The organism is Streptomyces sp. NPDC001714, from assembly GCF_042892755.1.
In the GTDB taxonomy this organism is placed as follows: Bacteria; Actinomycetota; Actinomycetes; order Streptomycetales; family Streptomycetaceae; genus Streptomyces.
On the sequence record NZ_JBIAUL010000010.1, the window covers coordinates 280,866 to 338,536 of the forward strand.

The 57,671-nt window shown below is 73.0% G+C and carries 43 protein-coding genes and 2 pseudogenes (2 of these 45 cut by a window edge); 27 read left to right on the forward strand and 18 right to left on the reverse strand.

Features of this window, described 5'->3' with window-relative positions; translation table 11 throughout:
- Positions 1-274, forward strand: the 3' portion of a protein-coding gene (locus ACFY0P_RS26640) for an N-acetylglucosamine kinase (RefSeq protein ID WP_388917939.1). It extends 740 nt beyond the left edge of the window; the window shows 274 of its 1,014 coding nt (coding positions 741-1,014); its start codon lies beyond the left edge, outside the window; the stop codon is at positions 272-274.
- A 142-nt stretch (positions 275-416) separates the two neighbouring features.
- Positions 417-1,340: a sirohydrochlorin chelatase gene (locus ACFY0P_RS26645; protein ID WP_388917942.1), complete on the forward strand. Its 924-nt coding sequence runs from the start codon at positions 417-419 to the stop codon at positions 1,338-1,340.
- A gap of 184 nt (positions 1,341-1,524) precedes the next feature.
- On the opposite strand, the gene ACFY0P_RS26650 is transcribed toward ACFY0P_RS26645, so the two are convergent.
- Together ACFY0P_RS26650 and ACFY0P_RS26655 are read right to left on the reverse strand one after the other, a co-directional pair.
- A complete protein-coding gene (locus ACFY0P_RS26650) occupies positions 1,525-2,556 on the reverse strand; it encodes a lactonase family protein (protein ID WP_388917945.1) in 1,032 nt (343 codons plus the stop codon).
- A 123-nt stretch (positions 2,557-2,679) separates the two neighbouring features.
- Positions 2,680-4,167, reverse strand: a complete 1,488-nt coding sequence (locus tag ACFY0P_RS26655; RefSeq protein ID WP_388917948.1) for an FUSC family protein — start codon at positions 4,165-4,167, stop codon at positions 2,680-2,682.
- 214 nt (positions 4,168-4,381) lie between these two features.
- Between ACFY0P_RS26655 and ACFY0P_RS26660 the strand changes: the two genes are divergently transcribed.
- The 4 genes and pseudogenes from ACFY0P_RS26660 (at position 4,382) to ACFY0P_RS26675 (ending at position 7,842) form a co-directional block, all read left to right on the forward strand.
- A complete protein-coding gene (locus tag ACFY0P_RS26660; protein WP_388917951.1) occupies positions 4,382-4,858 on the forward strand; it encodes an Lrp/AsnC family transcriptional regulator in 477 nt (158 codons plus the stop codon).
- A 15-nt stretch (positions 4,859-4,873) separates the two neighbouring features.
- Positions 4,874-5,551, forward strand: coding sequence for an HAD family hydrolase (locus ACFY0P_RS26665; RefSeq protein ID WP_388917954.1), 678 nt, complete (start codon positions 4,874-4,876; stop codon positions 5,549-5,551).
- A gap of 231 nt (positions 5,552-5,782) precedes the next feature.
- Positions 5,783-6,211, forward strand: a pseudogene (locus ACFY0P_RS26670) (glycosylase); the annotation flags it as partial.
- 116 nt (positions 6,212-6,327) lie between these two features.
- Positions 6,328-7,842: an MFS transporter gene (locus tag ACFY0P_RS26675; RefSeq protein WP_388917957.1), complete on the forward strand. Its 1,515-nt coding sequence runs from the start codon at positions 6,328-6,330 to the stop codon at positions 7,840-7,842.
- On the opposite strand, the gene ACFY0P_RS26680 is transcribed toward ACFY0P_RS26675, so the two are convergent.
- A complete protein-coding gene (locus ACFY0P_RS26680) occupies positions 7,839-8,870 on the reverse strand; it encodes a methyltransferase (protein WP_388917960.1) in 1,032 nt (343 codons plus the stop codon). The genes ACFY0P_RS26675 and ACFY0P_RS26680 overlap by 4 nt on opposite strands.
- Positions 8,871-9,011: 141 nt before the next feature.
- Complete coding sequence (locus ACFY0P_RS26685) at positions 9,012-9,812, reverse strand: LysR family substrate-binding domain-containing protein (RefSeq protein ID WP_388917963.1); 801 nt, start codon at positions 9,810-9,812, stop codon at positions 9,012-9,014.
- Between the two features lie 178 nt (positions 9,813-9,990).
- On the opposite strand from ACFY0P_RS26685, the gene ACFY0P_RS26690 reads away from it, so the two are divergent.
- The 8 genes from ACFY0P_RS26690 (at position 9,991) to ACFY0P_RS26725 (ending at position 24,745) form a co-directional block, all read left to right on the forward strand.
- On the forward strand, positions 9,991-10,383 hold the full coding sequence (locus tag ACFY0P_RS26690; RefSeq protein ID WP_388917966.1) for a DUF5997 family protein: 393 nt from the start codon (positions 9,991-9,993) through the stop codon (positions 10,381-10,383).
- 190 nt (positions 10,384-10,573) lie between these two features.
- Positions 10,574-11,428, forward strand: coding sequence for a DUF4132 domain-containing protein (locus ACFY0P_RS26695; protein WP_388917969.1), 855 nt, complete (start codon positions 10,574-10,576; stop codon positions 11,426-11,428).
- Complete coding sequence (locus ACFY0P_RS26700) at positions 11,425-16,377, forward strand: hypothetical protein (protein ID WP_388917972.1); 4,953 nt, start codon at positions 11,425-11,427, stop codon at positions 16,375-16,377. The genes ACFY0P_RS26695 and ACFY0P_RS26700 overlap by 4 nt, the downstream gene beginning before the upstream one ends.
- Before the next feature lie 46 nt (positions 16,378-16,423).
- Positions 16,424-17,587 (forward strand): AAA family ATPase, encoded by a 1,164-nt coding sequence (locus tag ACFY0P_RS26705; RefSeq protein ID WP_388917975.1) that lies wholly within the window; start codon positions 16,424-16,426, stop codon positions 17,585-17,587.
- Between the two features lie 4 nt (positions 17,588-17,591).
- Complete coding sequence (locus ACFY0P_RS26710) at positions 17,592-21,179, forward strand: DUF5682 family protein (protein ID WP_388917979.1); 3,588 nt, start codon at positions 17,592-17,594, stop codon at positions 21,177-21,179.
- The gene (locus tag ACFY0P_RS26715) at positions 21,176-22,999 is read left to right on the forward strand and encodes a hypothetical protein (RefSeq protein ID WP_388917982.1); all 1,824 of its coding nucleotides are present in this window, start codon (positions 21,176-21,178) and stop codon (positions 22,997-22,999) included. Before ACFY0P_RS26710 ends, ACFY0P_RS26715 begins: the two co-directional genes overlap by 4 nt.
- Positions 23,000-23,157: 158 nt before the next feature.
- The gene (locus tag ACFY0P_RS26720; RefSeq protein WP_388917985.1) at positions 23,158-24,018 is read left to right on the forward strand and encodes a LuxR C-terminal-related transcriptional regulator; all 861 of its coding nucleotides are present in this window, start codon (positions 23,158-23,160) and stop codon (positions 24,016-24,018) included.
- Positions 24,005-24,745 carry a class I SAM-dependent methyltransferase gene (locus tag ACFY0P_RS26725; protein ID WP_388917988.1) on the forward strand — a complete coding sequence of 247 codons (741 nt, stop codon included), beginning with the start codon at positions 24,005-24,007 and terminating at the stop codon, positions 24,743-24,745. The genes ACFY0P_RS26720 and ACFY0P_RS26725 overlap by 14 nt, the downstream gene beginning before the upstream one ends.
- Before the next feature lie 16 nt (positions 24,746-24,761).
- On the opposite strand, the gene ACFY0P_RS26730 is transcribed toward ACFY0P_RS26725, so the two are convergent.
- Genes ACFY0P_RS26730 through ACFY0P_RS26750 form a run of 5 tightly spaced genes read right to left on the reverse strand, consistent with a single transcriptional unit; the run spans position 24,762 to position 30,088 of the window.
- A complete protein-coding gene (locus ACFY0P_RS26730) occupies positions 24,762-25,940 on the reverse strand; it encodes an MFS transporter (protein WP_388917991.1) in 1,179 nt (392 codons plus the stop codon).
- The gene (locus ACFY0P_RS26735) at positions 25,940-26,524 is read right to left on the reverse strand and encodes a GNAT family N-acetyltransferase (RefSeq protein ID WP_388917994.1); all 585 of its coding nucleotides are present in this window, start codon (positions 26,522-26,524) and stop codon (positions 25,940-25,942) included. Before ACFY0P_RS26735 ends, ACFY0P_RS26730 begins: the two co-directional genes overlap by 1 nt.
- The gene (locus ACFY0P_RS26740) at positions 26,521-27,717 is read right to left on the reverse strand and encodes a type III PLP-dependent enzyme (RefSeq protein WP_388917997.1); all 1,197 of its coding nucleotides are present in this window, start codon (positions 27,715-27,717) and stop codon (positions 26,521-26,523) included. Before ACFY0P_RS26740 ends, ACFY0P_RS26735 begins: the two co-directional genes overlap by 4 nt.
- Positions 27,714-29,033, reverse strand: coding sequence for a DUF6271 family protein (locus ACFY0P_RS26745; protein WP_388917999.1), 1,320 nt, complete (start codon positions 29,031-29,033; stop codon positions 27,714-27,716). The genes ACFY0P_RS26740 and ACFY0P_RS26745 overlap by 4 nt, the downstream gene beginning before the upstream one ends.
- Positions 29,015-30,088, reverse strand: coding sequence for a phytanoyl-CoA dioxygenase family protein (locus ACFY0P_RS26750; RefSeq protein ID WP_388918001.1), 1,074 nt, complete (start codon positions 30,086-30,088; stop codon positions 29,015-29,017). Before ACFY0P_RS26750 ends, ACFY0P_RS26745 begins: the two co-directional genes overlap by 19 nt.
- Positions 30,089-30,369: 281 nt before the next feature.
- Between ACFY0P_RS26750 and ACFY0P_RS26755 the strand changes: the two genes are divergently transcribed.
- Both ACFY0P_RS26755 and ACFY0P_RS26760 read left to right on the forward strand, forming a co-directional pair.
- A complete protein-coding gene (locus ACFY0P_RS26755) occupies positions 30,370-31,881 on the forward strand; it encodes a glycoside hydrolase family 3 protein (RefSeq protein ID WP_388918003.1) in 1,512 nt (503 codons plus the stop codon).
- 133 nt (positions 31,882-32,014) lie between these two features.
- Positions 32,015-33,497, forward strand: a pseudogene (locus ACFY0P_RS26760) (glycoside hydrolase family 76 protein).
- 160 nt (positions 33,498-33,657) lie between these two features.
- On the opposite strand, the gene ACFY0P_RS26765 reads toward ACFY0P_RS26760, so the two are convergent.
- A complete protein-coding gene (locus ACFY0P_RS26765; RefSeq protein ID WP_388918005.1) occupies positions 33,658-34,086 on the reverse strand; it encodes a secondary thiamine-phosphate synthase enzyme YjbQ in 429 nt (142 codons plus the stop codon).
- A gap of 84 nt (positions 34,087-34,170) precedes the next feature.
- On the opposite strand from ACFY0P_RS26765, the gene ACFY0P_RS26770 reads away from it, so the two are divergent.
- Positions 34,171-35,256: an NAD(P)-binding domain-containing protein gene (locus ACFY0P_RS26770; RefSeq protein ID WP_388918008.1), complete on the forward strand. Its 1,086-nt coding sequence runs from the start codon at positions 34,171-34,173 to the stop codon at positions 35,254-35,256.
- A gap of 12 nt (positions 35,257-35,268) precedes the next feature.
- Here ACFY0P_RS26770 and mltG read toward each other — a convergent pair whose 3' ends face one another.
- Positions 35,269-36,192 carry an endolytic transglycosylase MltG gene (mltG, locus tag ACFY0P_RS26775; RefSeq protein WP_388918011.1) on the reverse strand — a complete coding sequence of 308 codons (924 nt, stop codon included), beginning with the start codon at positions 36,190-36,192 and terminating at the stop codon, positions 35,269-35,271.
- A gap of 126 nt (positions 36,193-36,318) precedes the next feature.
- Complete coding sequence (locus ACFY0P_RS26780; protein WP_388918014.1) at positions 36,319-38,229, reverse strand: ABC transporter ATP-binding protein; 1,911 nt, start codon at positions 38,227-38,229, stop codon at positions 36,319-36,321.
- Between the two features lie 94 nt (positions 38,230-38,323).
- On the opposite strand from ACFY0P_RS26780, the gene ACFY0P_RS26785 reads away from it, so the two are divergent.
- On the forward strand, positions 38,324-38,776 hold the full coding sequence (locus ACFY0P_RS26785; RefSeq protein WP_388918017.1) for a MarR family winged helix-turn-helix transcriptional regulator: 453 nt from the start codon (positions 38,324-38,326) through the stop codon (positions 38,774-38,776).
- 63 nt (positions 38,777-38,839) lie between these two features.
- Here ACFY0P_RS26785 and ACFY0P_RS26790 read toward each other — a convergent pair whose 3' ends face one another.
- Complete coding sequence (locus ACFY0P_RS26790; RefSeq protein WP_388918020.1) at positions 38,840-40,180, reverse strand: cation:dicarboxylate symporter family transporter; 1,341 nt, start codon at positions 40,178-40,180, stop codon at positions 38,840-38,842.
- Positions 40,181-40,362: 182 nt separating this feature from the next.
- Complete coding sequence (locus tag ACFY0P_RS26795) at positions 40,363-41,961, reverse strand: peptide-N4-asparagine amidase (RefSeq protein WP_388918023.1); 1,599 nt, start codon at positions 41,959-41,961, stop codon at positions 40,363-40,365.
- Positions 41,962-42,103: 142 nt separating this feature from the next.
- On the opposite strand from ACFY0P_RS26795, the gene ACFY0P_RS26800 reads away from it, so the two are divergent.
- Both ACFY0P_RS26800 and ACFY0P_RS26805 read left to right on the forward strand, forming a co-directional pair.
- The gene (locus ACFY0P_RS26800) at positions 42,104-43,618 is read left to right on the forward strand and encodes a M1 family metallopeptidase (RefSeq protein WP_388918026.1); all 1,515 of its coding nucleotides are present in this window, start codon (positions 42,104-42,106) and stop codon (positions 43,616-43,618) included.
- A gap of 215 nt (positions 43,619-43,833) precedes the next feature.
- Positions 43,834-45,831: an N-acetylmuramoyl-L-alanine amidase gene (locus ACFY0P_RS26805; RefSeq protein WP_388918029.1), complete on the forward strand. Its 1,998-nt coding sequence runs from the start codon at positions 43,834-43,836 to the stop codon at positions 45,829-45,831.
- A 26-nt stretch (positions 45,832-45,857) separates the two neighbouring features.
- Here ACFY0P_RS26805 and ACFY0P_RS26810 read toward each other — a convergent pair whose 3' ends face one another.
- A complete protein-coding gene (locus ACFY0P_RS26810) occupies positions 45,858-46,664 on the reverse strand; it encodes a L,D-transpeptidase family protein (RefSeq protein ID WP_388918032.1) in 807 nt (268 codons plus the stop codon).
- A gap of 195 nt (positions 46,665-46,859) precedes the next feature.
- Here ACFY0P_RS26810 and ACFY0P_RS26815 point away from each other — a divergent pair, with 195 nt between their 5' ends.
- From ACFY0P_RS26815 to ACFY0P_RS26830, 4 genes are all read left to right on the forward strand, one after another.
- The gene (locus ACFY0P_RS26815) at positions 46,860-48,713 is read left to right on the forward strand and encodes an ABC transporter ATP-binding protein (protein WP_388918035.1); all 1,854 of its coding nucleotides are present in this window, start codon (positions 46,860-46,862) and stop codon (positions 48,711-48,713) included.
- The gene (locus tag ACFY0P_RS26820) at positions 48,710-50,491 is read left to right on the forward strand and encodes an ABC transporter ATP-binding protein (protein ID WP_388918038.1); all 1,782 of its coding nucleotides are present in this window, start codon (positions 48,710-48,712) and stop codon (positions 50,489-50,491) included. The genes ACFY0P_RS26815 and ACFY0P_RS26820 overlap by 4 nt, the downstream gene beginning before the upstream one ends.
- A gap of 204 nt (positions 50,492-50,695) precedes the next feature.
- Entirely contained in the window at positions 50,696-51,166 is a 471-nt protein-coding gene (locus ACFY0P_RS26825; protein WP_388918041.1) for a DUF5709 domain-containing protein, read from the forward strand.
- A gap of 69 nt (positions 51,167-51,235) precedes the next feature.
- Entirely contained in the window at positions 51,236-51,496 is a 261-nt protein-coding gene (locus ACFY0P_RS26830) for a type B 50S ribosomal protein L31 (protein ID WP_388918044.1), read from the forward strand.
- Between the two features lie 41 nt (positions 51,497-51,537).
- On the opposite strand, the gene ACFY0P_RS26835 is transcribed toward ACFY0P_RS26830, so the two are convergent.
- Entirely contained in the window at positions 51,538-52,332 is a 795-nt protein-coding gene (locus tag ACFY0P_RS26835; RefSeq protein ID WP_351492021.1) for a metal-dependent hydrolase, read from the reverse strand.
- A gap of 145 nt (positions 52,333-52,477) precedes the next feature.
- Between ACFY0P_RS26835 and ACFY0P_RS26840 the strand changes: the two genes are divergently transcribed.
- Positions 52,478-54,991 carry a DEAD/DEAH box helicase gene (locus ACFY0P_RS26840; protein WP_388918047.1) on the forward strand — a complete coding sequence of 838 codons (2,514 nt, stop codon included), beginning with the start codon at positions 52,478-52,480 and terminating at the stop codon, positions 54,989-54,991.
- 79 nt (positions 54,992-55,070) lie between these two features.
- The gene (locus ACFY0P_RS26845) at positions 55,071-55,937 is read left to right on the forward strand and encodes an acyl-CoA thioesterase (protein ID WP_388918050.1); all 867 of its coding nucleotides are present in this window, start codon (positions 55,071-55,073) and stop codon (positions 55,935-55,937) included.
- Between the two features lie 34 nt (positions 55,938-55,971).
- On the opposite strand, the gene ACFY0P_RS26850 is transcribed toward ACFY0P_RS26845, so the two are convergent.
- Together ACFY0P_RS26850 and ACFY0P_RS26855 are read right to left on the reverse strand one after the other, a co-directional pair.
- Entirely contained in the window at positions 55,972-56,841 is an 870-nt protein-coding gene (locus tag ACFY0P_RS26850) for a DUF6397 family protein (protein WP_388918053.1), read from the reverse strand.
- A gap of 127 nt (positions 56,842-56,968) precedes the next feature.
- Positions 56,969-57,382 carry a roadblock/LC7 domain-containing protein gene (locus ACFY0P_RS26855; RefSeq protein ID WP_388918056.1) on the reverse strand — a complete coding sequence of 138 codons (414 nt, stop codon included), beginning with the start codon at positions 57,380-57,382 and terminating at the stop codon, positions 56,969-56,971.
- Between the two features lie 95 nt (positions 57,383-57,477).
- Between ACFY0P_RS26855 and ACFY0P_RS26860 the strand changes: the two genes are divergently transcribed.
- On the forward strand, positions 57,478-57,671 hold the start of the coding sequence (locus ACFY0P_RS26860) for a PPOX class F420-dependent oxidoreductase (RefSeq protein ID WP_388918059.1). Its footprint extends 235 nt past the window's final position; 194 of the gene's 429 nt are visible here — the first part of the coding sequence; it begins with the start codon at positions 57,478-57,480; its stop codon lies beyond the right edge, outside the window.

Consider the following 57,671-nt stretch of genomic DNA (forward strand, 5'->3'; position numbering starts at 1 on the left):
CGAGTCGGCCGCCGCCGTCTGCCCCGCGGCCGGTGAACCCCGGGTCGCCCTCACCGGCGGCCTGTTCAGGCTGGGCGACCCTCTTCTCGTACCGCTCGCCGAGGAGTTGGCGCGGCTGCTCCCACAGGCGCGGCGGACGACGGCTGAGGGCGATCCGCTGCACGGAGCGGTACGCGTCGCGAGTGACCTGGTCACCGGGCGGCTCACTCTGCCGGGTGATGAAAAACTGCTCTCTGTTGTACACATAAAACTTGTACACACAAAAGGGTATTGATCCCACTGGGACAGGAAGTGTCCGACAGGTGGCGGGATCACCTCCGAATCATGCGTAACTCATCAGACAAAAGCGGACGGATACCGCTCACCTGCACCCTCCCCGAACAAGGGAGCCCAGATAGCCAGTAACATGCGGCGCCATGAGCTCCCCCACTGGGCCCGCCGGCCTGCCAGTACGAATGCCGCGCCCCCGCCAGCCGGGTCGGCACCGCCGCCCCGAGCCGCTGGTGGCTCCCGAGGACGCGCCCGCGCTCGTTCTCGCGGTGCCGGGTAAGCCCAGCGCGGCCACGCGCAGCCTCGCCGAGGAGGTCGTGAGCATCGCCCGCTCCGAGCTGCCCGGTCTGGACGCCCGCATCGGGTACCTGGACGGGGACGGCGCGGAGTTCCCCACCCTCCAGTCCGTGCTCGCCCGTGCCGCCGAGGAGCGCACCGCCCGCTACGAGCAGGCCGTCGCCGCCGGCGTCGAGGGGATCAAGGCCCCCGACGGCCCGGTCGCCGTCGTCGTGCCGCTGCTGGCCGGTCCGGACAGCGCGCTGCTGCGCCAGGTCCGCCACGCGGTCATGGAGAGCCGGGTCGCCGCCGACCTGACCGACGTGCTCGGTCCGCACCCGCTGCTCGCCGAGGCGCTGCACGTGCGCCTCTCGGAGGCGGGGCTGGCCCGTGCCGACCGTGCGCGGCTGTTCACCGTGGCGACGGCCGCGGACGGCATCATCCTGGCGTCCGTGGGCGGCGACGAGGCCGTGCAGGCCGCCGGGATCACCGGCATGCTGCTCGCCGCGCGCCTGGCCGTGCCGGTGATGGCCGCGGCGCTGGACCAGGAGGGTTCGATCGCCTCCGTCGCCGAGCAGCTGCGGGGTTCGGGCTCGCAGCAGCTGGCGCTGGCGCCGTACCTGATAGGGCCGGAGATCGACGCGGAGCTGCTGGCCGCGGCCGCGGAGGAGGCCGGTTGCGCCACCGCCGAGCCGCTGGGGCCGTACCCGGCGATCGGCAAGCTGGCGCTGGCCAAGTACACGACGGCGCTGGGGATCGCTCCGCAGCAGCCGCAGGGTGCGCCGGTGCGCTGACGCGCTTCGCGCCTCGGCCGAGGTGACTCAAGGGCCCGTTCCTCCAGGGGAGCGGGTCCTTTGGATTTGAGCGGGCTGAGATCGGTGCCCGGCTGCGGGCCGGCGGGGGCTGGGCACGCGGTTCCTCCCCCAGCTTTCGGCCGGGGGTACCCCCAGCACCCCTGACGGGGCGCCGCAGGTGACGTCAGTCGAAGACGATGCAGGAAGGCGCCGGGATCTCCACCGAGCCGTCGTAGCGGGGCTGACCCGTCTGCCGGTCGATGGTGAACCAGGTGATGTTGCCCGTGCGCTCGTTGGCGGCGTAGAGGAAGCCTCCCGACTCGGCGAGCGCCCGGGGCCAGTGGCCCCCGCAGGGGACGGTCGCCGTCAGGTGCAGTTGGTCCCCGTCGACCGTGAACGTGCTCAGGACGTCCTCGCCCCGGGTCGCCGTCCAGACGTGGCGGCCGTCGGGCGAGACGGCGATGCCGGAGGGGTAGGCGTCGCCGGCCGGGGCGCCGGGCAGGACCGGGGTCTCGGTCAGCGGCTTGAGGGCGCCGGTGGTGCCGTCCCAGCGGCAGACGGTCACGGTCGGGGTGAGTTCGTTGACGACGTAGGCGTACCGGCCGCCGGGGTGGAAGGCCAGGTGGCGGGGGCCGGAGCCGGGGCGCAGGGCGAACTCGCGGTGCAGGGCGGGGGTGCCCGCGTCCAGGGTGCAGACGCGGACCGAGTCGGTGCCCAGGTCGACGCTGACCGCCCAGCGGCCGCTGGGGTCGGGCTGTACCTGGTGGGCGTGCGGGCCGCGCTGACGCCGCTCGTGCGGGCCCGAGCCGGTGTGCTGGAGCAGCCCTGAGGGGCCGGAGGCGAGGGTTCCGTCGGGGCGGACGGGGACGGCGGTGACGCTGCCGGAGCCGTAGTTGGCGGTCAGGACATGGCCGTCGAAGACGCTGAGGTGGGTGGGACCGCTGGCGTCGACCGGGACCGGTGGCCCGGCGAGGCGCGGCTTGTCGTCGTGGACGTGGTACGCGGCCACCGCGCCGTCGGCGGTCTCGCTGACCGCGTACAGGGTGCGTCCGCCGGGTGCGAGCGCGAGGTACGACGGGTCGGGAACGCCGTCGACGCTCTCCAGGAGGGCCAGGGCGCCGCTGTCGGGGCGGACCGCCGCCGTGACGACCCCCGGGCCGCCCGCGGCCGTGAACGACCCGATGAACGCCCTCCGCCGCCTGCCGCCGTCTGCCACCGCTGTCCCCTATCGCTGTGAGCCACCACGAGCCGGTACGAGGCGGTACGAGTCAGTACGAGCCCGCCCGGGGCCGACGGTAGCAGCTCGCGGTCTAGACCAGGATGTGCGGGGCGGCGCGTCTCAGGTGCCGACCAGGGGTGAGCCCGAGGGGGTGCGCAGCGGCTCCGCGAGTTCGGACAGGGCACGCTCCAGGCCGTGCAGATGGGCGAGGACGGGTTCGGCGGGCGGCTCGATGGGCGCGGTGATGTGCTCGGAGCCCCTGGTGAGCGCCTCGACGGCCGCCTCGACACGCCAGCAGGCGGCGGCCAGCCGGGCGTCGTGCGAGGCCTCCGGGTCGGCGGCTACCGCGACCAGGCCGCGGATCTCCCGGGCGCAGTCGTCCAGCAGGGCGAGGACGCGGCGGGCGCGGCGCTTGCGGCCGTGCATCGGGTTGAGCGGGTGCACGAGAGGGGCGACGGAGAGCCGTACCCGGCCGAGGAGCTGCTCCAGTTCGGCCACCCGGGGTGCCGGATCGGCGGTGGCGGAGCCGGCGAGCCGGGCGGCGGCCTCGGCCGTGCAGGCGTGCACGCAGCGCAGGGCGCGCCGGATCCAGGCGTCGGTGGTGAGGTGGGTGGTGACCGGCAGCACGAACAGCACGGCGAGTACGGCACCGAGGGCCCCCACCGCGGTCTCGGCCAGCCGCAGCGCCAGCAGGCCGGGGGTGAGGACGCCGAGGAGGCCGTAGAGCAGTTCGGCGAGGAAGGTCACCCAGAGCATCATCCAGGTGTAGGAGACGGCGGCGGTGTAGAAGATGCCGAAGACGGCGGTCGCCAGCAGGACGGCGGTGGCAGCCGGGTCACCGTGCACGGGGGCGGCGACGAGCAGGCCGAGCGCGATGCCGATGACGGTGCCGAGGACGCGCCGGAAGCCGCGCACCAGGGTCTCGCCGCGCGAGGCGGTGTTGACGAAGATCCACCAGGTGGCACCGACCGCCCAGTACCAGCGCTGGCCGGACACCAGCTGGCCGGCGACCAGCGCGAACCCCGCGCCGGCGGTCGCCTGGACCGCCTGCCGGGTGGTCACCCGGGCCAGCCCGCTGCCCGCGGCCGGGGCGGGAACCGGTGGCGGGGGCAGGCGGCGCTCGTAGCACCAGAGGCCGAAGCGGACGGCGGCGGCGCTGAGCACGGCGAGCAGGACGGCGGCGTACAGCTCGGGCAGCTGCCCGAGGGTGGCGTGCAGGAACTGGGCGACGAAGAAGGTCATGAAGGCGAACACGCCCAGGCTGTGGCCGCGCGGACCCCAGCGGCGCGCGTACACGCCCGCGCCGACCACGGCGAGGAAGACCAGGTCGCGGGCGACCGGGACGTCGTGCAGTCCGGCCGCGGCCGCGAGCACCGGCAGGCCGACGACGGGCAGCAGCGCGGTGGTGACGGCCTGTCCGCGCACCGTGGCGTCGGCGACGGTGAACAGTGCGAGCAGTGCGGCGAGACCGCCGGTGACGGCGCCCGTGACGGAGTGCCCGGCCGACGCGCAGACCACGACGGCGAGTCCGATGCCCAGCACCGCGCGCGCGGCGAAGCGCAGCCGCACCCGCCCCGGGTCCGGAGCCACGAACACCCTCTTCAGCACTGCTTCCCCTCCCGCGGACGGCACAGAAAAGGCGCCGCGGGAGTCCGCAGCGCCATCGACACACCCATGAGAGCATCAGAGGGGCGACCGGCTCAAGTGGTGTCGATTCTGCTGGGCCAATGGTCCGGTCCGGTCGGATGACGGATGACGACCGAGATGCCAATGGTCCAGGTCGGCGTCGCGTGCCGGTGAGCCATTGGTACAGTCGTACGTCATGACCGTGGACGAGCTCGACACCCGCATCCTGCGGCTGCTGCTGGAGCAGCCGCGCACCAGTGTGCGCGAGTACGCCCGGCTCCTCGGAGTCGCCCGGGGCACGCTGCAGGCCCGGCTCGACCGGCTGGAGCGGGACGGCGTGATCACGGGCACCGGCCCTTCCCTCTCCCCCGCCGCACTCGGCCACCCGGTGCTGGCCTTCGTGCACATCGAGGTCACCCAGGGGCATCTGGACGACGTCGGGGACGCGCTGGCCGCCGTACCGGAGATCGTGGAGGCGTTCTCGATCACGGGCGGCGGGGACCTGCTGACCCGGGTGGTGGCGCGGGACAACGCGCACCTGGAGGACGTGATCCAGAAGCTGATCAGCCTGCCGGGCGTGGTGCGCACCCGCACCGAGGTGGCGCTGCGCGAGCGCGTTCCGCACCGGCTGCTGCCGCTGGTGGAGTCCCTCGGCCGGGCCGCACGCGGGTAACGGCATCCTGGTCCCATGAGCGATCTCGGCGGCCTCGCGGTCATCTTCGATCTCGACGGAACACTCGTGGACAGCGAGCCGAACTACTACGAGGCGACGCGGCAGATGCTGGCCGAGCACGGGGTCACGGACTTCACCTGGGCGGAACACGAGCGCCTCGTCGGCATCAGCACGCTGGAGACGGTGACCCTGCTGCGCGACCGCCATGGACTGCGGCCTCCGGTGGCCGAGTTGCTCGCGGAGACGAACCGGCGCTATCTGGAGCTGGCCCGGACCGGCACGCGCGCGTATCCCGAGATGCGGAAGTTCGTGGAGCTGCTGGCGGCCGAGGGCGTCCCGTCGGCGGTGGCCTCCGGCTCCTCGCCCGAGGCGATCGAGGCGATCCTGGCCGGCACGGGCCTCGGCGCATATCTGCGCACGGCGGTCTCGGCCGACGAGGTGCCGCGCGGGAAGCCGGCTCCCGACGTCTTCCTGGAGGCGGCCCGCCGCCTCGGCGCCGCACCGGCCGACTGCGTGGTGCTGGAGGACGCCGCCCCGGGCGTGGCAGCGGCGCACGCCGCCGGAATGCGCTGCATCGCGGTCCCCTATGTCGCCGCCCAGACCGACCGGTTCACCACGGCCGATCTCCTCCTGCGCGGCGGCCAGGCGAAGTTCACGGCGCGCACGGCCTTCGAGTGGCTCATGTCATCCTGAACTCCCGTACCCGCCAGTACCGTTGACGCTCCCCCACCCCTCTCTCCCTTGTGGACGAGTTCCCGAACGCTGCCCGATATTTCAGACACGCATGAGGGGCCTATGACGCAGCCCCCCTCCCGAAGGACCCTTCTCCAGGCGAGGGCCCTGGTCGCCGCCGGCGGCGGGACCGGTGTCGCGACCGGCCGGGCGGCGGCCGCGACCGGCGGTACGGCCGAAGCGGCCTGGACGGTCAGCATGGTCGGCCGGAACGCGGCCACGGAGCACCTGGAGCCGGGGCTGTACCGGAAGGCCGGTCTCTCCGGCGACCTGCTGCCGTCCCTGACCCCGGTGGCCGACCACCCGCTCCGTTTCAGCCTGGCCGGGACGGAGTTCGCGCCCTTCTACGTGGGGACCGAGGATCCGGCCCACGCCTGCTTCAGCCGCTCGGAGCCGACGATGGTGTTCGGCGGCCTCGACTCCGGGGGCGCCGACCCGGCCGGGCCCGACGGCGGCGAGCTGCTGGACGAGGTGTGGGCCGGGGCGCCGTTCCGCGACAAGGCGGCGCTGGTGGCCCGGGTGCGGTCGGTGGTGGACACATGGGTGGCGGCCGGGCTGCTGAGCGGAGCGCACGGTGACCGGGTGCCGGCCACGGCGCGGGAGGCCTCGTACGCGCGCTGACCCGGCGGCCGCCGCGCCGCGGAAGACGACCGGGCCATCACTCGTAAGGAGCAGTTCGGCCATCCGTTCGCTCCGCCGGTCGTGCGATGCCCGGGATGACTGCCTAGCGTGGCCCCATGACCACGACCTGGGCAAAGCCGCAGCAACCGGCCACTGATGACCGGCGGTGGAAGGCGCTCGGGGTCTGTCTCGCAGCCGGCTTCATCTCGCTGCTCGACACCTCGATCGTCAACGTGGCGCTGCCCTCGATGGAGCGCGGACTGGGCGCAACGGAGGCCGCCCAGTCCTGGGTGGTCTCCGGGTACGCGCTGACCTTCGGGCTGGCGCTCGTCCCGGCGGGCCGGCTCGGCGACATGCGCGGGCGGCGCCAGGCCTTCCTGATCGGGCTCGCCGTGTTCACGGTGGCCTCGGCGGCCTGCGGGCTCGCGGCGAGCCCCGACCGGCTGGTGGTGTTCCGGCTGATCCAGGGCACCGCGGCGGGCATGGTCGCGCCGCAGACCTCCGGGCTGATCCAGCAGATGTTCCAGGGCTCCGAACGCGCCAAGGCCTTCGGGCTGCTCGGCAGCGTCATCGGCGTCTCGACGGCGGTCGGCCCGCTGGCGGGCGGCGTGATCATCGACGCCGTCGGCACCGACGACGGCTGGCGCTGGGTGTTCTTCGTCAACCTGCCCATCGGCATCGCCGCGTTCGCCGCGGGCCTGCGGCTGCTGCCCCGCTGTCCCGCCTCGGCGGACCGGCGGGAGCGGTTCGACCCGCTCGGGGTGCTGCTGCTCGGCTGCGGTGTGCTCGCGCTGATGCTGCCGCTGGTGCAGGAGCAGCAGTGGACGGGTCGGGAGAAGTGGGCGCTGCTGCCGGTGGGCGCGGTGCTGCTGGGCATGTTCTGGGTGTGGGAACGGCGGCAGGGCCGGCTCGGAAGGGCGCCACTGCTCGATCTGAGCCTGTTCTCGATGCGGTCCTTCACCCTCGGCTCGCTGGTCAGCCTGTCCTACTTCGCGGGTTTCACCACGGTCTTCTTCGTCCTCGCCCTGTTCCTGCAGAACGCGGCGGGATACAGCGCGCTGGCCGCCGGGGTCACGGTGCTGCCGTTCGCGGTCGCCTCGGCGGTCGGTGCCGCCCTGGGCGGCCGGCTGGTGGTGCGCCACGGACGCAGGCTGGTCGTCATCGGTCTCACCGGGGTGGCGCTGGGTCTGCTCGGCATCATCGCGGTGGTGCGCCTGGTGCCGTTGGAGCACTTCGGGTGGGCCGCGGCGGTGCCGATGATCGTCGGAGGCATCGGCTCCGGTATCACGGTCTCCCCCAACACCACGCTCACCCTGACCCGCGTACCGGTGAAGCGTGCCGGTGCGGCCGGCGGTGTGCTGCAGACCGGCCAGCGCGTCGGCTCGGCGGCCGGGATCGCGGTGGTGGGCTCGGTGTACTTCGCCCGCCTCGCGCACCACGGCCCGGCCACCGAGGCGCTTCAGCTGGGCCTGCTCACATCCGTCGGGTTCATCCTGGTGGCACTGGGACTGGCGGTGGCCGATCTGGGCGAGCGGGCGAAGGCGCCGGAGACGCAGAGGGCGCTGGAGACGCCGCCGGAAAGGCCTGAGGCGCCGCCGGAGATGCCCGAGGCCGAGAGCCGGGTGTCCTAGGCGGCCACCGCCTCGACCACCGAGAGCACGGTCGACGTCGGCACGACCCTGGACAGCTTCAGACCGGCGGACTCGAGCAACGTGGCGAACTCCGCCTCGGTGCGTTCCCGGCCCACCAGACACGCCATCAGCAGCAGGTCGAGCGCCTTGGCCTGATGGGGTGTGTTGCCCGGCGGGACCACCGCGTCGACGACCAGGATGCGCCCGCCCGGCGCCAGTGCGGCACGGCAGCGGTCCAGGAGGGTCACGCACTGTTCGTCCTCCCAGTCGTGCATGATCCGCTTGAGCACGAGGACGTCGCCCTCCGGTACGGCGGTGAAGAAGTCACCGGTCCTGGTGGTCCACCGCCCGGCGGTACCCGGCGTGTCCAGCCGGTGTCCGGCCAGCACGTGCGGACGGTCGTACAGGACGCCGTGCAGACCGGGGTGGCGGTCGAGGACGGCCAGCAGCAGGCCGCCGTGGCCGCCGCCGACGTCGACGACCGTCCCGGTGGACGGGAGGTCGCAGGCGGCTGCGATGGGCTCGTTCTCGGCGTCGGACATCGCGGCCATGCCGCAGTGGAAGACGTCGGCGGTCTCCTCGTCCTGCCCGAAGTACTCGAAGAACGGCAGCCCGAAGAGGTGCTCGAAGGCGGAGGTCCCCTCGCTCACACAGCGGCTCAGGTCGGCGGTGGGCAGCCACATGCTGCGGTCGGTGTTCATCAGCACGGCGGACCGCGCCGAGCAGGGCGCGTCGGTGCGCAGCGCGTCACCGGCGGCGGTGAGCCGGAAGCGGCCGCCGGCGTCCTCCTCGAAGACGCCGCGCGTGGCGAGCAGCCGGAGCACCCGGTGGAGGTTGCGCGGGTCGGTGCGCGTGGCCTCGGCCAGTTCGGCCGGGGTGCGGGGGCCGTGGGCCAGGTGGTCGGCGACGCCTACGACCGCAGCGGCGCGCAGGGCGGCCGGGAAGAGGTAGCCGAGCGACTCGTCGACGAGGAACGCGGACGACGCACGGGGGTCGACGGTTTCGTCCGGGGCTGCTTGCGGGCTCACGGGCGCCTCCAGCGGTGGATGTCCGGGATGTCCGCAGGCATCGTGACACTGCGCGGGCCGGGGATCGCGGAACGTGATCGGGGCGCGCGGGAGCAGATCGGGAGCGGGTGTGAGGCAGGGTGGGGCCCGGCCGGCCGCGGCCTACGAGCGACGGCGCGGTTTGCCGCGTTTCGCGGGCTTGGCGGGGGTGCCGGGCTTCGCGCCGGTGGCACGCGCGCGTGCGGTGCGGGCGCCCGGCGTCGCCTTGGCCGCGGCGGCCGGCTTCTGCGCCCGTCCGGCCTTGTCCGGCGCGGCCCCCGCTGTCTTCGCCGCCTTCGAGGCCTGTGCGGCCTGACGGCCGCGCGTGCTGTTGACCGTGCGGCCGCGGACGATGCCGATGAAGTCGTCGACCATGTCCGTGGTGGCCTCCTCGGGCCAGGACAGGGCGACGGTCGACTCGGGGCCGTCGGTGAGCGGCCGGTAGGTGAGGTCCCGGCGGTGGTACAGGCGGGCCAGGGACTGCGGGACGACCAGGAGGCCCACGCCGGCGGCCACCAGCTCGACGGCGTCCTCGGTGGTCGCGGGGCGCTCGAAGGCGGGCTCGCCGGGCGGGGCGTCCCAGTCGAAGACGTCGTCGAGGGGGTGGAAGAGCACCTCGTCGGCGAGGTCGGCGACGGTGACCTCCTCGGCCGCCGTGATGACGTGGTCCCTGGGGACGACGACCACCGTGGTCTCGGTGTAGAGGGGGATCGCGCTGAAGAACGTACGGTCCACCGGGAGCCGTACCAGACCGGCGTCCGCGTCACCCGCGCGCAGCAGGCCGGCCGCCTCGACGGCGGGGACCTGCAGGAGGGTGAGGGGGATGCCCGGCAGGCGCTCGTTCCAGATCCGAACCCATTTGGCGGGCGTCACGCCGGGGACGTACGCGAGCCGGAACGACGGTGTTTCCTCCGAGCCTGTCACCAGGCCAGGTTAACGGGCCGCTGACGGGAGCCCGGCATCGGCCGCGGAAGCGGGCCCGGCGTCGGCCGGGGCCGGCTGTCCTGCCGGTGGTGCGGGGCCGGCTGTCCTGCCGGTGGTGCGGGGCCGGGGCCATCGGCCGTGGTCGGGGCTCCCCCGCCCGGCCGATACCCTTGACCTCATGAGTTCGCACCAGACCGCCCAGACGATGAAGCCCGCGACCGCGGCGAAGAAGCTGGGCGTGTACCTGCCCGCCACGCCCGCCGCCTTCCAGGAGGGTGTCGTCTCGCGCGCCGAGCTGAACGAGCTCCAGGCGAATCCGCCCGAGTGGCTGCGCGAGCTGCAGGCCAACGGGCCGCACCCGCGTCCGGTGGTCGCGGCCAAGCTGGGCGTGTCCATCGCCGGGCTGGCGCGCGGCGGGGTGACGGAGCCGCTGACCACCGAGCAGATCGAGGAGCTCAAGCGCGAGCTGCCCGAGTGGCTGGAGAAGGAGCGCGCCACGCAGGCCGAGGTCCGCAAGGAGACCGTGCGGCTGAAGAACCTGAAGCGGGAGAAGGAGTCGGGGCAGGGCTGAGGCCTCGCCCACGTAGCTCTCCCACGGCCCCGGCCCAGGCACCTCCGCCTGCGGACCGGGGCCGTCGCCGTACCCGCCCGGGCGTTGCTGATCTGCGTTTTCCTCGTCCCGGCGCAGACCACGGCAGGCGTTGTCAGTGGTCTCCCCTACAGTCGCCATCACTTGATCACTGCGGTGCGGGGAGGCACGCATGGGGTGGGTGACGGCCGGGGACTACGAGGTGGCCCTGGACGACGGGAAGGTGGTCTGCCGCAACGCAGCAGGGCGGCGGCTGAAGTCCGTGCCCGCGAAGCTGGCGGACGATCCGGCCGTGCTGGGGCTGCGGCAGCTCGCCGAGTGGCTGGAGCGCCACGAACGGCAGTGCCTGGCCGACGTGGAGCGGTGGATGATCCGCTCGCTTCCCGTGCCGCTCGCCGTGCTGACCCAGGTCTGGCCCGACCCCGCCTGGCAGGCGGCGCTGCGCGACCTGGTGGTCACCGGCGCCGACGGCGAGGTCGCCGGATTCCTGCGGGACGCCGACGCCGACCGCGGGCTCGGCCTCGTCGACCTCGACGGCGACACCGTGCGCATCGCACCCGAACTGGTCCGGCTGCCGCACCCGGTGCTCCTCGAAGACCTGGCGGAGCTGCGGGAGTTCGCCGTGGAACTGGGCGTCGAGCAGCGGGCCCAGCAGCTCTTCCGCGAGGTCTGGCACCGCCCGGCCGCGCTGGACGCGGAGGGCACCCAGATCGAGGAGTACGCGGGCGGCGTCTTCAAGGAGCTGCGGTTCCTGCACGGCAGGGCCACCCAGTTGGGGTACCGCGTGCGCGGCGGATACGCGGTGTGTTCCGTGCTGGAGGAGGGCCGCGGGGTCGAGGCCAGGGTCTGGATCGGCGACTACGACAGCTACTTCGAGACCGAGACCGGCCCGCTGATGTGGACCGATCCGGCGGGCCGGACGCTGAGGCTGGGTCAGGTCGGCCCGGTCGCCTGGTCTGAGGGGATGCGGATGGCGGCGGCGCTGTACGCAGGGCGGGACGTCGAGGACGAGGAGCGGGCGGCATGACCACGTACGACGACACCACCACGACCGCGCTGCTCGACGCCGGCGCGATCCTGCCCCCGGGCACCACCGAGCGGGAGGACGCCGACGTCCTGACCGCACGCACGTACACACACCCCGCCCTGGACGGCCGCGCCGTGGTGCGGCTGGTCCCGGGCACCCTCGGCGAGGCCGAGGACCTGGCGCTGGAGTTCCTCGGTCTGGGCCGGCGGCCGGAGGCGCCCGAGGTCGGTCAGGTGCGCCGGGAGACCCTGGGCTTCCCGGCCTGGGCGCTGGTGCACGACCCGGCCAACGGCCATCACGCCCTCGCCCTGGTCAAGGACGTCGAGCGGCTGGCCCGGCAGGCCAAGTCCAAGCCGGGCAACGCGAAGGAGGGCTTCGAGGCCCTCGGCGAACGGCTCGGCCGCGCGGTCCCGCACTTCCTGCCGACCTTCTACGAGCAGGCAGCCCGCATCTTCCTCCAGCACGAGAACACGACCTACGCGGCCGCCTTCTTCGGCAAGGCCCGGGAGGCCGAGCGGGTGCACGCCCTGGCCGTGGACGAGGAGCGGCAGCGGGCGGTGTTCCTGGAGTTCGCCTTCGCCGGTGCGCTCACCGTCAAGGCGCTGAAGGAGTACGTGAAGGACCTCGCGCGGCGGCTCGAACCGGCCACCGCCTGGGCACAGTTCCGGCAGCTGACGGTGGAGCGCTGCGCGGCCGGCATGCCGCCGTACGCCTCGCTGCCGCAGGACGCGCGCGGGCTGATCAAGACGGCGGGACTCGACCGGGTCACCGAGGAGTGCGCGCTGGTCGCCGACCTGCTCGCGTCCCCGGCCGCCGTCCGCGCGCCCGCCTCCTTCTGGAACGCCTACCGCAGCGTGCTGCCGGTCCTCGCCGAGCGGCGACCCGAGATCCGGGTACGGCTGCTGGAGATCATGCCGGCCGGCCTCGGCCGGGACGTGGCGGACGACGAGTTCTGGCTGGCGCTGCTGGCCGAGTGCGGGGCGGACCTGCTGCTCACCGAGGACGGCGGCGGGGAGGTCGACCCGGCGGACTGGCTCGGCCGGTGGGCCCAGCACCGCAAGCACGGAGGTACGTACGCGGACCGCTCCCCCGCGACGCTGGCGCTGGTGGAGCGGATGGCGTCCCGGCTGCGGGCCGGCGGACGGCCCGTCGACCTGTTCACCGGGCGCTGGCAGGCGGGGGCCGACCTCGATCTGCTGGACCTGTGCGTGGCGGAGGGCATCGCGCTGGCCGTTCCCGACGCGGACACGCACGTGGACCTGCCGCTGGCCGTGTGGCTGCGCGACGAACGGCCCGGACAGCGGGACCTGAAGGCCGTCGCCGCCGAATCCCGTTACCGCGCACTGCTGTTCGACGCCGTGGAGGTACTCGGCCGGGGGCAGGGGCCCGCGGAGCTGCCCAAGGTGGCCGCGCATCCGGTGCTCGGCGACGTCCTGCGCGAGTGGCTGCGGGAGGCGACCGCGGAGTTGGCCACGACCGCCGGACTTCCCGGCGCCGACACGGAGCTTGAGCGGCTTCGCCCCTTCCGGGCGGTGGTGCGGGAGAGCCCGCAGGCGGTGCGCCGGCTCACCGAGTACGACATCGTCCCGGTCCTCGGCCGTACGCTCCGCGCCGGGCTCCTGGACGAACTGGGCTGGCCCGCGCTGGAGGAGGCGCTGGAACTGCTCGACGCCGAGGTCCGCAAGGACCGGGACAACACGCTGTCGGTGACCGAGGCGTGGCCCGCGCTGATCCTGGTGCGGGGTCACAAGGCGATCGTCGTCGGCCCCGAGGGGATCCTGCTCACCCACGACCTGCGGCTGCCCACGGACCTGGATCGCTGGCATCGGCCCCGGTTCCGGTACGTCGACGGCGAGTTGCTGGTGATGTGGCGGGACGGTTCGAAACAGCACGGCTACTGGTCGAACCGCCCGACCGAGGTGGTCCCGCTCGGTGGTGAGCAGATCCCGAGCTGGTGGTCCGGCATGGACGCGGCCAACGCGTCGATCCCGCTGCCCGGTGGCGGTCGGGCCACCGGTGGCCGCACCCTGCACGCCGGGGACACGGTCCTGCCGCCGGGCCGCCCGGTCCTCGGCGACGGCACCACGTACTGGCGTCAGGGCAGGCAGGGCCGGCAGTCGCTGTGGCTGGAGTACGACCCGGTGACCGGCGAGCACGGGCGGGCCTCGCTGCCCGCGCTGCTGGCGTCGGCCGTCCGCGAGGACGCCTCGCTGCTGCACGGCTCCTGCGAGGTGCTGCCGCTGCAACCCGGCCTCGAGCACAGCCCGTTCGGCACCGACGGCACGGTCCTCGGCCGGTGGGTGCGCACGGAGGGCGAGGGAGCGGAGGCGCGGACGACCGCCGGTACGCCGGACGGGCGGACGGCGACCCTGCGGGCGGCCCGCAACGGCCGGGTGCCGGGGGTGCCGCTGGGCGCCCTGCGGCTGCCGGGCGGGGCCGAGCCGATCGCCGCGCAGACGTACCAGAGCGTCGCCCTGCACGCGGGCGACGGCACCGAACTCGGGCGGGTGTCCTTCGGCGAGTCCGGCGGGGCGTACGCGGCCGGTACCCGGCTGGTGCCGCCGGTCGCGTTCTGGCACGCGCTGCGCCCCCGTGACGAGCGCGGGTCGGCCGTACTGCGCACCCTGACCGACGAATCGGCCGGTGCGCTGATGCGGGCGACGGCGACGGCGCTGGACGAACGGCAGCAGGCGCTGGCGCGAGCCGGCAAGGACGACAGAGCCAGGGCCGCGGTGCCGGGCACGGACGAGGTCACCCTGGCCGCGGTGGCACGGGCGCTGCCCGAGCTGACCGACCGGCGGCTGCTGGCCGGTGTCGCCTCCCACGTCCGTGCCGCGCTGCGGATCGCCGAGGCGGCCGCGTCCCTGGCCAGGCCCGCGCAGGAGCGGCCCCGGCAGCCCCGGCAGCGGACCGAGGGCATGTTCGCCGACTACTCCCCGGACCACGGCGGCGACCGGACACTGCACGACGCCACGGCCGGCGTCGTGTCCCTGCAGAACGCGTGGCACGGCGGCTGGGCCGCGCTGCGCCAGATCCGCGCGGTCAACCACGTGCTGTCCGGCAGACCCGCCGACGGCAAGCCGCTGCCGGAATCCGAGCGGCTCACCGCCGCCGGCGACGGCTGGCAGAGCGACGAGCACACCGTTCCCGGCATCGGCGCGGTGTGGCCGCCCGTCCTGGGCGCTCTGCGGCCGCTCGCCTACCGCGCCGCCTCGCCGTCCCTGACCGACGCGCAGCGCGAGCCGCTGCTCCTGCTGTTCGAGGCGCTGACCGAGGGACCGCTCCCCGGGCTCGGCACCACGCTGCGCGAGGTCGTGCTGAGCGAGCCGCACGACAAGCAGCAGCGGGTGGGGCAGGTACTGCGCCGGGACGGCCGTACGGTGGTGGTGCTCGGCTGCCAGAGCGTCGACGTCCGGCTGGACACGGTCGAGTGGCTGGCGCTGGACCACGACCCGTCCGGGGCGTTCGGTGCCGTCGGGCACTTCACGCTGGTCCAGGAGATCCGGTACGACGCCGGGATCCCGGCGGACCGGCTGGCCGAACTGACCCGGCTGATCCGGGAGAAGGGCGCCGCCCCCTGGCGGCCCGAGGCCCCCGAGGCGCTGGCGACCGCGACGCAGGGCGGGCTCGGCCCCCTCCAGGCCACCGTACTGCTGGCCGGCCACCCGCACGCCCCCGCTGCCGAGGGACTCGCGGTCGTCGGTCTCAAGCCGCGGCAACGGACCTTCGGTGCACAGCTGCTGAACTCGCTGGGACAGGACGAGCAGCGGGCCCTGCTCGGCGCGCTGCTGCCCGACGACCCGGCGGAGCTGTGGACGACCGGCCCCGACACGGCGGCCGCGGGCCGGCTGTGGGCCGAGCGCCTCGGCACCCTGGTACGCCTGCCGGAGGAGCTCAGCACCGACCTCGCCGGCATGGGCGCCGGTCACGCCGAGGCCGTCCTCAACCCCGCGCGCACCCCCTGGCTCGCCCGCACCACGGTGTTCCGGACCGACAAGGACGGCGACTTCACGCCCGCCGACCCGTCGGCGGTGCCCGGTTCGTACACGCTGGCGGGGGCCCTGGAGAGTCTGGCCGCGCTGGCGTACGTGCTGCCGTACGGGCATGTGCTGCGGGCCGGGCTGACGGACGGGCTCCGCGCACTGCGCCGGCGGCTGGCCGATCCCGGGCTGCTGCTCGACCTGGACCTGGAGTGGACGGAGAAGGGCGGCCCGACCTCCGTGCAGTTGCGCAAGGTCTTCGGCCTGCCCGAGACCGGCGACGGCGACGCGCACGGGCTGACCAGGGCCGGTGACACCCTGGTGCTGCGCCCCTGGTACTCGGACACGGAGCATGTGCTGCTGCGGCCGGCAGCGCTGACCGGAGCCGACGACCCCGTCTTCGGCCTCCTGGAGGGCCTGCTCGGCGAGGGGCGTTCGTCCCGGCTGCGGGCCGTCCGGACGCTTCTCGGCGAGGACCTCGCCCGTGCCCTCGCGGCCGGGGGACCCGCAGGGTACGCCCAGGACCCCACGGTCGGCGTGCCCGCGCTGGTCGCCGAGGTGGCCGGCGCCCATGGCCTGGGCGAGGACGCGGCGGCGCTCTACCTCCAGCTGCTGGCGCTGCCCGATCCGACCGACCGCAACTGCGCGCGCTGGACCGGCTGGAAGCCCGCCCGGATCAAGAAGGCGCGCGCCGAACTGGCCGCGACCGATCTGGTCGTCGAGGCGAAACGGCCGCGCGCCGGCCGCACCCTCTTCCTGCCCGGCGGCTGGCGCGACCGCAGGGCTCCGGCCGTGCCGTTGGAGACCTGGAAGGAGGCCCTCTACCCGGTCTCCGGCGGCAACCGGACCCTCCCGCTGGTCCCGGTGCCGGAGCTGTTCGCCCGCGCCTGGGAGCGCGTACGCGCCGGGGACGCCCCCGCGTACGAGCAGCTGACCACGCGAGCGCCCCGCGCAGGCCGCCGCCGATGACCACGATCCGAACCACCGCCCGAACTGCCCTGAAGGACGACCGCCGATGACCGCCGGCACCACGCCTCTCCGCCAGATCGTCCCGCCCGAGGAGCGGTACGCCGCCGAACTGGCCTTCCTCGCCGCGTACGACGCCGGTCCGCGCCCGCCCGCCTGGCGGCTGACGCCCCGGGCCGTCGTCACCTTCGTCATGGGCAGCGGAGGCCAGGCGCTGCGGCTGCCCGACGACGCCGAGGCACCTCCGGGGGTGCCGCGCCGGCTCGTCGTGGAGGGCAAGTTCGTCGGCGACCGGGCCCTCGTCGAGCGCTGTGTGGTGACCCTCGCCGGGGAGCGGGGGCTGCTGCTGGTCGGCGAGCCCGGCACCGCCAAGTCGATGCTGTCGGAGTTGCTGTCGGCCGCGGTGTGCGGCACCAGCGGCCTGGTCGTACAGGGCACCGCGGGCACGACCGAGGACCAGCTCAAGTACGGCTGGAACTACGCCCTGCTGCTCGCCCAGGGCCCGAGCCGCCAGGCGCTCGTGCCCTCCCCGGTCCTCACCGCGATGTCCCGGGGTGCCGTCGCACGCGTGGAGGAGGTCACCCGCTGCCTCCCCGAAGTCCAGGACTCGCTGGTCTCGCTGCTGTCCGAACGGCGCATCGCGGTACCCGAACTGGCGGGCACGGACGACGCGTTGGCGCACGCCGCCCCGGGGTTCACCCTCATCGCCACGGCCAACCTGCGGGACAAGGGCGTCTCGGAGATGTCCGCCGCGCTCAAGCGGCGCTTCAACTTCGAGACCGTGGGCCCGATTCCGGACCTCGACGCCGAGACCGCGCTGGTACGCGGCCAGGCCCGGGCGTCGGTGGAACGGGCGGGGGCGCCCTTCCAGGTGGACGACGCGGTCCTGGAGGCCCTGGTCACCGCGTTCCGCGACCTGCGCGAGGGGCGGTCGGCGGAGGGCTGGGAGGTGGAGCGCCCGTCCACCGTGATGAGCACGGCGGAGGCGGTGTCGGTGGCGGGCGCGCTGGCCCTGGCGGCGGCCTACTTCCCCGGGGACCGCGACGTCCTCGGCCTGCTCCCGGGCCATCTGCTCGGCGTCGTACGCAAGGACGATCCCGCCGACGCTGCCCGGCTGCGCGGCTACTGGGACGGTCCGGTACGGCGGCGCGCGGAACAGGGCTCGGCGACCTGGCGCACGCTGTGGGACCTGCGCACGGTCCTGGAGGCGTGACGCCGTGTCCGACTCCCCCGAGGCGGCCCTGGCCGCTCTCACCGACCCGGCGGGGCCGTACCTGATCGGTGTGCGGCACCACGCCCCCTCGCTGGCCGCCGCCGTCCCGGCGCTGCTGGACGCGGCGCAACCGGACGTGCTGCTCGTCGAACTGCCCGCGGAACTGCAGGAGTGGCTGCCGTGGCTGGCCCACGAGGAGACCCTGGCCCCGGTGGCCCTCGCCGCGGCACCGGTCGACGGCAGCGTCGGCCCGGCGTTCTATCCGTTCGCCGACTTCTCCCCCGAGCTGGCGGCGGTGCGATGGGCCGCGCGGAACGGTGTGCCGGTGGTCGCCTGCGATCTGCCCCTCGCGGACCGGGGTTGGCGGGCAGGGGAGCGCGCTGCGCAGGGGCCGGGTCGGCTGTCCGGCGCCCTGCGTTCCCGGCTCACCGGCCGGCCGGGCGACGACCTCTGGGACCGCCTCGTCGAGGCGGCCGCGCCCGGTTCGGCACCGGAGGCACTGCGGCGGGCCGCACTGCTGACGGGGTGGGCGCTGCGGGAGGAGTCGGCCGTCTCGGAGGTCGATCTGCGGCGGGAGGAGTGGATGCGTGCTCAGCTGGCCATGGCAACGGCGAACGGCGAGCGAGCAGCCGCAGTGGTCGGCGCCTTCCACACCCCGGCTCTGGCGGCCGGCCCAGGGGGCGCGGGGCTGCGTTCGGCATGCGGCCGCCGCCGCGTGGGCGCGCCCGGCCCCCACCCGCCCGCACCCGAATGGACAACCTCCCTCATTCCCTACGCCTACGCCCTCCTGGACGAGCGCTCCGGCTACCCCGCCGGAATCCGGGACCCCGAATGGCAGCACATGGTCCTCGAAGCGGCCGGTGAGCCCGGCACGTTGACGGACATGCTGACTCGCGCGGCCGTCCGCATCTGCGCCGAGCTCCGCGGTCTCGGCCACCCCTCAGGCCCCGCCGACGCCCGCGAGATCACCCGCCTGGCCGGAGACCTCGCCCGCCTGCGCAACCTCCCCGCGGCGGGCCGCGGCGAGTTGGTCGAGGCCGTCCAGACCGTACTGGCACAGGGTGAGCCCTACGGCAGGGGCCGGGCGGTGGCGAGGGCGATGGAGAACGTCCTGGTCGGCGACCGCGTCGGCCGTCCCGCGCCGAAGGCGCCCCGCAGCGGTCTCGCCCCGGCCGTGGAAGCCGAGCTCAGCGAGCTCGGCCTGCCCGGCCCTGCGGACGGCGGCGCCACCCGGGACCTGCGGCTCGACCCCCTCCGCTCGGATCTCGACCGGCGCCGCGAACTGCTGCTGCGCCGCCTGGCGTTGTGCTCCGTGCCGTACGCCGAGCCCAGGTCGGTGACCGGGACGGGCGGGGCCGACGCTCTCACCTCGCGCTGGGAGGTGCGCTGGACCCCGGCGACCGCCGCGATGCTGACGGTGGCCGGGATCCGTGGGGTCACCCTCGCGCAGACGGCCGAGGGCCTGCTGCGCGAGCGGAGCCGCAGGGAGCGGGACGCCGGTGGTCCGACGGGGGCGCAGGTGCTCGAGGGTCTGGAGCAGGCGGCACACTGCGGCCTGCCCGGCCTCGTCGAGGAGCGGCTCGGCGACATCGCCGAGGTACTCCCGCACGCCGGTACCCTGCCCGAACTCCTCGCCGGGCTCGCCCTGTTGGACCGGCTGCGGAGCGGTCACATCGCCGGCCTGGCCGCGGATGAGGACCGTACGGTCAGGACGGTCGCCGTGGCCGACCTGCTGACGTCGGCCGCGGTGCGCCAGGTGGACGGTCTGACCGGTTCCGAGGACCCGGCCGACGCCCACGCCCTGCTCGAACTCGCGCACCGCGCCGACCTGTCGGGGGGCATCCGGCTCACCGACGCCCTGGCCCGGCTGGCGGCCGACGGCTCCCCGTTGATGCGGGGCGCCGCCGGAGCCGTCCGCGTGCTGCTCGGCCAGGAGGAACCGGGGGCGTTCGGCGGCCGGGTCGCCTCCTGGGTGGACGGGGCCGTCGACGCCGAGTCCCGGTCCGCGCTCACCGCCCGGCTGACGGGGCTGCTGACGGCCGCCGGGCGGCTGCTGGAGGCGGCGGCACCGGCGTTGGAGCCCTTGGTCGACCGGGTGTCGGACCTGTCCGACCAGGACTTCCTCGACCGGCTGCCGGCCCTGCGCGGCGGTTTCGACACGCTGAGCCCGGCCGACCGCGAGCGTCTGCTGTCCGGGGTGGAGGAGCGTCTCGGCGTCGCTCGGGTGGCCGACACGGGCGCGATCGACCCGGCCGCGCTGGCCACCTGGACGCGCGCGGACCTCAGCGCTCGCGAAACCCTGCGCGGGCTCGGCCTGCTGCCCTCGCCGCGGGCACACACGGAGTCCGAGCCGACCGCCACCACCGCGTCCACGGCCGTGTCCGAGTCCGTGTCCGTGCCCGTGTCGGTGTCCGCGCCCGCGTCGGTGTCCGCGCCCGTGTCGGTGTCCGTGCCCGCGTCGGTGTCCGTGCCCGTGTCGGTGGAGGATCACCGGCTGGCCCCCGCCGACCGCTGGCGGCTGTTGCTCGGCCGCCGCGCCGACCGGCTCCCCGCGTCCGCGCGCGCCCTGGCCACCGCGCTGGACGAGCTGTACGGCCGCGGGCGCGGCGAGGGCAGCCGGGGTGACCTCGGCGGCACGGGCGGTGGGCGCGAGGCGTCGTATCCGGGGGTACGGGAGTGGTCGGAGGAACTGGCGGCGCTGTTCGGACCCGGCATCCGGGAGGAGGTGCTGGCGGCGGCCGCCGCGACGGGACGGCAGGACGTGCTGGCCGAGCTGGATCCGGACAGCGTGCGGCCCTCCGTGGATCTGCTGCGGTCGGTGCTGCGGCACGCGGGCGGGCTGCCCGAGGCCCGGCTGGCCGCGCTGCGCCCGCTGGTCCGGCGCCTGGTGGACGCGCTGACCCGGGAGCTGGCGACCCGGCTGCGCCCCGCGCTGCACGGTACCGCCCTGCCCCGGCCGAGCAGGCGCCCGGGCGGCGGCCTGGACCTGCCGCGCACGCTGCGGGCCAACCTGGCCACCGCCCGCCGGGCGGCCGACGGCACGGTCCAGGTCATCCCGGAGCGCCCGGTCTTCCGGACCCGGGCCCGGCGCGCCGCCGACTGGCGGCTGATCCTGGTCACGGACGTGTCCGGGTCCATGGAGGCGTCGACGATCTGGGCGGCGCTCACCGCCTCGGTGCTGGCCGGGGTGCCGACCCTGTCCACGCACTTCCTCGCGTTCTCCACCGAGGTCGTCGACCTCACCGGGCACGTCGAGGACCCGCTGTCGCTCCTCCTCGAGGTGAGCGTCGGCGGCGGCACCCACATCGCGGCCGGGCTGCGGCAGGCGCGCGAGCTGGTGACCGTGCCGTCCCGCACGCTCGTGGTCGTGGTGAGCGACTTCGAGGAGGGCTATCCGGTCGGCGGACTGCTCGCCGAGGTCAGGGCGCTGGTGGGGGCGGGGTGTCAGGTCCTGGGCTGCGCGAGCCTCGACGACTCGGGGCGCCCCCGCTACTCCACCGGAATCGCGGGGCAGTTGGTCGGCGCCGGGATGCCGGTCGCCGCCCTCAGCCCGCTCGAACTCGCCCGCTGGGTAGGGGAGAAGATCACATGAGCACGGAACGGGAACTGCCCGCCGTCGCCCCGGCCGTGACCGCCGAGCTGGTCGCGGCCCTCTCGCCCCGGTTGCGCAAGCGGCTGGACGCGGGCATCGCCAAGCTGGCGGACCGGCCGGCCGTGCGCGACGGCGACACCGTGCGTGTCACCGTCGACGACGAGGGCTCCGCGCTCGAACTGCACGCCCCCGGTGGCGTCGTGGCCGACGCGGCGGCCATCCGCTGCGGCTGCCTGCTGGCCCCGGACTGCCTGCACCGCGCGGCGGCGGCCTCGGCGGCACCGGTGGCCGACATGGCGGGGGCCGCCGCGCACACGGAGGACGCGCAGGACACAGAGGACGCGGAGCCGGCCGGGCCCAGTGAGCCCACCGAGGCTGCGGAGACATCCGAGCAGCCGACGGCCGTCCCGGCCGGCCGGCCGGCAGTTGCCGCCGAGGAGTCCGCGACGTCCCCGCAACTCGCTGCCGCCCACGCCGTTTCCGACGCCCTGGCCGCCGTGCTCGACGCCGGTACGGACGGTTCCGGTGCCGTGCTCCAGGCGGAGTTGCTGCGGGCCGCGCACACCGCGCGCCTCGCGGGTCTGCCCCGGGCTGCCGCGGCGGCGGTCTCCGTGGTCACCGCGTTGCGCGCGGCCCGCGCGGCCGACCCCGCGTTCCGGCTCGTCGAACTGGTCAGCGCCGTGTCGGAGGCCCTGTTCGTGGCTCACCGCGTCCCGTCGGCCGGTGGTTCCGAACTGGCCGAACTGCGGGGCACCGTACGGCAGCCGTACACGCCGGACGGTTCGCTGCGGCTGTACGGCCTGTTCTCGGAGCCGGTGCTCACCGCGAGCGGCTACGCCGGGGCCGTCACCTGGACCGCCGACGCCGAGGGGCGGCTGTACACGGTCTCGGACGTGGCGCCGGGCGGCGCGGGACGGGCGGTGGGCGCCGCCGACCGTGCCGTACGCATCGGGGACACGGCGCTCACGCACCGCGAGCTGGCGCGGGCGGGGCTCGCGGTGTCGGGGGCGACGGTGTCGCCGACCGGCCGGCTGGGGGCGGGCGCGGGGGTGCGGGCGGTGCGCGCGGCGGGGGCGGACTGGCGGGCCGAGCCGCTGGACCGGTTGTGGGCGGTGCCCGTGGCCGAGCAGGTCGGGCGTGCCCTGAACGGCGGCCACGATCTGCTCTTCCTGGAGGTGACGCCGGCCGGCGCGGTGCGAGAGGCGGCGGGCGACTGTCTGCTGGCCGACTGCGGCGGTGTGCCGTTGCGGCTGACGGCGGCGCACGACCATCCGGCACTCCCGGACCGCGGCAACCTGCGGTTGCTGGCCGCTGCGCGCGGGAGCCGGCTGCGTGTGATCGGCCGGCTCGCGGCGGCGCCGCACGCCCGCGCTCAACTCCTCGCGACCGAGCACCCCATGAACGCCGCGAGCCATGTCGACCTGGGACTGGACCGGCTTCAGCAAGCGGACCTGCCGGCCCCGGCGTCTGCGCCTGCGTTTCCCCCTCCACCGGCGCCGACCGGCGCGGTGCTCGCGCCCGACGAGGCACCCCTGCATCTGCTGCGTCGCCGGATCGAGCAGGCGGCTTCGGGCGGTCGGCGCGCGCTGGCCTTCCCGGGCGACTCGGCGGCCGACGCCCGCCGGCTGCACCGGCACGGTCTGGGCACGGCCGGCGATATCCTCGACGAGTTGCTCGCCGCGGCCGCGGAGCGCTCGCGCGACGCCTTCGGCCGTCTCCGTCCGGCGGACACCGGCCGCTTCGCCCGGGCCTGGCTGACCGCGGCGCGCTACACGGACGAGGTCGACCGGGTGCTGTGTGCGGCCGCCTGGGGCGGATGACCCGGTACGACGACGGTGTGCGGGCCGCCGCTCCCCCGTGCCGGCGGCCCGCGCCCGGAGTCGTCCCATCCGGTGCCGGTGCCCGGTTGAAGCATGCGGCACCCGGCCACCGCCTGGGTATGCGTATAACTGCGTAGGGGCACGAGCGGAGAGAACACGTGGTACACGGGCTGGACAGGGCCTACGAACGCCTCACCGAACTGGCCGTGGCCGCGCTCAACGAACGCGAGCCCGAACGGCTCTGGCCGCTGCTGGCCGACGCCGTGACCGGCCTGTGCGGCGGGGAGACGCTGATCTACAAACTGGACGACTGGAGCGAGGGCAAGGGCACGCTCGGCCTGTCGCCCGCCGCCGCCGTCGCGTTGGGCAGGCTCGGCGACGAGGCGCTGGGGGTGCTGCGCTCCGGCTACCCGTTCGCCCACCACTACGCGGCCGGCCTCGGCCGTACACCCGTCACGGCACGTCGGCTGGCGGGCCGGGCCTGGCCGGGGAGCGAGACCGCGCGGGTGCTCGCCGACACCCTGGACCTCGACCAGGTGCTGGCGCTCCCGCTGCCCGGCACGGTCGCACCGATCACGGGCTGCCTGGTCTACCGCTCCGGCGCGGACTTCACCGACGACCACGTGCGGATCGCCGAGCGCGCCCAGCCGCTGCTGGCCGCCGTCGAGCAGCAGCGCCGGCTCCTGGAACAGTGGCGCCGGTCGTCCGCGACGGCCGGAGAGCCGGTGGAGGGCGTGGCGGACTGTGCGCTGACGCCCCGCGAACTCACCGTTCTCCTCCTGCTCACCGACGCCCTGACCGCCGACGCGATCGGACGCCGGCTGGGCATCTCGGCGCGCACGGTGCACAAGCACGTCGAGAACATCTACCGCAAACTCGGCACCCGCGACCGCCTCGGCACGGTGCTGCACGCCCAGCGGCTGGGACTGGTTCCGGCGCCCGAGCGGGCGCCGGCCGGGAAACCCCGTGGACAGCGTCGCCGTCCGCCCGGCACAGTGGCCGTTCGTGACGAGCAGTGAGCTGTGGAGCCAGGCCGAGGCCGACCGCTACGACGGCGAGGAGAACGAGATGTCCTCGGCCGCCGTGCTCGGTCCGACCGTCGACTTCCTCGCCGAACTCGCCGGGGGCGGCCGGGCGTTGGAGTTCGCCATCGGCACCGGACGGGTCGGTGTCCCCCTCCTGGAGCGCGGGGTGCCGGTGGCGGGCATCGAGTTCTCCGAGCACATGGTGTCGGTCCTGCGGCGGAAGGCCGACGAGGAGGTCCTGCCGGTCGTGGTCGGGGACATGGCCACCGCCACCGTGCCCGGTGAGTTCGCCCTGGTCTATCTCGTCTACAACACGATCTCCAACCTGCTCACCCAGGACGAGCAGGTCGAGTGCTTCCGCAACGCGGCCCGGCATCTGGGGCCCGGGGGCCGGTTCGTGATCGAACTGGGGGTGCCGCCGCTGCGGCTGCTGCCGCCCGGCCAGGTCGCGGTACCGTTCGACGTCTCCTCGGGGCACCTCGGCTTCGACACCTTCGACCTGGTCGAGCAGATCCTCGTCTCGCACCACCTCACCCGCGACGGCGAGGACGGCCGCTACCGCCGGGACGCCTCCCGGCACCGGTACGCATGGCCCGCGGAGCTGGACCTGATGGCCCGGATCGCGGGCCTCGCGCTCGAGCGCCGGGTGGCCGACTGGGACGGCTCGCCGTTCACCCAGGACTCCACGAAACACATCTCGGTGTGGCGCAGACCTGCGTGATCGGCCCGGCCACCGGTCAGCCGCTCACCGGCGTCCACCGGATCCGCGTACTGCACAGGGACACCACGACGGCCGCCGCGGCGACGACTCCGAGGCCCCACACCAGGCTGCTCGAACTCGCCACGAATCCGATGAGCGGCGGCCCGGCCAGCAGGCCCGTCGTGCCCATGGCCGCGACCAGGGCCAGCGCCTCCGAGCCCTGTTTCGCCGCGGCGACGTAGACGCACGGGGTCACGGCCGCACAGCCCAGTCCGACGCAGGCGAACCCGAAGAGCGCTGCCGCCACTCCCCCGCTCAGCAGGGCGAACGCCAGCCCGGCGGCGGCCAGGGCGCTACCGAACAGCACGACGCGCCCGTCGCCCCAGCGGCTGCGCCAGCCGTCCGCGAAGAGGCGGGCCAGGACCATCATGCCGGAGAACACGGCGATACCCATCGGCGCCAACTCCGCGGTTGCCTTGGCTACTTCGCGCAGGTAGAGGGCGGACCAGTCGTTCATGGCGCCCTCGGTCACCGTGCCGAAGGCCATGGCGCAGCACATCCAGAGCGTCACACGGGACGGCAGGCTCCATCCGGCGCGGCTCTTGCTCTCCTCCTCCTTCTCCTTCTCCGCCGCGGGAGCCTCGTCTTCTTCGAGCAGACCGGGGCGCGCCAGAGCCGCCAGCAGGACGAGGACGACGGCGGCCACGCCGAAGTGCGCCGCGACCGAGGGGGTGGCCGCGTTCATGCCGGAGGCGAGCAGCGCGGCGAGCAGGGAGCCGGCGCTGAACGTCGCGTGCAGTCGGGCCATGGTGTTGCGTGTGTACCGGGTCTCCAGGGCCGTTCCCTGTGCGTTCATGGCCACGTTCAGGCACCCGACGAACACGCCGTCGGCCACCATGACCAGGAGCGCGACCGGATAGTCCGGGGCGAGGGCGAGTGCCAGGAGCAGCAGGGTCAGGCAGAGGGCCGACAGCAGTGCCAGCCGTGCCGAGCCCAGCCGTCTCATGAGCACCGGCACCAGGGGGAACGAGGCCACGGCGCCGATACCGGCCGCCATCAGCAGCACCCCCACCTCGGCCGCGGTCAGCCCGAGGTCCGCCTTGATGGCGGGGATCCGCGAGGCCCAGGTGGCGTACTGGAAGCCGAGGGAGCAGAACAGTGCGGCGATCGCCACCCGGCTGCGCTGGAAGGGATCACGGACAGGGAACACGCGCATCAACTCGCTTCGTCGGCTCGGCCGTCGCCTGGGACATGCAGGCCCTGCGCAGGCACGCCGTGGGCATACGGGCCTGGGCCATGCGGACGGGACATGTAGACGGCGTTCGCGCCGTATCCGCCCGGGGAGATCCCCGGGTACGCGGTGAACCCGCGCGTCGACCAGAACGGCCGGCTGCGGCCGACGGCGATCAGCGAGATCCGTTCGAATCCACGGGCCCCTGCGATCAGGGTGAGGTGGGTCAGAAGACGCTGTCCCAGTCCCCTGCCCCGCAGCCGCTCGGCCACGACCAGATCGTGCAGATGCAGGTTGCGCGCCGGGCGCGAGGGGACGGCCGCAGCCTCCTCGGCCCGTTCGAGGTCCGGGTATCGGAACGGCGGATACGGCAGTGCCAGGACGTACCCGGCCGGCTCGGAGCCCACGTCGAGGACGAAACAGGTCTCGGGTGAGGCGTCCGCCCTGGACCGCAGGGCCGCACGTCCCTCCGTGAGGCCGAGTTCCGCATAGGCCCGGGATTCCATCGCGGTGATGGCGTCCCAGTCGGCGTCCGTGATGTGGCGTATGCGTACGCCGTCGCCGGTCACGGGTGTCCTCCGTCGACGCAGGTGTACGGGAGCGGGGCGAAGCCGTTGAAGCCCTGGGTGGTGTAACTGATCGCGTAGGCGCCGCTGGAGAGCACCCAGACGGGGTCGCCGGAGGCCAGGTCCCGGGGAACGTGGACGAGGGCGTGTCCCTGGGGGTAGGCGTCGTCGCTGTCGCAGGTGGGCCCTGCCAGGACGGCGGGCACGTACGCGGGCCCGGCGTCGGGGTGGGCGGGGAAGAGGAGCGGGTACTGCAGGGCGTCCATCTCGTAGAGGCCGTTGAACTTGCCGCAGCTGAGGTAGAGCCAGTGCTGCCGCTCGCCGTCCGGGCCGCGCCGCTCGGCCAGTCGGGCCACGTGGGCGCGAACGGCCCCGTGGTCGGCGACGAGGTGACGCCCCGGCTCCATGACGAACGAGAGGTGCTCGCCGTGGACCTTCCTGAGGTGGCGCATCCCCTCGCGGATCACGGCGAAGATCTTGTCCAGCGGGGGGTCCAGGGGCAGGCCGTGCCGGTCGAGATAGCCCAGGGCCGGCAGACCGCCGCCGAGGTTGACGTGGTCCAGGACGATTCCGCGGCGCCCCAGGACGGTCAGGACGTCCGCGAGACACTCGACGGCACTGTGCCACGCGTCGGCGGTCATCTGCTGGGAGCCGACGTGCACGGACAGGCCGGAGGGTGTCAGGCCCATCCCCCGTGCCGCCTCGAGGATCCGCACCGCGTCCGCGGGCGAGCAGCCGAACTTGTTGCTCAGTCCCCACAGCGCGCCGTCCCCGCTCGTCGCCAGCCGGCAGAACACGCGGGCTCCCGGGGCGTGGGCCGCGATCGCCGCCAGGTCCTCGACGCTGTCGGTCGCGAAGTCCCGGACGCCGAGGCGGTGGGCGTCGGCGATGTCCCGGTCGGACTTGACGGTGTTGCCGTAGTGCGTCCTGCCGACCGGCACGCCCGCGCGCAGCGCCTGCTCCAGTTCGCGGGGACTCGCCCCGTCGACCCCCGCGCCCTCGCTGGCGAGACTGCCGACCACCTCGTCCACCGGGCAGGACTTCAGGGCGAACCGGACGTCGACGCCGGGCAGTTCACGTCGCAGCGTGGCGTAGGCGCGCCGGATTCCGGCCAGGTCGAAGAAGATCCCGTCCTCGGTGGCGCCCGCCAGTGCGGCGAGCAGGGGCGCGGAGGCGTGGGCCGTGGTCGCCGTCACCGCTGCGGCCCGGGTGTCCGGGGTACGGAAGTGTGCCGGGCCGCATCGACCAGTGGCTCCCACGCCTCCGTGAGCAGGGCGAAGTCCTCGATGTCGCCGCGCGCTTCGTCCAGGAGGCGTTCGCGGCGCCCGCTCAGGAGGTCGGCGAACTCGGCGTAGCGCCCGCCGAGTTTCCGGTACGCGGTGTCGAGGACGTCCAGCCGGTGGACGTTCTCGCTCCGGTCGAGCCCCGCGCTCTCCCGCGCGAGCCGCGCCACGACGGACGCGCGCACCTGCCCCTGCCCGTCGAGCAACGACTCCCCCGCCTGGGCCATGCGGTCGTAGACGAAGTTGAAGTAGAGCATCGACAGCAGGAACTTGACGAAGCGCAGCTGGTACGCGATGAACCCGGAGTCGGTCCGGCGTTCACCGGTGTAGAAGTTGACGATGTTCCGGTTGTGCAGGACGCCCGGCAGCGCGGCGTCGTGGACCAGGTGGATCAGGAAGTAGTCGCTGCCGATCGTGTCGGTCGCCGGGGGCAGGGGGACGCGTTCGTGCACGCCGTGGAAGGCGATGTTGCACATGTCCACGCGCATGGGGTCGACGACCGTCAGGGTGGAGTGGTCGGCGGTGAAGGAGTCCGTGCCCGCGCCCCGGAAGGACTCGCCGACGAGTTCCCTCTTCTGCTCGTCGGACCAGTGGACCGGCGCCCACAGACCGACCATGTCGTGGTACACGTCCGGGTCGATCCGGAGTATGTCGCCGATGTCCACGGACAGTTCGCCGACGAAGGAGCTGCCGACCATGGCGACCCGGCTGTCCATGCGGTCGGCGGCGAGTGCGGTTTCGGTGACGTGCCCGGCGGCGTCGGCCGCGCGCCTGCCGAGCGAGAGCAGTTCGTGGTGGACGGGGAAGACGGGCTCGCCGTCCACGACCTGGTACCGGCTGTCGGAGTCCCTGCGGTGCACGGACTCGCAGCCGAGCGCGGCGGCGAGGAGGAAGGCGCGGTTGGTGCACGCGCCGTAGGCGACGCGTGCGGGCAGCATCAGGTCCAGCAGGAGGTCGGGCTTCGTGGCAGCGGACCCGTCGATGGCACGCCGCAGGAAGTCCCGCTGCTGTGCCTCGTCGAGGTGGTGGACGACGATCCGCGGGTGGTCCGGTGTCCGGCGCACGGCTTCGGCGTGTTCGGCATGGGCCGGTGCGGTGCAGGAGTCCAGGATCAGGAGGTGCACCTCGGCGTCGAAGTGCCGGGCGGCGTAGGCCGCTTCCTCGGCCAGGGCCGTGATCGTGGCCGTGCAGGGCCTGTTGGTCGGCAGGGTCAGGCAGATTCGGCGCATGTCTCTTCTCCGGCCGGCTGCTCCGCACTGTCGAGGTCCGCCCCGTTCCAGGAGGTGAGGCCCAGCAGTTTGGCGCCGAGTTCGTCGAGTGTGGCCCTGCCGTACCTCAGGGACTCGTGCCGGGTGGCGTCGCCCAGCAGCGTCGCGTTCCAGTCGGGCGTGGCGAGGGTGCGCCAGGACTCGACCCGGGAACGCCTGAGCGCGTCGTGGGACTCCAGCGCCGGCATCATCGACAGGTACTGGACCGCGCGTACCGTCCGCTCGGAGGTGTTCGGTGCCACGCCGTGCGCCAGCAGGCCGTTGAAGATCAGCAGGTCGCCGGCCTGCAGTTGGGGCCGCACCACGGGGAACTCGGCGCGGTCGATCCTGGGCCGGATCGGGTCGCGGTCCTCCGGCTGGAACGCCTTCCACTGGTCGAACCGCTTGAACAGCTCGGGGCAGCACTGGAAGCCGCCCAGTTCCGGACTGGTGTCGGTCAGGGCGATGATCCCCTGGACCCGCTGGGGCAGGACGCCGAGCGTGGTGTCGACGTCCCAGTGCAGCTCGATGTCGAAGCCCTCGGCCGTGCCCGGGATCAGGGCCCGGTCGCGGTTCTTGATGTTGGGCGGGTTCAGGTTGAGCCGGTCGAGCGTCACCCACAGCTCTTCGCAGTCCCAGACGTCGACGAACGCGTCGTAGACCCGGCGGGTCTGGCGGCTGTCCCAGATGAGCTGGTGGTGGTAGGCCTCGACGAAGCCGTAGATGTGCAGGTCCCGGTCCAGGTCGGAGCGGTACTCCCGCTCCTCGTACCAGGTCTCCGGGCGCTCGGGGTCCAGGCCCTGGAACTCCCAGGCGAAGTCGAGCAGTTCGCGGGCCGCGGCGGTGGGGATGGCCTCCTTGACCACCACGTAGCCGTACGTCTGCCAGTGGGCGAGGTCCTCCTCGGAGAGGACTCGCAACGGGCGGGTCTTGGTCAGGTCCCGCAGGGGTGTCTGGGCGAGGTAGGTCTCGCCGTCCGAGCTGAAGTAGGGGATGTCCGAGGGGGCTCGATGGAGATAACGGTCAGTCGTGGGCATGCGGTGCTCCACACCTCGATATCAGGTACCGGCGGCCCGTGCGGGTCGCCAACTGCGCGGTGTGAGGGGCGGGGACCGGGCCGGCAGGGTCACTGCACCACGGGCCACACCAGCCCCTCTTCGAACTCGCGTGCCTCCAACTTGGACTAGACCAACTCATCCTGTCAAACATCGCAGTTGGGGGCGTGTTTCCGCCAACAGGGCACGTTCCGGGCCCACTTGACACGTCCGGTTAGCCTGGCGGAGACACATTGGTCTGTACCAACAGGAGGGCGCACGCTATGGTCTCCAGCAAGCACAGCAAGGAGTTGCGACGACTGGCGCGCTCCGTCCTGCAGCCGGGGTTCGTGGGCACCGAGGCCCCCGAATGGGTGCTGCGCGAGATCGGGGACGGGCTGGCCTCGGTCGTGCTCTTCTCCCGCAACATCGTCACGCCCGAACAGGTGGCGCGTCTGACCGGGCAACTACGCGCGGAGAACCCTGAGTTGATCATCGCGATCGACGAGGAGGCCGGCGACGTCACCCGGATCGAGTCGGCGACCGGCTCCACCCGGCCGGGCAACTTCGCACTCGGCACCGTCGACGACACCGAGCTGACCGAGGCCGTCGCCGCCGACCTGGGCCGCCAGCTGCGCACGGCCGGGGTGAGCCTCGACTACGCGCCGAGCGCGGACGTGAACTCCAACCCCGACAACCCGATCATCGGGGTCAGGTCCTTCGGCGTCGACGCCAAGGTGGTGGCGCGGCACACCGGCGCCTGGATCCGGGGGCTCCAGTCGGCCGGTGTCGCCGCCTGCGCCAAGCACTTCCCCGGCCACGGCGACGTGGCCGTCGACTCCCACCACGGGCTGCCCGTCTACGACGCCGACCGCAACCGGATCTCCGAGCAGGCCCTGCCGCCGTTCCGGGCCGCCCTCGACGCGGGCGTCCGTGCGGTGATGAGCGGCCACCTGCTGGTCCCCGCCTACGACCCCGACCTGCCCGCCACGCTGAGCCGCCGCATCCTGGAGGAACTGCTGCGCCAGGAGCTGGGGTTCGACGGCATCATCGTCACCGACGCCATCGAGATGGGCGCCGTGACCGGCCGCTACGGGATCGGCGGGGCCACGGTCCGGGCCGTCGCCGCCGGTGCCGACGCCGTCTGCGTCGGCGGCGAGAACGCCGACGAGGCCACCGCCGGACTGCTCGTGAACGCCCTCGCGGAGGCCGTCCTGGCGGGGGGCCTGCCGGAGGAGCGGCTCGCCGAGGCAAGCCTTCGCGTGCGGGAGTTCGCGGTCTGGTCGGCGGGGCTCAGCCCGGCCGGCGCCGCCGTCTGGGACGCGGACGGCATCGGCTTCACGGCGGCCCGCCGCGCCATCCGGCTGACCGGAGCCGTGCGGCACGTCCTGCCCCTGGTCAACGCGCCGCACGTGGTGGAACTGGTGCCCACCACCAACCTGGCCATCGGGAAGGAGACCCCGTGGGGCGTGGCCGCCCCGCTGGGCGAGCGGCTGCCCGGGACGACCTCCGTCCGGGTCGGCCGCGAGGAGCTGCTGTCCCGCACCGGAACACTGGAATCGCGGGTGCTCGCACCCGCCTCGGGACGGCCCCTGGTCGTGGTGGTGCGCGACGCCGCACGGCACGCGTGGATGGCGCGGGCCCTCACGGAACTCGTCGCCGCCCGGCCCGACGCGATCGTCGTGGAGATGGGCCTGCCGGGCACCGTCGTCGCCTCGGCCGCCCAGATCTTCACGCACGGCGCCACAGCCGCCTCCGGGGTGGCCGCCGCGGAGGTGCTGGCGGGTGCCCTTTAGTGCAGACCTGAGTGCCGACTTAGTGCAGACCTGAGTGCAACATCCGTACCTCTGCGCGACGTTGACGCCTGGCCGCCCCTTCCCTACCTTCCGAGAGCGCTCTCACATCCGTCCCTCGAAGCAGGGAGGTGCCATGTTCTCCGTGCGCAGACCCGTCAGCCGCACCCTTCGCCGGCTGGCGGCGACACTCGCTCCGGCACTGTTCACCGTCCTCGTCCCCCTCACGCCCCCGGCGGCCGCCGCCGACACCAGCGCGGCGGCCGCCGTCTGCAACAAGTACTGCGACACCCGGGACCCCGCGCTCTCCCCGGGTGACCGCACCCCGGTCACGGCGAGCATCTACGCACGGTCGATCGTCCTGCACTTCGACGACGCCGACGCCATGGGCTGGGCCTCCATCGACAACGGCAGCCCCGGCGACGAGGTGTGGCTCGACCGCTCCTTCGACGGCGGCCGCACCTGGAGCTCGGGCAGCAGACTGGGTGACACCAGCGTGCCCACCGGTCAGCGCGGCTGGCGCACGCTCATGTACAACGTCGACGACTGGAACAACCTCGGCGTCGGCGCCCTGCGCGCCTGCGGAAAGGCCGGGGACCGCGCCGAGATCGCGTGCACCCCCTGGGCCCGCACCACCTGGAACGCGGGCGAGCGGCGCACCGCCGCGGCCACCGGCCTGATGACGTTCTACGACTACGGAACCGGCCTGTTCGACACCACCGGCTGGTGGAACTCCGCCAACGCCCTGACCGCGGTCATCGACAACATCCGCGTGACGGGCATGGGCAGTTACCGGTACGCGATCCCGCACCTACGACCTCAACATCGACGCGCAGGGCGGGCAGTTCCGCAACGACTACATCGACGACACGGGCTGGTGGGGCCTCGCCTGGGTCGCCGCCTACGACCTGACCGGCGACGGCCGCTACCTGGACACGGCCCGCGCGGACGCCGACCACATGGCCGCCTACTGGGACTCCACCTGCGGCGGCGGAGTGTGGTGGAGCACGGCGAGGACGTACAAGAACGCGATCGCCAACTCCCTCTACATCCAGCTCAACGCGGCCCTCCACAACCGCGTCCAGGGCGACACGACGTACCTCGGCCGGGCCCGGGCCGGCTGGACCTGGTTCCAGAGCACCGGCATGGTCAACGGCTCGCACCTGGTCAACGACGGCATCGACCTGTCCACCTGCGGCAACAACGGGCAGGCCGTGTGGTCGTACAACCAGGGTGTGCTCCTCGGCGCGCTCGCCGAGCTGTACCGGGCCACGGGCGACGGCCAACTCCTCACCAGCGCACGGCAGATCGCCGACGCCGCCACCACGACCTCCCAGCTCCACACCTCCGACGGCATCCTGCGCGATCCGTGCGAGAGCGGCGACTGCGGAGCCGACGGCCCGTCCTTCAAGGGCGCCGACGTACGCGGCCTCGGCAAGCTCGACTCGGTGCTCCCGGACCATCCTTACACCGCCTACCTCAAACGCCAGGCCGACCGCGCCTACGCGAGCGACCGCAACGCCCTCGACCAGTACGGGCTGCGCTGGTACGGGCCGCTCGACCAGGTGGACGCCGCCCGCCAGCAGAGCGCCGTCGATCTGCTCGACGCGGCGTCCTGACCGTCCGGCAACGTTGCCCGACGTGGTGCCGGCGATGCTCGCGAAGGGGCCATCGCACGGCTACCAGGCGCATGAGTGGCTGCGGCGGGCCGCCGGTCCGTCGCACGGACTCTCAGCGCCGAGACCGCTTGAACCACCTCCGTCGGGCGAGCCGAGAGAGTCAGGAGCCCGCGAGGAACGTGACACGTACCTTTCGCTGCGGATTGTCCCGGTTCGTGTCGACCAGGCACACCGACTGCCAGGTGCCCAGTGCCAGGCGGCCGTCGATCACCGGAAGGGTGGCGTGCGGGGGGACGACCGCCGGGAGGACGTGGTCGCGACCATGGCCGGGGCTGCCGTGCCGGTGCTGCCAGCGGTCGTCGGCGGGGAGCAGGGTGTGCAGGGCGGCCAGCAGGTCGTCGTCGCTGCCGGCGCCGGTCTCGATGACCGCGATGCCGGCCGTGGCGTGCGGGACGAAGATGTTCAGCAGTCCGTCGCGACCGGCCGCGGCCTCGCGGAGGAAGGCCTCGCAGTCGCCGGTCAGGTCGACGACCCGCTCCCGGCTACCGGTGGCGACGTCGAGCTCTCGTGTGGTGAAGGCATCCGACATGGCTCCATCCTGGCCCATGCGCCGGGCCGGGAGCAGGCGGCCGGACCGGGAAGATCCACGGCCGTCCACGCTGTTGGTAGAAGCGTGAACAATGCGCGTGAGGTCGAGGTAGTCGAGGTCGTCGTCATCGGCGCTGGTCAGGCCGGTCTGTCCAGCGCCTATCACCTGCGGCGCACCGGTTTCGAGCCGGACCGCGACTTCGTGGTGCTCGACCACTCCCCCGCGCCCGGCGGCGCCTGGCAGTTCCGGTGGCCGTCCCTGACGTACGGCAAGGTGCACGGGATGCACGCGCTCCCGGGCAAGGAGCTGACCGGGGCCGACCCGGCACGGCCGTCCGCCGAGGTCATCGGGGAGTACTTCGCGGACTACGAGCGCACCTTCGGCCTGCGGGTGCACCGGCCCGTCGACGTCCGCGCGGTACGCGAGGGCGAGGACGGGCGGCTGCGCGTGGAGACCGACCGGGGCGACTGGTCGACGCGGGCGCTGATCAACGCCACCGGCACCTGGGACCGGCCGTTCTGGCCGCGCTACAAGGGCCAGGAGACCTTCCGCGGACGGCAGCTGCACACCGCGCAGTACGCGGGTCCCGAGGAGTTCGCCGGCAAACGGGTCGTGGTGGTCGGCGGCGGCGCCTCCGGCACCCAGCACCTGCTGGAACTCGCCCCCTACGCGGCCGCCACCACCTGGGTCACCCGGCGCCCGCCGGTCTTCCGCGAGGGCCCCTTCGACGAGGGCGCCGGCCGGGCCGCGGTGGCACTGGTGGAGGAGCGGGTACGGCAGGGACTGCCACCGCGGAGTGTGGTCTCGGTCACCGGGCTCCCACTCAACGACGCGATCCGGCAGGGCCTGAAGGACGGGGTCCTGGACCGGCAGCCGATGTTCGACCGCGTCACGCCCGACGGTGTGGCGTGGAACGACGGGCGGCACGTCGACGCCGACGTCATCCTCTGGGCCACCGGCTTCCGGGCGGCCCTGGACCACCTGACGCCGCTGCGGCTGCGCGAGCCGGGCGGCGGGATCAAGGTCGAGGGGACCCGCGCGGTCGCCGACCCGCGCATCCACCTCGTCGGCTACGGCCCGTCCGCCAGCACCATCGGCGCCAACCGCGCGGGGCGCGACGCCGTACGGGACATCAGGCGGCTGCTGGCCGGGGAACAGGTCGCCGCGTGAGGCCCTGGCGGCTCACCGCGGCGGCTGCGTGACCTGCGGCGATCGCTGGGCCTTGCTGTTCTGTACGGCGTTGAAGTCGGCGACGTTGCGCTGGTGTTCGGCGAAGTCGGCGGTGAACCGCGTGTCCCCCGGCTTGACCGTGACGAAGTACAGCCAGTTGCCCGGCGGCGGGTTGAGCGCGGCACGCATCGCGTCCACGCCCGGGTTGTCGATCGGTGTGGGCGGCAGGCCCATGCGCTGGTAGGAGTTGTACGGGTTCTCGATGCGGGTGTCGTTCACCGTGGTGTTGAGGGTGCTGCGGTTGAGGGCGTAGTTGAGGGTGGAGTCCATCTGGAGCGGCATGCCGCGCTGCAGCCGGTTGAGGACGACGCGCGCCACCTTTCCCATGTCGGCCTTGCCGGCGGCCTCGGCCTGGACGATGCTGGCGATGGTCACCGCCTGGTAGACGTTCATCGCGTCGCGCTGCGCGCCGGCCGCGACGGGTGCCCAGCCGAACCGCTGGTTGGCGGTGTCGACCATGACCCGCAGCACAGACTGCGGGGTCGCGTCCTTGTCCAGGCGATAGGTGGCCGGGAAGAGATAGCCCTCCGGGTTGCCCCCGGCGTCGCCGGGGAGTTTCAGGCCCGCGGTGCCGACGGAGCTCTTGGTGCTCCCGGCGGGGAGGGCGAGGGCCTTGTCGACGGCGTCGTAGACCTGGGACGCGCGCCAGCCCTCCGGGATGACCAGGGTGGCGGGTCCGGCCGTGCCGGCGGCCAGGGACAGCAGGGGCACCGCCACGGCGGCACCGGCCACGACAGCACCGGCCACGACAAGGGCGAGCCTGCCCCGGCGGGTCAGCCGGATCGACTTGCCGCGCGTCGAGACGCCTCGGCCGGCGGCCGTCCGTCGACTCGGGTTCCGTCGGCCCGCGTTCCGTGGCGGAGTGTTCATCTGCATGCGGGCACGTTAGCTCGCACAACGCCTCAAACCCGACATATCTTCAGCTTGTCGGCTGCGATTTGTCAGCTTCGGCGGGCAGGCTTCAGCGGGTCGGCTCGGCGGGCAGGCTTCGGCGAGCCGGCTTCAGCCTGTCGGCGGTGTTGCGTGCCTGCGTCCCCGGTCGCCCCGCCTGCGCACCGGCCGCAGGGCCGTCTCCCGCTGGGTCACCTCGCCACTTCCGGCCTGCTCCGGCGCCGTCTCCAGCCGGGCGTCCCGGCGTACCAGTGCCGCGTACCGGCCGTCGAGTTCCAGCAGTTCCTCGTGCGTGCCGCGTTCGGCCACCTGGCCGGAATCGAGAACGACGATCTGGTCGGCGCCCTGGATCGTGGACAGCCGGTGCGCGATGGTGATGGTCGTCCGGTTGGCCGACAGGGCGTCGATGGCGTCCTGGACCGCGTGTTCGGTGCGGGTGTCCAGGGCGCTGGTCGCCTCGTCGAGGATGAGGACCGGCGGGTCGCGCAGGATGGTGCGCGCGATGGCGAGCCGCTGCTTCTCGCCGCCCGAGAAACGGTGTCCGCGTTCGCCGACGACGGTGTCGTAGCCGTCGGGCAGCCCGGCGATGTGGTCGTGTATCTGGGCCGCGCGGGCGGCCGCGTGCAGTTCCTCGTCGGTGGCGTCCGGCTTGGCGAAGCGCAGGTTGTCGGCGACCGAGGCGTGGAAGAGGTACGTCTCCTGGGAGACGACGCCGACCGCGCGGGCGAGGGTGTCGAAGTCGAGGTCCCGGACGTCGACGCCGTCCAGGGTGACCCGGCCGCCGGTGACGTCGTAGAGCCGGGGAACCAGGTAGCCGAGCGTGGACTTGCCGGCGCCGGTCGGACCGACGACGGCCAGGCCGGTGCCGGCCGGGACGGTGATGTCGATGCCGTCGAGGACGGGACCCACCTTGTCGTTGCGCCTGTCGTACCGGAACTCGACCTTCTCGAAGCGGACCTCGCCCTTCACACGGTCGAGGTGGACCGGCTCGTCGCGCTCGGTGATGTCGACGGGCAGGTCGAGGTACTCGAAGATGCGCTGGAAGAGAGCGAGCGAGGTCTGGATCTGGACGCCGGTCGCCAGCAGGCTCACGGCGGGGCGGAACAGGCCCTGCTGGAGGGAGACGAAGGCGACGATGGTGCCGAGCGAGATCTGCGGGCCGCCCATCCGGAGGGCCATGCCGGCGGTCCAGTAGATGACGGCGGGCATCGCGGCCATCACGATGGTGATCACGGCCATGCGCCAGCGCCCCGCCATGTTCGACCGGACTTCCAGGTCGACCAGTTGCTCGGACTCGTCGGCGAAGGAGGCGGTCAGCGAGTCGGCGCGGCCCATGGTGCGGCCGAGCAGGATGCCGCTGACGGAGAGCGACTCGGTGACCGTGGCAGCCATCGCGGCCATCTGCTTCTGTCGCTGGGTGGTGATCTTCTTGCGCTCGTTGCCGACCCGGCGGCTGATCCACACGAAGAGCGGGAGCAGGACCAGCGAGACGATGGTGAGCCGCCAGTCGAGGGCGATCATCGCGACGATGGTGGCGACGACGCTGGTCAGGTTGGAGACCAGGGAGGTGGCCGTCGAGGTGACGGTGGCCTGCATGCCGCCGATGTCGTTGGCGATGCGGGACTGCACCTCGCCGGTGCGGGTGCGGGTGAAGAAGGCGAGCGACATGCGCTGCAGCCGGCCGTAGACGGCCGTGCGCAGGTCGTGCATGACGCGCTGGCCGACGGTGGTGGATATCAGCGTCTGCAGGACGCCGAAGACGCTGGTGAGGACGGCGCTGAGGATCATGCCCAGCGCGAGCAGGCTGAGCAGTCCGGTGCGGCCCTGCGGGATCGCGGTGTCGAGGGTCGCCTTCAGCAGGAAGGGGGTGGCGACCGAGACCAGCGAGGCGGCGCCGACCAGCAGGCCGACGACCGCGAGCCGGCCGCGGTAGGGGCGGAAGAGCTTGAGGATGCGGCGCACCTGGCGGGGTTGACCGGCCGAGGTGCCGTCAGGGGTCCAGTTGATCTCGTCTCGGGGCATGGCTCCTACGGATGGTTCGGTGTGTACGGACTCACGGAGCATAGCTCACTGTTACCTACGCTCACAATGAACAATGTCCTGTTATTATTCCCGCATGAGCACCCCCGACCCCGACGGCCCGCTCGCCGAGCAGCTGCTGCGCCTCACGCGCCGGGTGTGGCGTATCCAGAAGCGCCATCTGGCGGCGCGCGATCTGGGCGTCACCCCGGCCCAGTCTCGGCTGCTGCGCACCCTCGCGCACTACGAGGCACCCCCACGCATGGCCGACCTCGCCGAGCGCCTGGAGGTGGTGCCGCGCGCGGTGACGACGCTGGTCGACGGCCTGGAGGCGAGCGGCAAGGTGCGCCGGGTGCCGGATCCGACGAACCGCCGGGTGACCCGGATCGAGATCACGGACGAGGGGCACGAGACCCTGCGCGAGCTGCGGGCGGCGCGGAGGTCGGCGGCCGAGGAGATCCTGGCCCCGCTCTCGCCGGAGCAGCGGGAGACGCTGGGCGGACTGCTGGACACGCTGGTCGACGGGCCGGTGGCGGCGAAGCACTGCTGAGACACGGCGAAGCGGCTCACCCTGCCCGCCCTTCCGGCGGGGGAACCGCTTCCCGTCGTCCGGTCAGCTCTCGGACACCAGTTCCTCGGCCTGTTCCGCCGCCTCGGCGACCGCGCCCTCACCGCCCAGCACCCGTTTCGCCCGCTCCACGTCCAGCGCGCCCTCCCAGCGGGAGACCGCGAAGACGGCGACGCAGTTGCCGAGCAGGTTGGTGACGACACGCATCGAGTCCATGATGCGGTCCACGCCGAGCAGCAGGGCGACGGCACCGGCCGGGACGGCCCCGAGCGAGGAGGCGGTCGCGGACAGGGCGAGGAAGGCCGAACCGGGGATGCCGGCCATGCCCTTGCTGGTGAGCATCAGCACCAGGACCACAGTGATCTGCTGACCGAGGCTCAGGTCTACGCCCACGGCCTGCGCGATGAACAGGGTGCCGATGGAGAGGTAGAGCGAGGCGCCGTCGAGGTTGAAGGAGTAGCCGGTGGGCAGCACCAGCCCGACCGCGTCGTCCCGTGCACCCGCCCTGCGCAGCTTCTGCATCACGCGGGGCAGCACGGACTCCGTGGAGGCGGTGCCGAGCGCGAGCAGCACTTCCTCACGGATGTAGCGGACGAACTTCCAGAGGCTGAGCCCGGTGAGCGCCTTCAGGGCGACGGCGAGCAGGGCGACGAAGAGCGCGGCGGCCGCGTAACAGAGGACGATGAGCTTGGCGTAGGTCTCGATGACCCCCAGCCCGTACTGGCCGATCAGGACGGCCATCGCCCCGAACACGGCGATCGGGGCGAGGCGCATCACGAAGCCGACGATCGCGAAGATGATCTCCTGGGCCTGCTCGATGGCGGGCAGCACCTGCGGCACCCTGGTCTGCCCGAGGTGGAGCAGCGCCGCGCCCACCAGGCAGGCCAGGACGAGCACCTGGAGCAGGGAGTTCTCGGCGAAGGCGCCTATGAAACTGGTCGGCAGGGCGTCGAGGACGAACTCGGTCGTCGTGGGCAGCGAGCCGCCGCCCGTCTTCGCGTCGACCGCCTTGGCGCTCAGCGTGGCCGGATCGACGTGCATCCCGGCGCCGGGCTGGACGACGTTGGCGGCGACGAGTCCGATGACCAGCGCCAGCGTGCTCGCCACCTCGAACCAGATCAGCGCCTTGAGCCCGATCCGCCCGAAGGCCTTGAGGTCACCGGCCTTGGCGATGCCGACGACGACCACGCAGAACACCAGCGGCGAGATGATCGTCTTGATGAGCCGGGTGAATCCGTCGCCGAGCGGCTGGAGGTCCGAGGCGAACCCGGGCCACAGCCGCCCGACGACGATGCCGAGCACGAGCGCGCAGGCGACCTGCGCGAAGAGAGAGGTACGCAGTATGCGTGCGACGCGTCGCGGCAGGGACGGTTCGGACGACGGCACGGGCACTCCTGGTGGGGGGATCGACTCGCGGAAGCCGAGCGGGACTTCTGCGATACGGAAAGCGTTTTCCGTGCCGATCACTCTGGAGGTGTTCTTGATCCTGTTCGAGACCGCCGTGTCACAACCGTGTAAATCACCGGCCGAGTGACGCGTCGCACACGACTCGGCTCAGCGGCAGGCCCTCAGCAGAGGCTGCGGTCCACCGTCAGCACCCCCTGTTCGGTGGCCAGCGAGCGGTCGTAGCGGCCGTCCGGGCCGTACAGCCGGTACCGCTCGCTCGACGTGCCGACCGCGTGCCGCTGGTCGCGCGGCACGTTCAGGGTGTACGTCGCGTCCCCGCTGTAGGTGTCGTCGAGCCGTGACCAGCCGCCGCCGGATCGCCTGATCACGGCCCGGTCGCCGAGGGTGAGTTCGGTGCGCAGCCGGTCGTCGGTGCCGATCGTGGTGGCGCCGTTCATGGTGTACGTGCGGTGGGTGCGGGTGGTCCGGGGCGGTCCGCCCGCGCCGACGGTGACGCTCTGGTCGTCCGTCCAGGTGGCGTCGAGCGCGTCCGTCGTCTCGCCGTCGTTCCAGCGGTGCACGGAGGTGTTGGCCAGCGTGCGGCTGACGGTGGTGGTCACCCGGCCGTGCGAGGTGTCGACGTATCCGGAGACGGTGAGCCGGTGCCCGGCGTCGGTGTCGACCCGGTACTCCCCCGACCCCGGTGTGTAGACCGAGGAGTTGACGGGCTCGGAGCTCTTCACCTCGGTGAGCTTGCCGGTGACCTGGGCCCGGTGCGCGTCCTGCCAGACCAGCACGTTCATGGGGGCGCTCCAGCCGGCCTGGCCCTCGGGCACCCCGGCCACGGAGACCTCGACCTGGTGGGGGCGGCCGTCGTTCAGGATCCCCGCGAACGGCGTCAGGTCGTATTCGATCGGTCTGACGTCGAAGGCGTGCGGGGCCGGTATGACGTACCAGAGGAACGGGTCGGACCAGCCGCCGGTCCACACGTTCGGGAACGGCGCGGCGATTCCGGCCGGTCGGCCGTCGACCTTGATCTGCACCTCCCGGTAGGGGCCCTTGTCCGCCTTGCAGGAGTACGGCGCCGGGTCGGCCACGGTCAGGTACCAGAACTCCTCGCAGCCGCCGCCGGACCCGGTGGCGTACACCTCGGCGACGATGCGTTCGCTGTTGCGCGGGGTGGTGAGGGTGGTGCCGTCGCCGGCCAGGGTGAGCACCTTGTCGGGGACCGAGGCCTCGGGGCGTCCCGTGTAGAAGGTGAGCGTGGCCTTGACGTCGATGACGCCGGTGTAGGTGTCGTCGACAACGTTGCCGATGAGCATCTCGACGTCCTGTGTGCCGCGGAAGGTGTCGCTGTAGCGGGTGACGTCCTTCTCCACGTGCCACTCGATGCCGTCCGGCGAGGGCTCGGGGGTGGAGGTGCGCAGCACCTCGACGCCGCCGACGTGCAGGTAGCCCAGGCGGTCGTACTGACGGCCCTTCACCTTGCCGTCCAGCCGCAGGACCACCCTGCTCCAGCGTTCACCGCAGCCCTGCGGGGGCGTGTACGTTCCCCGGTACGGCGTGAAGTCGCGGAACTGCGCCTCGGCCAGGGTGACTTGACAGGACTTTGCGCCCTTGGGCACGGACACCGGCGGGGCCGCGGTCACCGGGTCGTGCCAGTCGGTGCCGAACTCGGCCGGGACGTCGGCGGCACGGGCGGCGGGCGCCCCCGTACCGAGGAGCGCGCTCGCCAGGAGGGTCGCCCCGGCGAGCATGGACATGACGATCCGTTTTCTCATGGCCCGTGTTCTACGGGGAGTTGGCCGCCGGCCGCAACGGCCGGACCGATCGACAGCAGGCCGTTCGGCCACCCGGCCGGGGTGGAGGTACATCAAGGTTACAAATGGTGCTATAAGCGGATGACACTGTCACAGTGCTGCCATGGAGATCATGACCGCTCGCGCCCTGCGCGCCGTCCTCGCGTTCACGGCAGCCGTCGCGCTCACCGGCACCGGCTGCTCGGGCGGTGTCCCGCAGCGGGGCCACGGCTCGGCCGCCCCCGGCGCCTCGGCGGCCTCGTCCGGCGCCGCCCCGTCCCCCGGCGCACCCGGGATCGGCGACCCGCTCATGCCGCTGGCCGGCAACGGCGGCTACACGGTCCGCCGTTACACGCTCGACCTCGACTGGCGGGCCCCCGAGACGCCCTTCCCGGCCGGTACCACCATCAGCGCCACCGCCACCCAGGCGCTGTCCCGCTTCGACCTGGACTTCGCGGGAAACACCCTGCACCGGGTCACCGTCGACGGCGCGCCGGCCACCGCCGTACGCGACGGCGACGAACTCGTCGTCACGCCCGCACGCCCGATCCCGCGCGGCAGCACGTTCACCGTCCGCGTCGCCTACACGGCCGACCCGACCCAGCGACGGCACCGGAGCGACGCGATCCGCGAGTACGGCTGGGTGCCCACCCCCGACGGCACACTGATCTGCGCTCAGCCGGACGGCGCCAAGATGGTCTTCCCGGTGGACGACCATCCCAGCCTGCGGGCCCCCATGACGTTCCGGATCACCACCCCGCCGGGTCTCAGCGCGGTGGCCAACGGCCGGCTCGTCGAACGCGTCCGGCAGCCCGGCGGGCGGGTGCAGTGGACGTACGACTCCGAGGAGCCCGTCGCGGCACAGCTGGTCCAGATGGCGATCGGGAAGTTCACGTTCGTCGGCGGCAGGGGGCCGGGCGGGCTGGCCGTGCGGGACGTGGTGCCGGACGACCTGGTCACGGACACCGCGGCCGAACGCTCGCTCACCCCGGAGCACCTCGCCTGGCTGGAACAGCGCCTCGGCCCGTATCCGTTCCACCGCTACGGCGTCCTCGTCGGCGACACCGACCTGCCGGTGGCACTGGAGACGCAGTCCCTGTCCGTCGTACCCAAGGACGACCTGCTGGGCGACCGGGTCGACGCAGAACGCAATCTCGTCCACGAGCTGACACACCATTGGACGGGTGACAGCGTCGCCGTCAGGCGCTGGTCCGACCTGTGGCTGAGCGAGGGTCATGCCCGCTACTACGAACGGCTGTACTCCGCCGAGCACGGCGGCGTCGGCATGGAGGACGCCATGCGGGCGGCGTACGAGCAGCACGACCAGTGGCGCCACGACGACGGCGCCCCGGCCGAGCCCACGGAGCCGACACTGTTCAAGGTGATGCGCTACGACGGCTCGGCGCTGGTGCTGTATGCCCTGCGGGAGAAGGTCGGTGACGAGACGTTCGACCGGATCGAACGCACCTGGGTGACCCGATTCCGGGGGCGCGCGGCCGGCACCGATGACTTCGTCGCGCTCGCCTCCCGGGTCGCGGGCGAGGATCTGACGCCGTTTCTGAAGCCGTGGCTGTACGGGCCCGACACGCCGCCGATGCCGGGGCATCCGGACTGGCAGGTGGACCCGGTCGAGGACTGAGCCCGCGCGGCCCGGCGGCCGCCGCCGGCCGCCGGGCCGTTGCCCGCCGACCGGGTGGCCTCTGCCGGAGCGCTGGGCCACCCGGTCGACGCTCGGCGCGCCGTGTCGCGCCCGGCACGGAAACGTACGAGGGGTGACATGAAGGGCAATCCCCTTGCCCTGGTTGCGACGAGCGTGCTTGGAGACCCTCAGCAAGCGGTTGGAGACCCTCTGGTATGAGAAGAACTGTCGCTCCACGTGTGCCCAGTGCCCTCCGGACGTGCCGCCTGACGGCCTGCCTGATCGCGACGGCCGCGCTGCTGCCACCGCTGCTGATCCTCCCGGCGTCCGGCACCGACGAAGCGGAGGACCAGCGTCTGCAGAACGCCTTCACGGACGCCGCACGCGAGTTCCACGTCCCACGCAGCGTGCTCATGAGCGTGTCCTACATGCAGTCGCGCTGGGACACCCACCCGGGCACCCCGAGCATCGCGGGGGGCTACGGTCCGATGCACCTGGTGGACACCGCCCGTGCCCGCGCCGCGGACCGGTCAGCCGCACCGGGCCCGCCGGCGCCGGACGGCGGCAGGGCCGACCCGCTCGCGGGAACGGCGTTCGCGGCCGGCGGTCACGCCGTACAACCGGCGGACCTGGAACACGCCGCACGGCTGATCAAGGTCCCCGCCGGACAGCTGCGGACCGACGCCGTCGCCAACGTCCGCGGCGGCGCGGCGCTGCTGGCCGCCGCCCAACGGCATCTCGGCAAGCCGCTCAGCGCCGACCCGGAGGACTGGTGGCAGGCGGTGGAACGTTTCCCCGGTACCCGTGACGTCACGTCGGCGACGACGTACGCCAACGACGTCTTCGGTCTGATCCGCCGGGGCGCGCACCGGACCACCGCCGACGGACAGGAGGTCACCCTCCCCGCCACGCCGGGCGTCAGCCCGCACCCCGGCCCGCAGGCCCCCAAACGGCCGAAGAACGTGGAGTGCCCACCCGAGTTGGCCTGCGACTGGCTCGCCGCGCCCTACGAGGAGATCGACGAAGACGGCGACTACGGCAACCACGACCTCGCCGACCGGCCCCGGGACCAGCGGATCGAGTACATCGTCATCCACGACACCGAGTCGACGCTGCCGAACATGTTCAAGACCGTGCAGGACCCGACCGAGGCGTCCTGGCACTACTCGATCCGTTCCAGCGACGGCCACATCACCCAGCACGTCAGGACCAAGGACGAGGCCTGGCACTCCGGCAGCAAGTTCGTGAACGCCCGCTCGATCGGCATCGAGCACGAAGGCTTCCTCACCCACCCCGGGACCTGGTACACGGAGCAGATGTACCGGTCCTCGGCCCGGCTGGTGCGCTACCTGGCGAAGAAGTACGGCGTCCCGATGGACCGGCAGCACATCTTCGGCCATGACAACGTGCCGTCCCCGACCGGCGACAGCATCCCCGAGATGCACGAGGACCCGGGGCCGTTCTGGGACTGGCGGCACTACTTCGACCTCCTCGGCGCGCCGCTGAAGGCCACGGCCGGACCGGACAGCCCGATGGTGATGATCCTGCCGGACTACGCCACCCACAAACCGCGGTACACGGGGTGCGACGGCGAGGGCAAGCGGTGCCAACCGCACGGCTCCAGCGCCGTCCGCCTGTACACCCGGCCGGACGAGAACGCTCCGCTGATCCAGGACCCGGGCCGCAGGCCGGACGGCGACCCGTCCACGGAGGACGTCAGCGACCTGGGTTCGCGGGTCTCCACCGGCCAGACCTTCGCCGTGGCCGACCGCCGCGGCGAGTGGACGGCGATCTGGTACCAGGGCAACAAGGCGTGGTTCAAGAACCCCGCGGTGCACCCGACGGCCGTCGGCGCGAGCGGCCGCATGGTGACGCCGAAGGAGGGCCTCGACGAGATCCCGGTGTTCGGGCGGGCCCTCCCGGAGGCGGAGGCCTACCCGGACGGGATGGAGGGGGAGGACGAGTCGCCGCTGCCGTACAGCCTGCGGGCGGGGCAGCGGTACGTGACGCAGTCCGGCCTCGGCGGCTCCTACGTCGACCGGTCCACCTTCTCCGCCACACCTCAGCCCGTGGTGGTGGGTCAGGAGCGGTACTACGAGATCCAGTTCGGTCACCGGCTCGCCTACGTCCGGGCGGACGACGTGGACGTGCTGGACACGCGCGGCACCGGCACGGGCTCGTCCGGGAGCGAGGCCGTCCCGGACGGACAGTGACCACCGCACGGGGGCCCGGGACCGCGCTAGGACAGCAGGCTCGGCCGGTCCCCCATCACCACGACGGGGTCGCGGGCCGGGTCGAGGGTGCGGAGCAGGTACTCCATGGCCTCCCTGGGCAGGCCGATGCACGCCGAGGTGCCGCTGCCGTGGTCGAGGTGCAACCAGATGCCGCCGCCCCGCTCGGCGCCCCAGGGGTGGGTGGTGTCGTGCGGCGGTGTGCCCCGCAGGCGGTTGTAGTCGATGGCGATGACGTAGTCGAAGTCGTGCCGGTACGCCGGCCTCCAGTAGTGCGGGGGTGTGTAGAGGTCCCGGCCCTGGGCGTAGGAGAGCCGGGTGCCCGGGTCGGGGAGCACACCGCCGGCGTCGGTGACGGTGAACACCCCGACCGGACTGCGTCCGTCACCCGCGTGATGGTCTGTGGTCCAGCCGGACCGCCCGTTGTGGGCGGGCCAACTGCCCACCGGCCGCCAGCCACGGTCCTCCCGGGTGTACAGCACGACCGTGGAGTCGGCCGATTCCACGCCCTCCCCGTACACGGCGACGACCTGCCGGGAGTCGGCGGGGATCTCCGCCTGCAGCAGCCCGCCGACGCCCGGCAGCCGGCCTGGATCCCCGGCGGGCACGGCCCGGTCCGGCTGCTGCCAGGCCTGGCCCGCCGCGGCGGCACTCGGGGCCGGAGTTCCCGGAGTTCCCGGTGCTCCGGCGTGTGGCCCCGGCAGGCCGTTCTTCGCGCCACCGATCGGTGACGCCCCGCAGGCGCTCAGGGTCACCAGGACGGCCCCGATGACCGCCGCCGTGGCGGTCGTCCGCCGGAGGCTCTTGATCTGCACCCGGCCATCCTGGCATCACATACCAGGCAATTAATTGAATTTCATGACATTCAGCGCGTGTTGCACGGCAAGCCCTGGCCTGAAGGGTGCGGATTTCGAGGGCCGACAGGGAAAACCGTTTGATTTCGACGACGCTCCGAGGCGAACCTTTCACGGCTTGTCGCCACCTCCCCCGACCCGAGCCGCTGGGACGCCATGCAGATTCAAGATCTTCCGTACTCCGATCCAGGCGTGCCGGACGCGCGTTCGGGTCCTCGGTTCCTGTGGTGGCTGGGGCGGAATCAGCTGGGCGGTCAGCTCAAGGCGCTGGCCTGGGGCCTGCTGCACTTCGTGTCCGTCTCCGCGCTCCCGTTCTGCGTGGGCCTCGCCGTCCAGGCCGTCGTCGAACGGTCCGGCACCCGGCTGGCCCTGACGGGCGGGCTGCTGGTGCTGTGCGGCACGGCGATCGCCGTCGGCGACACCTTCCTGCACCGGGCCGCCGTCACCAACTGGATCACCGCGGCGGCCCGGGTCCAGCAACTGCTCGCCCGCAAGGCCGCCCAGCTGGGCTCCGCGCTGACCCGGCGGGTGGCCGCCGGTGAGGTGGTGGCCGTCTCCACCGGCGACGTCGAGAAGATCGGCTGGTTCGTGGAAGCGGTCTCCCGCTTCACCGCCGCCGCGCTCACGGTCGTCGTGGTCGGCGTCGCCCTGGTCTTCTACCAGCCGGACCTCGGCTGGGTCGTCGCCGCCGGACTGCCCCTGGTCGCGCTGTCCGTGCTGCCGCTGCTGCCCCGGGCCACCCGGCGCGCCGACCTCCAGCGCGCCAAGGCCGGCCGGGCCACCGAGCTGGCCTCGGACACCGTCGCGGGACTGCGCGTGCTGCGCGGCATCGGCGGCGAGGACCTCTTCCTCGACCGCTACCGCCGCGCCTCCCAGGAGGTACGGCACGCCGCCGTGCGCAGCGCCCGGATGTGGTCGCTGATCTCCGCGATCCAGGTGCTGCTGCCCGGACTGCTGCTGATCGCGGTCGTCTGGCACGGCGTGCACCTGGCCCGGCAGGGCCGCGTGACCGTCGGCGAACTGGTCACCGTCTACAGCGCGGTCATGATCCTCAACTACCCGTTGCAGCACTTCACCGAGATCGCCATGGCCTACTCCTTCTCGCGCCCGTCGGCGAAACGGGCCGCGCGGGTGCTCTCCCTGGACCGGGCCACGGACACCGGTGGCTCGCGCGCGGACACGGTGCCGGAGGGCGACCTGTACGACCCGGCCACCGGCCTGCTCGCTCCCGCGGGCCGGCTGACCGCCGTGGTCTGCGGCGACCCCGACGCGGCCGGGCACCTCGCCGAACGGCTGGGCGGCCACCCAGCCGAGGCGGGCACCTCCGTGCTGGTCGGCGGTGTACCGCTCGACGAACTGCCTCTGGAGGCCGCCCGTACCGCGGTGCTCGTCCAGGACAAGGACCCGGTGCTGTTGTCCGGTTCACTGCGGGAGTTGCTCGACGTGCCGGCCTCCGGGGCCGTGCGGGCCGAGGACGCGCTGGCCGCGGCCCAGTGCGGTGACGTCCTGGAGGCCCTGGTCCAGGGCTCGCTGGACGTCACCGACCCGCTGGACGCCCGGATCACCGAGCGGGGCCGGTCCCTGTCGGGCGGACAGCGCCAGCGGCTCGCGCTGGCCCGGTCGCTGATCACCGACCCCGGGGTGCTCGTCCTCGACGAGCCCACCTCCGCCGTCGACTCGCACACCGAGGCCCGGATCGCGGAGGGGATCCGCGCGCTGAGGTCCGGCCGTACGACCGTGGTGTTCACCTCCTCGCCGCTGCTGCTGGACCGGGCCGACCGGGTGGTCCTGGTCCACGAGGGCGAGGTCGCGGCGGTAGGCGTGCACCGCGAACTGGTGCGCACCGAGCGGCGGTACCGGGCGGTGGTGACACGTGAGACGGACGACGAGGCCGCGCCGCAGGGCGCAGCGCCCGAAGAGAACGGAACCGCGCTGCGAGACAGGGCGGACGAGAGCGAAGCCGCGCTGCGAGACCGCAGCGCGCTGGAAGAGATCGAGGAGAGCGCATGATCGGCGTCGCGCCACCGGCGTACGACCCGGCGGCCCCGACGACGGCCACCACCCTGCCCGTCGGCGCCACCGCGACCGTCCGTGCCTACGTGGCCGAACTGTTCCGCCGGCACCGCCGGGCCTTCACCCTCCTCATCGCCGTCAACACGGTGGCCGTGGTCGCCTCCATGGCCGGCCCGTATCTGCTCGGCGGGCTCGTCGAGCGGGTCTCCGACGGCGCCCGCGAGCTCCATCTGGGCCTGACCATCGGCCTGTTCGTGCTGGCGCTCGCCGTGCAGGCCGTCTTCGTGCGGGAGGTGCGGCTGCGGGGTGCCGTGCTCGGCGAGCGGATGCTGGCCGATCTGCGCGAGGACTTCCTCGTCCGGTCGGTCGGGCTGCCGCCGGGCGTCCTGGAGCGGGCGGGCACGGGCGACCTGCTGTCCCGGATCACCACGGACATCGACCGGCTCGCCAACGCCATGCGGGAGGCGGTGCCGCAGCTGTCGATCGGCGTGGTGTGGGTCGTGCTGCTGATCGGCGGGCTCGTGGTCACGGCTCCGCCGCTGGCCGCCACCGTGCTGCTCGCCCTGCCGCTGCTGGTGGTCGTCTGCCGCTGGTACTTCAGGCGGGCGCCCTCCGGCTACCGCTCCGAGGCCGCCGGGTACGCGTCCGTGGCCGCCGCCCTCGCGGAGTCCGTGGACGCCGGGCACACCATCGAGGCGCACCGGCTCGCCGCCCGCCGCATCGCCCTGTCCGAACGCCGGGTCAAGGAGTGGACGGCGTGGGAGCGCTACACCCTGTGGCTGCGGTCGGTGCTGTTCCCGGCCGTCAACGCCACCCACACCACGGTCCTCGGCTCGGTTCTGATGATCGGCGGCGCCTTCGTCCTGAAGGGCTGGATCGACGTCGGTCAGCTGACGACGGGCGCGCTCATCGCCCAGATGCTGGTCGATCCGGTGAACCTGATCCTGCGCTGGTACGACGAGGTCCAGGTCGCCCAGGTGTCGCTGGCCCGGCTGGTCGGCGTGCGGGACATCGAGCCGGACGCCGGGGACGCCGCGCTGGCCCCCGCCGGCCGGGAGGTGCACGCGGACGAGGTCCGCTTCGGCTACCTCCAGGGCGTCGACGTGCTGCGCAAGGTCTCCCTGGAGGTGGCGCCCGGCACCCGGCTGGCCCTGGTCGGCCCCTCGGGCGCGGGCAAGTCCACCCTCGGCCGGCTGCTCGCCGGGATCTACGCGCCCCGGGACGGCCGGATCACCCTGGGCGGCGCGGAACTGTCCCGGATGACCGCCGAGCGGGTCCGTTCCCACGTCGCCCTCGTCAACCAGGAGCACCACGTCTTCGTGGGCTCCCTGCGCGACAACCTGCTGCTCGCCCGGACCGACGCGGAGGACGCCGAGCTGTGGGCGGCGCTCGGGGCGGTCGACGCGGACGGCTGGGCGCGGGCCCTGGAGGAGGGCCTGGACACCGAGGTCGGCTCCGGCGGGCTCGGCCTCACCCCCGCGCAGGCGCAGCAGATCGCGCTGGCCCGGCTGGTGCTGGCCGACCCGCACACGCTGGTCCTGGACGAGGCGACCTCGCTCCTGGACCCGCGTGCGGCCCGCCGTCTGGAGCGGTCCCTGGCCCGGGTCCTGGACGGCCGCACGGTGGTCGCCATCGCGCACCGGCTGCACACCGCCCATGACGCGGACGTCATCGCCGTGGTCGAGAACGGCCGGATCAGCGAGCTCGGCAGCCATGACGCGCTGGTGGCCGCCGACGGCGCCTACGCGTCGCTGTGGCGCTCGTGGCACGGGTGACGGTCCGCGGTGGCCGGGGCACGGGATGCGGCGCGCCGCAGGTCGCGCCCCGTGCCGTTGCGCGGGTGCAAGCTGGGGTGGAAGGCTGGAGAGCGGCACAGGTTCGGGGACCGGCCGGGAGCCGTACGGTTTCCACCGCGCACCCGTGCCGAGCGTGCCGGCGGCCCGCCCCGCGGACCGCGTCCTCACTCCCTGGAGGTAGCCGTGACCACCGCCGACGGATGGGGGGACGACGTATACCAGCCCGACGGGTCCGAGATCCGTGAGGACACGGGGCTGCTCGATGTGGAGGACACGCTGGAGTCCGACGGCGTCAGCGATCCCCTGGACCGTGGCTGGTCCCCGCCCGAGCGGCCGTGGGCGGTGGAGCACACCGGGGTCACCGCGGCGGAGCGCCACCGGGGCGAGACGCTGGACCAGCGGCTCGCCGAGGAGCTGCCCGATCCGGCCGTCCCCGACGGCGACGGCATCGGCGACTGCCAGGGCGGCGACGGCGAGCTCCTGGACAACGAGGTGGGCGATCTGCGCTCCGGCCGGCTCGTGGCACCCGACGAGGGGGCGCATGAGGACGACGAGAACGGCCTCGTCGCCACCGACGTCGGCATCGACGGCGCCGGGGCCTCCGCCGAGGAGGCCGCGATGCACATCGTCGACGAGGACACCGCCTACGGCTGAGCCCGGCCGACCCTGCCCGACCGTCACGACCGCTCTGTCCGCCCCGTCCGCCCTGTTCGAGGAGCCGCCATGCAGCAGGACAAGCACCCCGACTACCACCCCGTGGTCTTCCGCGACCGCGCCGCCGGATACGCCTTCCTGACCCGGTCCACCGCGACCAGCGACCAGACCATCGAGTGGGACGACGGCCAGACCTACCCGGTGGTGGACGTGGAGATCTCGTCCGAGAGCCACCCCTTCTACACCGGGAAGGCCCGCACCGTGGACACCGAGGGCCGTGTCGCCGCCTTCGAGCGCCGCTACGGAAGCAGCTCGGGGAAGACGGACTGACCCTCGGGGCACACCGGGCCGGTGGTCCGCAGGACCTCGGTTCAGATCACGTTCAGAGCGGCCGCGCAGCCTATGCCGCCCAGCACCATGAACACCGGCATGAGCACCTTCAGCTCGACCCAGCTGCCCGCGCGGAACCGCATCACCTTCGGCGGGCCCAGCGGGTACCAGCGCTTGCGGCCGATCGGGATGGGCCACAGGATCGGGCAGCCGGAAACGGTCAGCGCGTCCCCGATGTCGTGCACCAGCGCCCCCAGCACCACCGGCAGCCCCAGCCACAGGTACTCCTGGCCGGGCTGGGTGAAGAGCCAGTCCGACCCGTTGCCCGGCTTGTCCAGGGTGCCGGCCAGGATCCAGGCGCTGGTCGCCGCCAGCAGCCACACCAGGATGTCGCTGCTGGAGCCTCGCGCCGCCCGCCACAGCAGGCCCTCGATCGCCAGCACCATGTGCGCGAAGAGGATCGCCAGCACCGCCCAGCGACCGCCGAGGATCGCCGCGGCCGAACAGCCCCCGCCGATCAGCACCGCCCACAGCCAGGTGTGCGTCAGGGTGCGGTGGCCGCCGGAACGGCGCGGGTCGCCCTGCTTCCGGGTCGCCTTGTAGACGGCGTAGGACAGCTTGTCGACGATCTCGCAGACCCAGCGCGACAGCGGCCCGAAGGCGCGCGAGATGGTCGCCGCCTTGTGGTCGAGGTCCGGGGCGAGCGCGGCGCCGGCGCAGATCAGCGCTCCCACCAGCAGCACCGGCCAGGGCATCGTATGCCCGGTCGCTGCCGCCGCGGCTCCTACGCCGAGCCAGGCGGCGGCCCCCGACAGTGAGTGTGCTGGTCCCATCATGGCCGTTGCCCGCCCCATTCCTCGTATGCCGCTGTCCAGTTGACCGGGTGCGATGACGCTCCGTCGGCGACACAGCGTAGCGGCCATGATCTTCGTGCTCGAAGCCGATTCCCCCCTCGGCGGGTGGGCCAGGCAAGATGGGGGCGTGACCCTCATCGATCAGCTGCCGCCGACCGCCGACCCCGACGCCCTGTACGAAGCCTTCGAGGCATGGGCCCAGGAGCGCGGTCTCACGCTCTACCCCCACCAGGAGGAGGCGCTGATCGAGGCGGTCTCCGGGGCGAACGTGATCGTGTCGACGCCGACCGGCTCCGGCAAGAGCATGATCGCCGCGGGCGCGCACTTCGCCGCGCTGGCCCGGGACGAGGTCACCTTCTACACGGCCCCGATCAAGGCGCTGGTGTCGGAGAAGTTCTTCGAGCTGTGCAAGCTCTTCGGCACCGAGAACGTCGGCATGCTCACCGGCGACGCCTCCGTGAACTCCGACGCGCCCGTCATCTGCTGCACCGCCGAGGTCCTCGCCTCCATCGCGCTGCGCGACGGCAAGCAGGCGGACGTCGGCCAGGTCGTCATGGACGAGTTCCACTTCTACGCGGAGGGCGACCGCGGCTGGGCCTGGCAGATCCCGCTCCTGGAACTGCCCCAGGCGCAGTTCATCCTCATGTCGGCCACCCTCGGCGACGTCTCCTTCTTCGAGCAGGACCTGACCCGCCGCACCGGCCGCCCCACCGCGGTGGTCCGCTCGGCGACCCGCCCGGTGCCGCTCTCCTACGAGTACCGGCTCACCCCGATGACCGAGACGCTCACCGAGCTCCTGGAGAGCAGGCAGGCACCGGTCTACATCGTGCACTTCACGCAGGCGCAGGCGGTGGAGCGGGCGCAGGCGCTGATGAGCATCAACATGTCCTCCAAGGAGGAGAAGGAGCAGATCGCCGAGCTGATCGGCAACTTCCGCTTCACCACCAAGTTCGGCCGCAACCTCTCCCGCTACGTCCGGCACGGCATCGGTGTGCACCACGCCGGCATGCTCCCCAAGTACCGGCGCCTGGTGGAGAAGCTCGCGCAGGCCGGTCTGCTGAAGGTCATCTGCGGCACCGACACCCTGGGCGTGGGCGTCAACGTGCCCATCCGCACAGTGCTGTTCACGGCCCTGACCAAGTACGACGGCAACCGTGTACGCACCCTGCGCGCCCGGGAGTTCCACCAGATCGCCGGCCGCGCGGGGCGCGCGGGCTTCGACACGGCCGGACTTGTGGTCGCGCAGGCGCCCGAGCACGTCATCGAGAACGAGAAGGCGCTGGCCAAGGCGGGCGACGACCCGAAGAAGCGGCGCAAGGTGGTGCGCAAGAAGGCTCCGGAGGGCTTCGTCGGCTGGACGGAGAACACCTTCGAGAAGCTGATCGCGTCCGAGCCGGAGCCGCTGACGTCGCGCTTCCGGGTGACGCACACGATGCTGCTGTCGGTGATCGCGCGCCCGGGCAACGCCTTCGAGGCGATGCGCCACCTCCTGGAGGACAACCACGAGCCGCGCAAGCAGCAGCTGCGGCACATCCGCCGGGCGATCGCCATCTACCGCTCGCTGCTCGACGGCGGCATCGTCGAGAAGCTCGACGAGCCCGACGCCACCGGCCGAATCGTCCGCCTCACGGTCGACCTCCAGCAGGACTTCGCACTCAACCAGCCGCTGTCGACCTTCGCTCTGGCCGCGTTCGAACTCCTCGACCCCGAATCGCCGTCCTACGCGCTCGACATGGTGTCCGTCGTCGAGTCCACCCTCGACGACCCTCGGCAGATCCTGGCCGCCCAGATGAACAAGGCGAAGGGCGAGGCGGTGGCCGCGATGAAGGCGGACGGCGTCGAGTACGAGGAGCGCATGGAGCGCCTCCAGGACGTCAGCTACCCGAAGCCCCTGGAGGAGCTGCTCTTCCACGCGTACAACACGTACCGCAAGAGCCACCCCTGGGTCGGCGACCATCCGCTGTCGCCGAAGTCGGTCATCCGGGACATGTACGAACGGGCGCTGACCTTCACGGAATTGGTGTCGGTCTACGAACTGGCCCGCACCGAGGGCATCGTGCTGCGCTACCTCGCCAGCGCCTACAAGGCCCTGGACCACAACATCCCGGACGACCTGAAGTCCGAGGACCTGCAGGACCTGATCGAGTGGCTGGGCGAGATGGTCCGCCAGGTCGACTCCAGCCTGCTGGACGAGTGGGAGCAGCTCGCCAACCCGGAGGAGATGACCGCCGAGGAGGCCCAGGAGAAGGCCGACGAGGTCAAACCGGTCACCGCCAACGCGCGCGCCTTCCGGGTCCTGGTACGCAACGCGATGTTCCGCCGGGTGGAGCTCGCCGCCCTCGACCAGGTCGACGAACTGGGCGAGATGGACGCGGACTCCGGCTGGGACGCCGAGGCCTGGGGCGAGGCGATGGACAAGTACTGGGACGAATACGAGGACCTGGGCACCGGCCCCGACGCCCGCGGTCCCAAGCTGCTCGTGATCCAGGAGGAGCCGCAGAACGGGCTGTGGCGGGTCCGGCAGATCTTCGACGACCCGAACGACGACCACGACTGGGGCATCAGCGCGGAGATCGACCTGACGGCCTCCGACGCCGAGGGCCGCGCGGTCGTCCGCGTCACCGATGTCGGCCAGCTCTGACCCGAACTGCTCTGACCCGACCGACTCCGCCACGGCCTGCTTCGCCCCGGCCTGCCCTGACCACTGGAGAACCCCGCCCATGACGAATCCGGCCGAGAGACTGGTCGACCTGCTCGACCTGGAGCAGATCGAGGTCAACATCTTCCGCGGCCGCAGCCCCCAGGAGTCCCTCCAGCGGGTCTTCGGCGGCCAGGTGGCCGGCCAGGCGCTGGTCGCGGCCAGCCGCACCACGGAGGGCGACCGTCCGGTGCACTCGCTGCACGCGTACTTCCTGCGCCCGGGCCGGCCGGGCGTGCCGATCGTGTACCAGGTGGAACGGGTCCGGGACGGGCGGTCGTTCACGACGCGCCGGGTCACCGCCGTGCAGCAGGGCCGCACGATCTTCAATCTGACCGCCTCCTTCCACAAGCCTGAGGTGGGAGCCTTCGAGCACCAGCTGCCGCAGTTCCGCGAGGTGCCGCACCCGGAGTCGCTGCCGACGCTCGCGGAGGAGATCCGCAAGCATCTGGGTGAGCTGCCCGAGCAGCTCGAGCGGATGGCGCGCCGCCAGCCCTTCGACATCCGCTACGTCGACCGGCTGCGCTGGCACCCCGAGGAGATAACGGGTGCCGAGCCGCGCAGCGCCGTGTGGATGCGCGCGGTCGGCCCACTGGGCGACGATCCGCTGGTGCACACCTGCGCGCTGACCTACGCCAGCGACATGACGCTCCTGGACGCGGTCCGGGTCCCCGTCGAACCGCTGTGGGGGCCGCGGAACTTCGACATCGCCTCGCTGGACCACGCCATGTGGTTCCACCGGCCTTTCCGCGCGGACGAGTGGTTCCTGTACGAGCAGGAGTCCCCCATCGCCACGGGCGGCCTCGGCCTGGCCCGCGGGCGGGTCTACGACCTCGAAGGGCGGCTGCTGGTGTCGGTCGTCCAGGAGGGGCTGTTCCGCGCCCTCTAGCGGAAGCGGACGCCGGCGCGGTCCGGGCCGTCGGTCAGTGGGCGGGACGCTGGCTTCTGCGCAGCAGCCAGCCGCGCAGGCCTCGGGTGTGTGCCGGCCGGTCGGGCGCGGGGTGCGGGGACGGTGCGGCGGGGCGGGGCACCGGCCGGTGTGTGCGGGCGTGCGCCGCTTCCCGTGCCAGGTCGTGCCTGAACCAGTCGATCTCGTCCGGGTCGGCCGCCGTCATGAGCTCCTCGGCGAGCTGCGCGGCCGGCGAACCCGGTGCGCCGTGGGCGGGCGGGACCGGCCGCAAGGCCGTCACGTGGGCGCGCTCGTGCGGGTCCGTGAGCACGTCGTCGATCTCACCGGGGTCCAGGAAGCCGGCCACCACCCCGGCCCGCTCCCACGGTCCGTCCGCCTGCCTGAGCAGGAAACCGCGGTGGCGTCCGCGCCAGTTGCGGGCCCGCTGGTCGGCGCCGGCCCGCAGCCGGTCGCTCAGTTCCGCGGGCGTACGGCCGGTGAGCAGTCGCGTGTTCCTCTCGTCGGCCGCGAACCGCCGTAGCTCCTCCGCCAGGTAGAGCCAGACCACGGCGCGGTAGCGATTGGGGTACCACTTCACCGGGGTCACCAGGCCGAGTTTCGCGACGCGGGTGAACCTGCCCGCCGGGATCCCCATCAGGGCCGCGGCCTCGGTCGTCCCCACGACCTGCACGCTCGCGCTGAGGGATTCGGATCGGTCCCGGAGCCGGTCGATCTCGGTCCGTGGGACCCGGCGGCCTCCGCCGCCTCCCTCGTCGGGCACGGTGCGGATCCGTCCGAGGTGTACCGCGAGGTCGAACTCGCCCCGCTTGAGGCCCAGTTCGCGGGCGGCGCGGCTCGGCGCGCAGGTGAGCGGGCGGTTCTGGGCAAGGGTGGTGCCGGACATGGTCGTTCTCCCCCGTGGAGCAGGTGGCTCGCGCCCGGTGCGCTCGCCGTGGGAAAAACCGTAGCCGGTTCGGCGAGACTCGTGGCGGGCCTGTGGACAACTCCACGACGGGGGTTGAATCCGCAGGTCAGAGGTCTGTCACGGAGGAGTGCTCCGGTTGCCTGGCGTCCACTGCGAGGTGTTCGCCGACGCGGTTGACCAGGAGGGTCATCTCGTAGGCGATCTGGCCGATGTCGGCCTCCGCACCGCTGAGCACGCACAGACAGCTGCCGGTTCCGGCCGCGGTGACGAACAGGACCGCCTCGTCGTACTCGATCATCGTCTGGCGGACCTGGCCCGCGCCGAAGTGCCGTCCGGAGCCCTTGGCGAGGCTGTGCAGCCCGGAGGCGACGGCGGCCAGATGCTCCGCGTCCTCCCGGCGGAGGCCGGTGCTCGCTCCCGTGACCAGCCCGTCGTTGGACAGGACCAGCGCGTGCCGTACGTGCTCCACGCGCTCGGTCAGGTCGTCGAGCAGCCAGCCGAGTCCCTGGTTCTGCGCCATGTCGTAACTTCTCCCCGTGTGCCGTCTCCCCCTGGCTGGAGGATCTCCCCGCCAGCCTTCCCCACCACCGGCGCCCGGGCAAGGAGGATGGGGGCATGGCAGAGAAGATGACCGACGAGGAATGGCGGGCGTTCGTCTCGCACGGCACCCGCACCGGCAAACTGTCCACCGTCAACGCAGACGGCAGCCCCCATGTGGCACCTGTCTGGTTCCTCCTCGACGGGGACGAGCTGGTCTTCAACACCGGCAAGGGCACCGTGAAAGGGCGCAATCTCGCCCGTGACGGGCG

Coding starts and splice junctions, on each gene's coding strand:
- ACFY0P_RS26645 (WP_388917942.1), top strand. CDS start 417: ATGAGCTCCCCCACTGGGCCCGCCGGCCTGCCAGTACGAATGCCGCGC.
- ACFY0P_RS26660 (WP_388917951.1), top strand. CDS start 4,382: ATGACCGTGGACGAGCTCGACACCCGCATCCTGCGGCTGCTGCTGGAG.
- ACFY0P_RS26665 (WP_388917954.1), top strand. CDS start 4,874: ATGAGCGATCTCGGCGGCCTCGCGGTCATCTTCGATCTCGACGGAACA.
- ACFY0P_RS26675 (WP_388917957.1), top strand. CDS start 6,328: ATGACCACGACCTGGGCAAAGCCGCAGCAACCGGCCACTGATGACCGG.
- ACFY0P_RS26690 (WP_388917966.1), top strand. CDS start 9,991: ATGAGTTCGCACCAGACCGCCCAGACGATGAAGCCCGCGACCGCGGCG.
- ACFY0P_RS26695 (WP_388917969.1), top strand. CDS start 10,574: ATGGGGTGGGTGACGGCCGGGGACTACGAGGTGGCCCTGGACGACGGG.
- ACFY0P_RS26700 (WP_388917972.1), top strand. CDS start 11,425: ATGACCACGTACGACGACACCACCACGACCGCGCTGCTCGACGCCGGC.
- ACFY0P_RS26705 (WP_388917975.1), top strand. CDS start 16,424: ATGACCGCCGGCACCACGCCTCTCCGCCAGATCGTCCCGCCCGAGGAG.
- ACFY0P_RS26715 (WP_388917982.1), top strand. CDS start 21,176: ATGAGCACGGAACGGGAACTGCCCGCCGTCGCCCCGGCCGTGACCGCC.
- ACFY0P_RS26730 (WP_388917991.1), bottom strand. CDS start 25,940: ATGCGCGTGTTCCCTGTCCGTGATCCCTTCCAGCGCAGCCGGGTGGCG.
- ACFY0P_RS26745 (WP_388917999.1), bottom strand. CDS start 29,033: ATGCGCCGAATCTGCCTGACCCTGCCGACCAACAGGCCCTGCACGGCC.
- ACFY0P_RS26750 (WP_388918001.1), bottom strand. CDS start 30,088: ATGCCCACGACTGACCGTTATCTCCATCGAGCCCCCTCGGACATCCCC.
- ACFY0P_RS26755 (WP_388918003.1), top strand. CDS start 30,370: ATGGTCTCCAGCAAGCACAGCAAGGAGTTGCGACGACTGGCGCGCTCC.
- ACFY0P_RS26765 (WP_388918005.1), bottom strand. CDS start 34,086: ATGTCGGATGCCTTCACCACACGAGAGCTCGACGTCGCCACCGGTAGC.
- mltG (WP_388918011.1), bottom strand. CDS start 36,192: ATGCAGATGAACACTCCGCCACGGAACGCGGGCCGACGGAACCCGAGT.
- ACFY0P_RS26780 (WP_388918014.1), bottom strand. CDS start 38,229: ATGCCCCGAGACGAGATCAACTGGACCCCTGACGGCACCTCGGCCGGT.
- ACFY0P_RS26785 (WP_388918017.1), top strand. CDS start 38,324: ATGAGCACCCCCGACCCCGACGGCCCGCTCGCCGAGCAGCTGCTGCGC.
- ACFY0P_RS26795 (WP_388918023.1), bottom strand. CDS start 41,961: ATGAGAAAACGGATCGTCATGTCCATGCTCGCCGGGGCGACCCTCCTG.
- ACFY0P_RS26800 (WP_388918026.1), top strand. CDS start 42,104: ATGGAGATCATGACCGCTCGCGCCCTGCGCGCCGTCCTCGCGTTCACG.
- ACFY0P_RS26805 (WP_388918029.1), top strand. CDS start 43,834: ATGAGAAGAACTGTCGCTCCACGTGTGCCCAGTGCCCTCCGGACGTGC.
- ACFY0P_RS26815 (WP_388918035.1), top strand. CDS start 46,860: ATGCAGATTCAAGATCTTCCGTACTCCGATCCAGGCGTGCCGGACGCG.
- ACFY0P_RS26820 (WP_388918038.1), top strand. CDS start 48,710: ATGATCGGCGTCGCGCCACCGGCGTACGACCCGGCGGCCCCGACGACG.
- ACFY0P_RS26830 (WP_388918044.1), top strand. CDS start 51,236: ATGCAGCAGGACAAGCACCCCGACTACCACCCCGTGGTCTTCCGCGAC.
- ACFY0P_RS26835 (WP_351492021.1), bottom strand. CDS start 52,332: ATGATGGGACCAGCACACTCACTGTCGGGGGCCGCCGCCTGGCTCGGC.
- ACFY0P_RS26845 (WP_388918050.1), top strand. CDS start 55,071: ATGACGAATCCGGCCGAGAGACTGGTCGACCTGCTCGACCTGGAGCAG.
- ACFY0P_RS26850 (WP_388918053.1), bottom strand. CDS start 56,841: ATGTCCGGCACCACCCTTGCCCAGAACCGCCCGCTCACCTGCGCGCCG.
- ACFY0P_RS26855 (WP_388918056.1), bottom strand. CDS start 57,382: ATGGCGCAGAACCAGGGACTCGGCTGGCTGCTCGACGACCTGACCGAG.